The organism is Aeromonas sp. R9-2 (assembly GCF_040908025.1).
GTDB lineage: Bacteria > Pseudomonadota > Gammaproteobacteria > Enterobacterales > Aeromonadaceae > Aeromonas > Aeromonas veronii.
In genome coordinates, this window is the sequence record NZ_JBFOCX010000020.1 from 229,353 (window position 1) to 285,507 (window position 56,155).

Genomic DNA, 56,155 nt, shown 5'->3' on the forward strand with positions numbered 1-56,155 from the left:
GTACTTCCGACCGTCGCCTCAGGCTGAGGAACCATGAAGGGGCTGCGCAACTCGCGTTGCTGGTAGTGCATGGGGGCAAAAGGCTTCAGCTCGGGCAAGGGCTCGATAGGTATGGGCGGCCTTGCTTTGGTCTGGGCTACATAGCTATCCATATCCTCCTGGCCACCACAGGCCGCCAGCAAGAGAGCAGGCAACAACCAGCAGATGCGTCTCATTGTTTCGGCTCCACTGTTTTACCGTTGTACTTGTAGGTCTTAGCCAGCATCGACATCGAAATCAACTCCCCTGCATCCTTGCTCTGGCCCAGAGTGAAGGAGTCAAGGATGACGATACGGGGCAAGGCGGCCATGTCAGCGGTGAACTTGCCAATTTCATGGTAAGTGCCCACGACTTCGATACGCATTGGTAGCTCGGTTGAAAACTCGTGCTTTACCTCGGGTTCCCAGTTGATCCGGTTCAATTTCAAGCCGTTGTCGGTAGCAATAAAGCTGATATCGTCCAGCAGACCGGCGACCTCATGGGTATTGGGCAACTGCTTGAGCTGGGTATCAACCAGTTGCTCAAGCTGAACCATTTGCGCCTTGTATGCCCCCAGGTTGGCAGCCAGCATCGCCTTGCTTTCAAACTGGGCTTTCAGTTCGGTCTCTTTCCCCGCTTCCTGAGTCAAACTGGTCAGTGAGTTGGCAATCACGTAGTAGTAGATGGCGCCGCCGGTCAACACGCAGCAGAAAAAGATGAAGACCCCTTTTGCCCATTTTGGCCAGCTTGCTATGTCATTGATATCCAACTCGTTGAGTTGCTGAAGGTTCATTGTTGCTCCTTGGCCACATTCCCTGCAGCCGCAGCATTGTTGGCGATCAGGAACATCATGGAAAACTGGCTCAATGACACTGGCGCAACATCAGCCGCAAAAATAGTGCTTATCTTTGCCTGACCCAGCCAGCCGGAACCATCAATCCGCCGCATCATGCTGGCCACCCGACCATAGGCTTCGGTCTTGCCATTTACATCAATAATATTGTTCTGCATCGAGAGGGTGTTGAGGTAAACCCCGTTGGGCACCAATGAAGGCAGCTGATTGAAGAGGCGGACGGGCACATTGCGGCGCATCTGCAACTGCTCGATGAGCTGCATCCGATCGATCAGTTCCTTGCGACGCTCTTTGAGCAGACGGATCTCCCCCAGCTGGGCATCCAGAATAGTCATCTCCTGAACCAGCCTCTGGTTGCGCTGCTGCTGGGCGACGATCTGGCGATCAACCAGCCAGTTGGCAAAAAATCCCAACGCGACCGTGGCCAGCACAAAAATCCCCAGCAAGGCCCCGAACTGTTTCTTTTGGCGCTGGGCCCGGGCTTCACGCCAGGGTAGAAGGTTTATATTTGACATGGTGTGAAACTCCTCAGAGCCAACCCGAATGCCGTCATATATTTAGCACCATGTACCAGCTCGGCCTCCCCTTTCGGTTTGCCAAACAGGGCGAACAGATCCGGGTGCAACACCTCGCAATTGACCTCTTCTTTTACCTGCACCAACAAACCGGGTAGCAGACTGCCTCCCCCCGTCAGCACCAGTTTTGCGATGTCGCGATAACCGGATGAACTGCAAAACAGCTGGATATTGCGCCGCACTTGCTGCAACAGCGAGTTGATGTGGGGCATCAGCACATCCAGCTCATGGTCAACAGGCAAGGTACCTTTGGTTTTAGCCTGCTCAGCTTCATCCAGCGTCATGCCATAAAAGGAGGAGAGCGCCTGGCTGTATTGATCGCCACCGAAGTTCTGCAAGCGGGAGTAGATCACCTCCCCCTTGACCAGCGCCGCAAAGGTCATGGCACTGGCGCCAATGTCGATCACCCCGATCGGCCGTTCACTCTCCTGCAATTCGGGCAGACAAGCCACCACGGCACGGCCCAGCGCATGGGAGCCCACATCCACCACCTTGACGGCAATACCGGCTTCGGCAAGGGCGCTGACCCGGCCGTTGACACTCTCGGTGCGGGCTGCGCTCAGCAGCACATCTTGACGATCTTCGCTATTGTTGGTGCTCAGTACCTCAAAATCGAGACTCACTTCATCGAGGGGGAAAGGAATGATCTGCTCGGCCTCCAGTTGCACCTGATTCTCCAGCTCCTTGTCGCTGAGGCGGGCATCAATCTGGATCACCTTGGTTATCACGTTGGAGCCGGTCACCGCAGTGGCGGCATAGTCGCTGTGAGCTGGGATCAGGCGCTTGAGAGTCTTGAGAGATTGGCTGACGCGCTCGATATCCTGCAATTGATAGTCAACCAGCGTCCCTTTCGGGGTGGCAATATCGGCGACAGATTCGAGATGAAGCTTGCCGGGTCGGCCACTGAGGGTAACGGCCTTGATGGTCTGGCTGCCGAAATCAATGCCCACCAGAGGGAGGAGGGATCCCTTGTTAAAAAGCCCAAACATATACACATCCATGCGTTATTTGGTTTTATTCCTGAACAGAGTGTAGGACACCCGATCAGAGGAGTGCTTCACTCATCCTAAATGCTCTAACTATCAATGTCATAAAGTTTATGCCGAAAAGTGACCCATCTCGCTTTCTTCATGGCAAGTGGCCCTCCTTGGTTATTGCTCCCCGTAGTGCTAACCTCTCGCATCCTTTTGAGGTGGGTGGCTCGCCACAGGAAAACCTCGAATTCCCGATGGCAAAAGGGCTATACTCTGCGCCCGTTGGCTAATTTTAAGACGATTGGTAGTTCTTCCATGCTGAAATGGCTCGTTCGCCTGTTTATTGTCATGATGCTGGGTGCAGTGCTGGGTGTTGCCAGCCTCATCGGTATCTACTTCTATATCAAACCCCAACTGCCCGATGTCACCGCACTGCGTGACGTCAAACTGGCAACCCCGATGCGGGTTTACAGCCGGGATGGGGAGTTGATCGCCCAATATGGCGAAATTCGTCGCATTCCGCTGCGTCTGGACGAAATTCCGCAACCCATGATCGATGCCGTACTGGCGACCGAAGATGCACGTTTTTATGAGCACCCGGGCATTGACCCGATTGGTATCATTCGAGCCGCATCCGTCTGGGCTGTCTCCGGCCATGCCCGTCAGGGTGCCAGTACCATCACCCAGCAGGTTGCCCGCAACTTCTTCCTGAGCAATGAGAAGACCATCATCCGCAAGATCAAGGAGGTCTTCCTGGCCTGGCGGATCGAGCAGAATCTCTCAAAAGATGAGATCCTCGAACTCTACCTCAACAAGATCCCCCTCGGTTATCGCTCCTTCGGGATCGGTGCTGCGGCACAGGTTTACTTTGGTAAAGAGGTCAAGGATCTGGGACTGGACGAGATCGCCATCATTGCCGGTCTGCCGAAAGCCCCCTCCATGCTCAACCCCATTCGCTCCCCCGAGCGCGCCTTTGCGCGCCGCAACGTGGTGCTGGGCCGGATGCTGGAAACCGGCAAGATCACCCAGGCCCAGTTTGACGAAGCGTCCAAAATGCCGATCAAGGCCCGTTTTCACGGCGCCGAAGTGACCCTGCACGCCCCCTATCTCGGTGAAATGGTGCGCCAGAAGATGGTCGAGCAGTTCGGTGAAGATGCCTACACCATGGGCCTGCACGTCTACACTACCGTCTCTGCCGAACGTCAGCGGGCAGCAAGACAGGCACTGCTAGATGGCGTTTTTGCCTATGACATGCGCCATGGCTATCGTGGCCCGACGACTCAGTTGTGGAAGGCAGGCGAGACAGCCTGGGATTACGAGCAGATCGTCGCTCACCTTGGCAAGCAGCCCACTTATGATCCGCTGATGGCGGCGGTCGTGACCAAGCTCGGTGATCGCAGCGCCACGCTGGTACTGAAGAATGGCAAGGAAGCAGAGCTCGGCTGGAATGGCATCAAATGGGCTCGCTCCTTTATTACCGACGACCGTCAGAGCTATGCCCCTAAATCGGCGCGCGATGTGCTGAAAGTCGGCGCCCAGATCTGGGTGCGGGAAGAGGGCGAAGAGTTGCTGCTGGCCCAAATCCCGGACGTCAACGCCGCGCTGGTTGCCATGAACCCGAAAAATGGCGCGCTGGAAGCAGTGGTTGGCGGCTTCAGCTTCGAACTATCCAAATTCAACCGGGTCGATCAGGCGCGTCGCCAGATCGGTTCCAATATCAAGCCTTTCCTCTATGCGACCGCGCTGGAGCATGGCTACACCCTGGCGTCGCTCATCAACGATGCGCCGATCAACCAGTGGGATCCGTCAAAAGGGCCCATGTGGCAGCCCAAGAACTCCCCGGCCGTTTATGATGGCCCCACCCCGCTGCGTCTGGGTCTGGCCAAGTCCAAGAACGTGATGTCGGTTCGACTGATGCGCGCCATCGGTCTGGATACCTATATCGACGGTCTGACCCGCTTTGGCTTCCCCCGCGACTTCATCTCTCCCCATGAGTCGCTGGCGCTGGGTGCTGCCGAATTCACCCCCCTCGAGGTAGTGCGTGGTTACTCGGTACTGGCCAACGGTGGCTTCCTGGTGACCCCATACTTCATCGACAAAGTGACCGACAGTCTGGAGAACACCCTCTATCAGGCCAATCCTGCTATTGCTTGCACCACCTGCGAACAGCAGGCCGCCCCCGAGCAGAGCACACTGCCGGAGCCAACTGTTGATGGAGCCGCACAAGATGGCACGCAGACCCCTCTCGCGCCAACCATCGCACCGCATACCATCAGTGCCCAGAGTGCGTTCCTGATCACCGACACCCTGAGCACAGCCATCTGGGGTGGCAACGGCTGGCGTGGTACCGGCTGGCGTGCAGCCCGCGACCTGAAACGTCACGACATCTCCGGTAAAACCGGTACCACCAACGAATCGCGGGATGCCTGGTTCTCCGGCTACACCCCGGACATCGTTGCTACCTCATGGATCGGTTTTGACAACCACCAGCGTGGCCTTGGCCGTGCCGAGTTTGGTGGTGGCGCCGCGCAGCCTATCTGGATCGACTTCATGAAAGTCGCCCTCAAAAAACTGCCGGAGCACAAAATGCCGGTTCCCGAAGGGATCATGACGGTGAAGATTGATAGCGAAACCGGCCTGCTGGCGACCAGTGGCGGCACCGACGAATACTTCAAGGAAGGGACCGAACCGACCCGCTACGCAGCACCGAGCTCGGATGGCAATCAGGTCTACGGCGGTGACAACCCCGATGTGGAAGGGCCTGTCTCAACCGACGATATCTTCTAAGCTGCTCTCGCGGCAGAAGCAAAACCGGCAGCCTTGGCTGCCGGTTTTTTTATTGGGCCAACTGCTTGGTCATCAGCGTGGCGATCGAGGCGGCCAACTCGTTGAAACAGGGGCGACGCACCGAGTAGTGACGATAGAGCAGCGAGATGGTACGCCCCGGCACAGGGTCAACCACAGGTCGATAGCTCACCCCTCCCTCATCATGATCGGCAGGTACGGCCAACTTTGGCACCAAAGTCATGCCGCTACCGGCGGCCACCATGTTGCGCAGGGTCTCCAGACTGGTCCCCTTGAAGCGTTGATCCTCACCTATCCCGCCGGCGAAACAGAATCCCATCGCCTGATCCCGCAAACAGTGGCCATCGGCCAGCATCAGCAATTTCTTGCCCTTAAGATTACCAAGCGGCACCTGTCTGGCCTGTGCTTCGGGGTGATGGCAAGGCACCGCCAACCACATCGGCTCATGATAGAGCTGGATTGAACCAAACCCTTCCATCCCCGGCATCTCGGCCAGAATGACGCAATCCAGCTCCCCCTCTTCCAGCCGTTTGAGCAGGGTTTGGGTCTGCTCCTCATAGAGGTAGAACTCCAGCTGGGGAAAACGCTCACGCAGGGTCTGGATAATGCGGGGCAACAGGTAGGGGCCCACGGTCGGAATAAAACCGATATGGATCTCCCCGGACATCGGCTCGGAGAAGTGCTGACCGATGCTCTTTAGCTCACGCACCTCCTTGAGCACCCGACGCGCCTGATGGGCCATGGCATCGCCAGCCGGAGTAAACAGCACCTTGCGCGAGGTACGTTCGATCAGAATGACCCCGAGTTCATCCTCCAGCTTTCGCAGCTGGCCGCTCAGGGTGGGTTGACTGACAAAGCAGCGTTCAGCGGCTTTGCGAAAATGTTTTTCCTCATCCAGCGCCACCAGATATTCGAGATCGCGAAGATTCATACAGCAAGAGTCCTGCCTGGAAAATGGGCCATCAGCATGCACAATATCGTCCGGCGGGACAAGTCATCCGCTCGCGGTGAACCTCTCCGGCTGCCCCTCCAAAACAGAAAAAGCCCGATCACCTTGCGGCAATCGGGCTGTTTGACTCACCGAGGGATTACACCCTGAAACGGCGCACCATATCTTGCAGTTGGGTAGCCAGATGGTTCAGCTCGTTGCACGCCTGAGCCATCTGGGTGGCACCGGCGGCCACCTCTTCGGAAGCGTGGCTGATATTGACCACGTTGCGGTTGAGCTCCTCGCTCACCGCGCCCTGCTCTTCGGTGGCCGTTGCAATCTGGATGTTCATGTGGGAGATGCTGCTGACCGAGCCACTGATCTGGGAGATAGACTCGCCCGCTTCCCGCGCGGTAGCAACCGTGGTGTTCATCAGCTCCTGACTCTGTTGCATGGTACTGCCCGCCTGTTCGGCACGCTGCTGCAACTCGGCAATGATGGTATTGATCTGGGAGGTGGAGTCCTGAGTGCGCTTGGCCAGAGTACGCACCTCATCCGCCACCACCGCAAACCCCCGCCCCTGCTCACCGGCACGGGCCGCTTCAATGGCGGCGTTCAATGCCAGCAGATTGGTCTGTTCGGCAATGCCGCGGATCACCTCCAGCACCATGCCGATATTGCGGCTGTCATCGCCCAGTTGGCGGATCACCACCGCGGTACTCTCGATGGCACCGGCGACCCGTTCAATACGTTGAATGGAGTCATTCACCGTTTGCGCACCAAGTTCGGCCGTCTCACTGGCCGAGGTGGCAGCACTGGCCGCATCACTAGTATTGCGAGAAACCTCCTGCACCGTAGCCTGCATCTCGTTCATCGCCGTCGCCAGCTGGTTCAGCTCATGTTGCTGAGCATTCATATTGTTGGCTGACTGGCTGGCAACAGAGCTGATCTCCTCCACTGCGGAACTCAGTTGCACCACAGAGCCCGACACTTCACTCACCAGAGTGCGCAGATTGGTCTGCATTTCACCAAACCCTTTGGCAAGGGTTCCCAGTTCATCATTGTTGAACTGCTGCATATCGATGCGGGAGGTGAGATCACCAGAGGAGACCCGCCGGGTCTGTTCCAGCAACGCCATCACCGGATTGCGGATCTGACCGGTCAGCAGCCAGGCAATTGCCACAACAAAACCCAGCGTCACCAGACTGACAATGACGCTCATGGTTCTGGCACTGCTGTAGAGCGCCTCCACATCTTTTGTCATCTGGGCCGCAATCTCGTTATTGATTTCCCGCAGGCGGAAGGATTTTGCTCCCACCTCCTCCAGCGCGACCCGGGTTTCGTTTTTGCGCAGACTTCTGACTCGCTCCAGATCGCCAGCAGCGAAGGCGCTCAACAGTTGGTCATGCACCGCAAAATACTTGGCCCCCGCCGCAACCACCTGCTCATAAACCTGTTTCTCTTCACCTGTAGTGAAAGCTAAAGCACCGTATTTTTGGGCTGCTTGCTCAAATTCCTGCCTGGCCTTATTGAAGGTCAGGGTGCGATCGCTTACCTCTTGATCATCCTTGTTCAGACCACCGATGACCTGGGCCAGCTCTGAGCGGCGCGCATCCAGAATGGCAACATGCATCTGGCTGGCATAGCGGGTTGACGGCAGCAGGTTGTCAGTGATGGTTTCGGTATCACCATAGAGCTTTGCCAACTGGCTGATGGAGAACCAGGCCAAGCCCAGTACCAGCAGTGCCAGGATGGCGAATCCGGCACTCAGTTTCTGGCCGATAGACATGTTTTTGAACATATGGGGGCTTCCTTGAAATGAGTCTGCACTCCCGCAACATCCGCCGGGAATGGTCACATAGAGCATAGTCTGCAAGCAGAAAGTCGAAGGCTTTCATATCGCTTCTGCATACAGGAATATCGGCCCGTTCACTCCACTTCTAAAGAGACCTTGTCCGTTCACATTCTAATAACTATTCCATCAACTCAAGAAGATGCTGACGCAACCCGGCAGGATCGCCCAAAAAGTCAGCCACTCGAACAGCACTCACCTTACCGTTGTGCATCAACCCAAGGGTGGGATAACCCTGACCGCCCAGCCGTTTCATCCAGCCCTGGCTATCTGCCAGATGTTGCAGCAAGGGGGCCTGCAGATAAGCTTGTTGGAATTCCTCGGCTGAAATCCCCTGCTCTGCCGCCAGCGTGGCGAGAAATGCCGGCTCACCAATCCAGATCCCGTCCCGATAGTGGGATTGCTGGATCCGGTGCAACATGACCAGCCCATCGCCCCCCAACGCCGTGACGGCCAAAACCGCACGGATCGGCGGCTCGGAGTCCAGCAGACAGCCTTCCCGCAGCAGCAGTTCGTTAAAGTAGCGTTCGCCAAAATGCTGGCCGGTCAGCGCTTCGATCCGCTGATCATGGGGGCGCACATAATCACGCAATGCCTCGCCCATCGGCTGACGGCGGCTACCCATCCAGAGGCCGCCCGCATGCAGCTCGATCTTGAGTCCGGCAATGGTGGCTGCCGCCTGCAACAGGGGGGCGGCACCGTAGCACCAGCCACAGAGCGGGTCATAGACATAATGGAGGGTGGTTTGTTGTTCGCTCATCTTCATTCTCACTTCAATCTCGGATAAAAAACCGGGCCCTTAGGCCCGGTAAAAAAACACAGGGAAAGCAGGCTCAGTGGCTTACCACTTCATCTCGCCGGTATTGACCTTGGCACCGATGGCCAGACCATCGTCAACCGGCAGTGCCGGATAGGCCTTCTTCAAAGCCTCAATCAGCTCACCGGAGTTTTTCGCCTTGGCCAGCTCCTGTTCGAAACGCTCTACATAGTCACGGGTAAAGGTCACAGCAGCAGTGCCTTTGGGAGCAGTCCCCAGGAAGTGGCCCGGTACCACGCGCTCGGGTTTCAGGGCCAGCAGGTTGTCCAGCGCCTTGACCCAGTTACTGCGGGCCGCCTTGGTCTGGCTGTCCGCCATCCAGACATGCACCCCGTGGTAGACCGGTACACCACCAAAAGCAGTCTTGATGGAAGGGGCCCAGAGGTAGGCATTCGGGGTGTTCATCTCTTTGATCTCAATCTTCTCGCCATCCAGCGTCAGGTGGCTGGCGGTCATCACTTGCGGCACGGTCAGGCTCTTCGGTGCGCCCTTGCCGAGGATCGGGCTCCAATAGCTCAGCTTGGCATCCTTGGTCTGGTTGATGTGGTCAACCACGTGTTGATCGGCCAGCACTTTGACATCCGGGAACGCCGCCATGACCGGCTCCAGACCGAAGTAGAAGTCGGGGTCACCGGCACTGATATAGACAGTGGTCAGCTTCTTGCCACTCTTCTTGATCATGTCGACCAGTGCCTGACCATTCTGCACGTCGAATTGGGCATCGATCAGGATGGCCTCTTTGTCACCGGTCACCAGTGAGGAGGAGACCGGGAAGATCGCCTTCTCGCCAGGGTTGTAGACGGTCACGCTCAGGGGGGCGGCCAGTGCGGCGCCACTCAGCAGGGTGGTCGCCAGAGTCAGGTTGCGGATCAGGGTGTTGTTCATCATCTATTCCTCATTAAGTATTCGGGGGTTCATTTGATGGACACAGTGTATTAGATCACTTAAGGTGCAAATACAGCATAAAAAGCGCATCACTGTTGCACATATCGAACATATAGAGAGCCATACATGGATCGACTGACCGCCTTGCGGGTCTTTGTCAGCGTAGTCGAACAAGGGAGCCTGAGCGGCGCCGGAGAGAAACTGGATATGTCGCGCGCCATGGTGTCGCGCTATCTGGCCGAGCTGGAGAGCTGGATGGGCGCCCGCCTGCTGCACCGCACCACCCGTCGTCTGAGCCTGACAGGGCCAGGAGAGGAGGCGCTGAACCGGGCCCGCGCCATGCTGGCACTCGGCGAAGAGATGGAGCAGATCGCGGTGAAGGGAGATGACGCCCCCAAGGGACAACTGCGGATCACCAGCAGCTACTCCCTGTCAGAAGCGCTGCTGGTCGGGGCTGCCAACGACTATCTGGCGCAATACCCGGGGACGGCCATCGACATTCTGCTGCTCGACAGAACCGTCAATCTGGTAGAGGAGCGGATCGATCTGGCGGTGCGCATCACCAACGACCTCGACCCCAATCTGGTGGCACGCCGTCTCGGCACCTGCCACTCGGTAGTCTGTGCCAGCCCGGCCTATCTGGCCCGTCATCCGATGCCACACAAGGTGCAGGATTTGGCGCTGCACAACTGCCTCACCTACACCTACTTCGGCAAGAGCCTGTGGGAGTTCAATGGACCGGACGGTCCCGAGTCAGTGCCGGTCAGCGGTAACCTGAGCGCCAATATCTCCAACCTGCTACTGGAAGCAACGCTGGAAGGCGCAGGGATCAGCCTGCAACCCCGCTACTCGGCACAACCCTATCTGGAGCGCGGGGAACTGGTGCCCCTACTGACCGACTGGCAACCCAAGCGCCTCGGGGTCTACGGGGTGTATGCCACCCGCAAACAGATGTCGCCGCTACTGCGCAGCTTCCTCGATTTTCTGCTGGCTCGCATGGCGGCGGATCCCATCTGGCAGGAGTGAGCACACCTCAAACCCGATCATGAAGAAGGGGCCGCTGCGGGCCCCTTCTTCACTCTGATCCCTTGATCAGGCTTCAAATCCGAATGGTTCTGAGTGCGGTGCTTCCGGCTGCGCACTCTCGTCCAGGAAAATATCCCGATAAGCCACATAGATGGAGTAGTTGAGCGCCGGGATCACCACCAGCAGACCTACCAGCAACAGCACAGCGCCAAACAGCAACAACATGGCTGAGAGCAGCCCCCACCAGAAGAAGGGAAAAATATTGCGCCAGCAGCCGAAGAAGCTCAGCCGTACCGCCTGGATGATGCCGATATCGTGGTGGTAGATCAGCGCCGGAGCAAAGGTGACCCCCATCAGCACGGGAATGATGAGCAGCATCCCCACCAGCAATACCAGCAGCAGTTGTTGCAACTGGCTGGCTGAGACCACCATGCTCTCGGGATCCTGCGTCAGCAGCGGGAGCAGCCCCCACATGGAGAGCAGACCGAGACAGACGAGGCCAACCAGGCTAAACAGCAGCAACACCAGCAGACCGCCTAGCATCAGCGGGGTCAGCTTGTGGCGAAAACCGGCGAAGAGATCGGCAAACTGCAGTGGCTCCCCCAGATAACCCCGAGCGGCGACCGCCACCCAACCGGCGCCCCACACCATGTAGAGCAGCTGGGAGATAAGGCCACCCGCTGGCAGTTGCTCCAGCAGCATACCCACCATAAACCAGACCAGCACCATGGCCACGCTGATCCCCATCCCCTTGTTGAAGATATCGAACCCGCTGCGAACCCAGAGCCAGCCACGACCTGTCGTGTACCGGGCCGGAGTGGTGCGCAAAGGGGGTAATCCGTTCATATCGTCTCCTCGGAGTGTCGGTGGCATCAGTGCCGGAAGCCGATTCTAGAGCCAGGGCGGGGGCGACTCAATGGCGAAGCGGCCCGACCACGACATAAAACCTGACGCAGCTACGCACAAAAGGGGCATCAGCCACGCCCCGCCACTGGCTGCCCCGACCATAACGAGGCACAATCTGTCCCCTCCTCCAGCCGCGCCTGTCGTGGCCAGCATGTCGTGATCACCCTTTAGTGATCGGCGAATGCCGGACAGGGGGTTGTCATCCCGCCATCCCGGGCGTTTTAACATCGAGTGGTATCGTCATGAGAGTTGTGTGTTGTCTGTTGTTGTTACTGGCCAGCCAGTCGGCCCTGGCCGAGGGTTTTATCAGCCGTCTGCTCAACCATCCGGTGCCAGGTGGCGTTGCGGTGATCCCTCTTGGCGCGTCACCCACTGCCCCCACGGCCCGCTATCATGACAAACCCGTGCTGGTGGTGCGCGAAGACAACCAGTGGATCGCCATCGTCGGCATCTCTCTGAAAAGCATGCCCGGCGCCCAACAACTGAGCACAGGTGATGGCAGTACTCTCGGCTTCACCGTGACCCCCAAGCACTACCGCGAGCAGCACATCAAGCTCAAGAACAGCCGTCAGGTCAATCCGCTCGCCGAGGATATGACACGTATCAACCGTGAGCTGGCGGAGCAGACCCGGGCTTACCAGACCTTCAGCCCCAACCAGCCGAGCAACCTGATGTTCGACAAGCCGGTCAACGGCCCCCTCTCCAGCCCGTTTGGCCTGCGTCGCTTCTTCAATGGCGAGGAGCGCAATCCCCACTCCGGCCTCGACTTCGCAGTGGGCGCCGGCACCCCGATCAAGTCCCCCGCCGCCGGCAAGGTGATCCTGATCGGTAACTACTTCTTCAATGGCAATACCGTCTTTGTCGACCACGGTCAGGGGCTCATCAGCATGTTCTGCCACATGTCAAAGATCGATGTGAAGCTCGGCCAGAGCCTGCCGCGTGGCGGCATCATCGGGCGAGTCGGTTCGACCGGCCGCGCTACCGGCCCCCATATGCACTGGAACGTCAGCCTCAACGACACCCGGGTCGATCCCGCCATCTTTATCGGCGCCTTCAAGCCCTGAATCGGCAGAGCCCGTTAACAAAACATCCTCTAACAATACAGGCAGCCCATGGCTGCCTGTCTGCTATCTGCACGTCGAACCTGATTACCTATCCGGCCAGCGCGTGGGCGCCGGACTCCCGACGCATCGCCCGCCACATCACCAACACCAGCAATGAGCTGCACGTTGGCAATGCCAGCCAGACCCCGGGCACGCCCCACAGGGTCGAGAATCCCCACAAGAAACCGCCTATCAGCACCAGCTTGCCACCGGTGAGCAGGGAGGCGATCCGGGCCCGATTGATGGCTTGGAAGTAGGTGGCCCCCACCAGCAGCAAGCCCTCCATCGGCAGCCCCCAGAAGTAGAGCCAGATCCCGAGGCTCGCCACCGGCAGCAGGGTTGCGTTGTCGCCGGCAAACAGATAGACCGCCGCCTCCGGCCATAGATAAAGCGGGAACATGGCGCACAGGGCGATCCCCAACGTCACTTCGAGTGCCAGATTGCGGATCCGCAACACCCGCCGCCAGTGACCGGCGCCCGCGTTGAAGCTGGCGATGGGTTGGATACCCATGGCGATCCCCTCGAACACCAGATAGAAGAATGCCTCGGTGTAACTGATCACCCCGTAGGCCGCCACATGCAGCGAAGTGCCAACCGCCAGCAACGCCTTGTTGTGCAGCGCCAGCACTACCGAGAGATAGAGGTACATCAGAAAACTGGAGATCCCGAGGCGCACCGTCTCGCCCATCAGCCGCAGATCGGGGCGCAAGGTGTCCCAGCTTATCCGCAGCTGGCTGCGCGGCGTGAAGAAGTGCCACAGACAGGCGAGGCCCGTCACCGCCTGGGAAATCATGGTGGCCGTCGCCACCCCGGCCAGTCCGAACGGAAACACTACCATCAGCAGATAGTCGAGCAGCACGTTGAGCAGCCCCCCGACCACCATGATGAGGGTGACGAACCCGGGGCGGCCATCGTTGCGCAGCAGCGAGCTGAACGCCATCGACAGCACCGCAAAGACGCCCAGCCAGGCGTAGGCCTGCAGGTAGGAGAGCCCGGCGGTGAAGATCTCCCCCTCCGCCCCCATCCAGGCCAGCATGGGCTCGCCATAACGGATCCCGATAAAACTGAGCAGTGCCGAGGCCAGCAACACCATCACCAGGGCATTGCCGACGATATGGCGGGCTTTGGCCGGGTTGCCCTGCCCCAGATAGAAGGAGACCAGCGACGAGGCCCCCATGCCGATCAGCGCCCCCACCGCATAGAGCACGGCGCAGATGGGATAAGCCAGCATCAGACCGGCCATGCCATCCTGACCCAGCACATGGCCAACGAAGATGCCATCGATGGTGACATAGATGCCGGTGATCAGCATGGCCGCCACGGTCGGGGTTACGTAACGCCAGAAAAGGCGAGATAGCGGGGCTGTGCCCAGATCAACAGCTGACATATTCGACTCGATGGAGAGAAAGCGGCTGGGATCATAGCGAAACGGCAGCACGACTTCCTGTTATTTGTGTTACGAATCATTAATATAGACTGCTTTACCCGCCTCCCTGCCCTGTTTTAGGCTAGAGCCACCTCTTCTGAACGGAAACGAGCCTCATGTTGCAACGCCTGCTCACCCTCTTGCTGCTCTCCCTTCTCTTGTTGCCGCCAACCGTGCGCGCCGACGATGCCATTGCCCAGACCGAATCCCTGTTGCAGAGCGTGCCCAAAAACGATACCCCGGAAAACCAGAAGCTGCGGGAGAGCTACCAGCAAGCGCTGCAATTTGCCAGAGAGGCCGAGCGCTACCGGGAGCAGAGCAAAGCCTATCAGCAGATCCTCATCGATTACCCCAAGGAGTCGGCACGCCTCAAGGAGAGCCTGCACAACTATCAGCCCGCCGTTCGCCCGCCGCTGGCGAGCCTCAAGGAGGAGGCGCTGCGCCAGGCCATAGGCCTGAGCAGCAACCGCCAGCTCAACCTGCGCAAGGAGCGGCAGGGGGTGATGGACAGCCTCAACCAGCTGGAGAGCACCGGTCAGGAGTATCACCTGCGGGTAGATGATCTGCGCAAACAGCTGCAACTGACCCGCAGCCAGCTGGAGCGACTGAGCTTCAGCAGCGAATCGGATCGCCAGCAGGAGGCACAGCTGCTGCTGACCAGAATGAAGGAGCAGAGCCTCTCCGACCGGATCCAGATGCTGGAGCTGGAGCAGCTCTCTGCCCAGCAGCGCAACGATCTCGGCAAGCTGAAACTGCAGGAGCTCAATCTGGCCATCGCCGACGAGGATGAGTGGCAAGCCAGCCTGCTGACCCAACAGAACCAGCTGCGGCGGGAGAAGACCGAGCAGGCGCTGGAGGAGAGCGAGCGGCTGCGCAAACAGCTCACCACCGACATGCCGCTGCTGCTGGAGCAACAACAGCAGAATCAGGCGCTCTCCATCCAGCTCGGCACACTGGAAGATCAAATTGAGCGGGTGCAGGATGAGCAGCGCAGCGTCGACAAGAATCTGTTTGAGCTGAATGAGCTGGTCAACTCGGTGCGCGAACAGCTGGAGTGGCTGCAGATCAGTAATGCCTACGGCGAGAACCTGCGCAGCAAACTCTCCGATCTGCCCCCCCAGTTCCCCCTCGACAAGCTGGAGTCCGCCATCGTCAGCGCCCGTATGGCCAAGTACCAGTACGAGAGCGAGCAGGATGGGCTCAAGGATACCCGCCAGCTGCGCGACAAGCTGATGGCCGAAGAGGAGGTGACGCTCGATCGGCCACAGCAAGCGGTGCTCGACAACCTGCTCAAGGCCCGGCGCCAGCTGCTGACCCGGCTCAACGACGCCTCAGACACCCTCATTCAGGAGCAGACCCGCCTCAAACTGCTCTACAGCCGTCAGAACAGCAAGATCGACGAGATCCGCGAAATAAGCGCCAGCCACCTGTTCTGGATGCCCGATGTGCGCCCCTTTACCCCACAGGTGATGCTCGGTATTCCCGCCGCGCTGACCCTGGCCTTCAACCCGGACAACTGGTTGCAACTGCCCTACGCCATCGCCGAAAACAGCCCGCTGAGCCTCACGCTAGCCGGTATTGGGCTGCTGGTGCTGGCCTGGAGCTGGTTCAAGCTGGCCCGTCATCTGAGCCTCTATTGCGACCATATTGCGCCGCGGATCGGCAAGGTAACCCAGGACAAATTCAGCCTCACCAGCCGCTTGCTGCTGCGCTCCCTGCTTGCCGCCCTCCCCTTGCCCGCCATGGTGCTGATGGTGCGCGGCCTGCTCGAAGGGGCCTGGCAATACCCGTTTGCGGTGGCGGTGGCGCGCGGTCTTGGCGAGATCTGGTTCCTGCTGCTGGCGCTGGTGATGGCCCGCCATCTGACACTGGAGAGGGGGATTTTGATCCACCACTTCCGCTGGCCTAGGGAACAGGTGCAAAAGGTATGGGGGCAGTTTCGCACCCTGCTGCTGGTGCTGATCCCGAGTTTCTTTGTGCAGGGGATGGCCAACAGCTATCAGGAGCACGCCTTCTACGACTCTCTCGGCCGGATGGCCTTCATGATCGGTGCACTCTGGCTGCTGCTCTTCTTTGCCCGCCTCAACCGGGAGCGATTGCCACTCACCTGGGGCCAGACCGACATGACCAAGCCCCATCTGCTGCACCACTTCATCTGGAATAGCCTGATGCTGGCGCCGCTGCTGGCGGTAATTGGCGCCCTGTTTGGCTACTTCTATACCTCGCGCACCCTGCTGCGCCAGCTGGAGCTTAGCCTGCTGATGGGGCTGGGTTGCCTGCTGGTCTACTATCTGGCCAGACGCTGGATGCTGATCCAGCGCCGCCGCCTTGCCTTCGAGCGCGCCAAGAGCAAGCGGGCCGAGATCTTGGCCCAGCGCGGCCGGGAAGAGGGGCATGACGAGCTCAGCTCCGAGACCCCGGACGTGGTGGAAGAGACTGAGCTGGATCTCGATACCATCAGCGCCCAGTCGCTGGGACTGGTGCGCACCCTGCTGATGCTGGGCTTTACCATGCTGGTGGTGGTGCAATGGTCGGATCTCAACTCCGCCTTCAGCTTCCTCAGCAATATCGAGGTGTGGCAGGTGAGCAGCAAGATTGGCGGCATCGAGCAGCTCTCGGCCATCACCTTGCAGGATCTGATGCTGACCGCCTTCGTCTTCATTCTGACCGTGGTGACAGCACGCAACCTGCCGGGGCTGATGGAGCTGACCCTGCTGCAACACCTCAGCCTCTCCCCGGGTACCGGCTTTGCCCTCACGACCACCAGCAAGTATCTGGTGATCCTGATCGGCGCCCTCACCGGCTTCTCCATGCTCGGCATCGACTGGTCGAAGACCCAATGGCTGGTCGCCGCCCTCTCTGTGGGGCTGGGTTTCGGTCTGCAGGAGATCTTCGCCAACTTTGTCTCCGGCCTCATCATCCTGTTTGAGAAGCCGATCCGGCTCGGTGACACCGTCACCATCCGCGATCTCACCGGCACCGTCACCAAGATCAAGACCCGGGCAACCACCATAGTGGATTGGGATCGCAAGGAGATCATCGTGCCCAACAAGGCCTTCATCACCGAACAGTTCATCAACTGGTCGCTCTCCGATGCCATCACCCGGGTCAAACTGAAGATCCGGATCGGCCTGACCCGGGATCCGAAACTGGTGCAGCGCATTCTGGAAGAGTCTATCCAGGCATCGACTCTGGTATTGGAGACGCCGACGCCCGAGGTCTTCCTGATCGAATTCACCGACTCGGCGCTGATCTACGAGATCCGCCTCTACGTCAACAACATGGATCACCGGATGCCCATCACTCACGAGGTTCACTCGCTGGTGCTGGAGAAGATGCAGCAGCAGGGACTTACCCTGCCCCATCAACAGATCGACATTCACCTGAGCCGCGGCTGATCCGCGAGGTAAAAGGAGCAGAACATGCAGATTATTGCCCATCGTGGCGCCAGCGGTCTGGCACCGGAAAACACCCTCAAGGCGATGGCCAAAGCACTGGAGTTGGGGGCGCCAGCCATCGAGATCGACGTACAGGCGGCCGATGGCGAGTTGTGGGTCTTCCACGACCGGCGGCTGGAGCGCTGCACCAATGGCAAGGGGGTGCTGACCGAGCAATCGCGCTCCTATCTGGAGCAGCTCGATGCCGGTGAGGGAGAGGTGATCCCGACCCTGTGGCAGGTGATGGAGATCATCGCCGGACGCTGCGAGTTGCATATCGAGCTCAAGGGGGCCTATACCGCCGATGCGGTGGCAGCCCTGACCCGACGGGCAGAGGCCGAGCTTGGTTTTACTCCCGGGCAGTGGGTGGTTTCTTCCTTCCATCACCCGGAGCTGGCCCGATTTGCCGCCTCGCGGCCCGATATCCGGCTCGGTGCCCTGACCGCCAACCTGCCGCTCAACCTGGCGCAGGTTGCCGACGAGCTGGGGGCCTGGTCCATCAATTGCGATGTTGATTTCATCGACGCCGCGCTGGTCGATGATGCACATCGCCGGGGGCTCAAAGTTCTGGTTTATACCGTTGATTATCCAGAAGATTATGAAACGCTCTCTAGCATGGGGGTCGATGGAATCTTCACCAATCGACCAGATCGCTTTATCTCACCATGATGGGACGATACGCATATGGATAAGCCCCCATTTAGGCACTAACTTTAATTTGTTGACCGGGGTAAAAAAAGTTCGACTACGGCCGATAGTAACAAGGCTATAACAATAATCAGATGCCACACACTTCAGACTGACGCTCATCAAGGATGTAACTATGAACTTATCCATTAAAAACAAGCTTGTTCTGGCTATCGGGGTCATCATTCTGGTGATCACCGGCCTGCAGGTCTGGTACAACACCTCGCAACTGCGCAGCGAGACCCAGCGACTGGTCTGGAACATCATCGACGAAAGCTCCATGGCCAACGTCAAGGGGATCTCCCGCTGGGTCGACGCCCGGATCAGCATGGTCAGCACCACCAAGGAAGCATTCGCCAAAGAAGATGAGCCCATCAGTCATCTGGCCCAGTCCATGAATGCCGGTGGCTTCGACCTGGTCTATGCCGGTACCGCAGACGGCAAAATGATTCAGAGCAAACCAACCGACTTGCCCGCAGGTTATGACCCCCGTCAACGCCCCTGGTACAAAGACGCAATGGCTGCTGGCAAGATGACCATCACCTCCCCTTATGCCGATATCTCCACCGGCCAGCTGATTGTCACCATTGCCGAGCCGTTCCAGCGCGGCAATACCCAGGGGGTCATCGCCGGTGACGTCTCCATCAGCTCACTGATCTCGGACATTCTGGCGGTCACCACCGAGGGCACCTACGCCATGCTGGTGGACAGCAATGGCACCATCATCGCGCACCCAGATGCCTCCCTGAGCCTCAAATCCGCCACCGCTCTGGCACCGGAACTGACTGCCGCCTACATCAATCAGGTCGCCCATGACGGCATGATCAACGAGCTGGTGATCAGCGGCAAGAAAGAGGTCTACGACTTTAATGCCATTCCCAATACCAACTGGTATTACGGCATGATGGTAGATGAAGAGATCGCCTACCAGTCGGTACGCCGCATGGTCACCTCTTCCCTCATTCAGGGGCTTATCACCATACTGATCGTGGCAGGCTTCTCCTATGTTGCCATCAACGGCTCGCTGGCCCCTCTGAAAACCCTGGGCGAAGCGATTGCCGATCTCTCCCGTGGCAACGGCGATCTGACTCGCCGGATCAAGATTGAACGTGAGGATGAGGTGGGCGCGGTTGCCAAACACGTCAACACCTTCATCGAGCGGATCCATGTGATGGTGCAGGATATCTCCAACTCCTCCGGCCAGCTCAACCAGCAGGCCAAGTCCTCCCACAGCATGGCGGAGAAGGCCAATCAGGGTCTGGCACGTCAGCAAAATGAGATCTCACAGATCGCCACTGCGGTACACGAAATGTCAGCCACCGCAGTCGAGGTCGCCAGCAACGCCGAGCAGACCGCCGAAGCGGCCCGCAGCTCCTCCAGCAGCTGCGAGCATGGCAAGCAGGTGATCGCCCGCAACCAGCGCTCCATCACCGATCTGGCCACCCAGGTGGAACAGGCCTCCAACATCATTCAGGAACTGGAGAAAAACGCTCAGGAGATCAACACCATCCTCTCCACCATTCAGGGCATCGCCGAGCAGACCAACCTGCTGGCACTCAACGCCGCCATCGAAGCGGCACGTGCCGGTGAACAGGGCCGCGGCTTTGCAGTGGTAGCCGACGAGGTGCGCGTCCTGTCACAGCGTACCCACAGCTCCACCGTCGAGATCCGCAATATGATCGAAACCCTGCAACGCAATACCCAGGGAGCGGTCAGTACCATGCACGAAGGCCAGCTGCTGGCCCAGAACAGCGTGGATGACGCCAACAACGCCACCCATGCGCTGGAACAGATCACCACCTCGATCAACCAGATCTCCGACATGGCGACCCAGATCTCCAGCGCGGCTGAAGAGCAGCGGGCCGTCACCGACGAAGTAAGTCGCAACATTCAGGCAGTGAAAGATGTCTCGGACGAACTGGCAGTTGATGCAGACAGCTCACGCCATCTCTCTGAACAACTTAAAAATATTTCGGGTGAACTGAGCAATCAGGTCGGCATGTTCCGCATTTGAGCATGAGCAAAAGGGGCCGTACAGGCCCCTTTTACTTTTCTAAATAGCGCTTAATTTTCAGTGAGTAATCTCACATTACCCGCCAAATACCCCGCCTTGAAATCCTTGTAATTCGTCTGGAATTATCAGATCACCGCCGTGGTCACCGCAGCATTTCGGATTACCTATTTCTATCCGAATAGATAAATGCCAATAATTCTCATTAAAAAATTACAATAAAAAACTTAAAATTTTTTTCGCGAGTACCTAAAAAGAGAGGTGATTCGCATTTTATTGAAAGAAAACTACGTACAATCCAGAAGTTAAAGTGCTCGTAGCTAGGTGTTCAACTGCTCAGTAACACCAAAAAATGACGATAATAACGACATTTTCATCCAGGGATTTGGGTGTTTTATAGAAAAATAACCAATAAAAAGGGAATAAAACCTAGCAGTTTGACTTGCATCAAGCCTGAATTTTTTTCATAGAGCAAAATCGTGCCCAGCAAATCTATCCCTAAGGAGGCAGATGTGGATATTATCAAGACCGATGTGGCCATCATCGGTGCTGGCGGTACCGGCTTACGCGCCGCTATCGCTATAGCCGAATCACAGCCAGACCTGGACATCGCCCTGATTTCCAAGGTTTACCCGATGCGCAGCCACACGGTTGCTGCCGAAGGCGGCGCCGCCGGTGTCGTCCGTGATGACGACTCCCTCGAAAACCACTTCAACGACACCGTCTCCGGTGGTGACTGGCTGTGCGAGCAGGACGTAGTGGAATACTTCGTCAACAACGCAACCAAAGAGATGATCCAGCTGGAGCACTGGGGTTGCCCCTGGAGCCGCAAGCCGGATGGCAAAGCCAACGTGCGTCCGTTTGGTGGCATGAAGGTTCCACGTACCTGGTTCGCCGCAGACAAGTCCGGTTTCCATATTCTGCACACCCTGTTCCAGACCTCCGTCAAATACCCGAGCATCAAGCGCTTCGACGAGCATTTCTGTCTTGATCTGATCGTGGACGACGGCCGCGTTCAGGGCGTACTGACCTTCGACATCCAGAACGGTATCACCCGCTTCATCCAGGCCAAATCCGTGATCGTGGCAACCGGCGGTGCTGGCCGTGTCTATCGCTACAACACCAACGGTGGCATCGTCACCGGCGACGGCATGGCACTGGCCTACCGTCACGGCGTACCGCTGCGTGATATGGAGTTCGTCCAGTATCACCCGACCGGTCTGCCGGGCACCGGCATCCTGATGACCGAAGGTTGTCGTGGTGAGGGTGGCGTCCTGCTGAACAAGGATGGCTACCGCTACCTGCAAGACTACGGCTTGGGCCCGGAAACGCCGATTGGCCAGCCGAAGAGCAAATACATGGAACTGGGTCCGCGCGACCGTGTTTCCCAGGCATTCTGGCAAGAGCAGCAGAAAGGCCGCGTCATTCAGGGCCCGATGGGCGATGTGGTTCACCTCGACCTGCGTCACCTTGGCGAGAAGTACCTGAAAGAGCGTCTGCCGTTCATCTGCGAACTGGCCAAAGCCTACGTCAACGTGGATCCGGCCAAAGAGCCTATCCCGGTACGTCCGACTGCCCACTACACCATGGGTGGTATCGAGACTGACAACAAGTGTGCCACCCGTCTGCCCGGCCTCTACGCCGCGGGCGAATGTGCCTCTGTCGGTCTGCACGGTGCCAACCGTCTGGGTTCCAACTCCCTGTCCGAGATCGTGGTATTCGGCAAGCTGGCCGGTGAGCAGGCAGGTGAATTTGCCAAGACTCAGAAGCATGGCAACACCGAAGCGCTGGCCGCCAAGGCCGAGACGCTGATCAAGCAGCACCTCTCCCTGATGGACGTAGACGGTACCGAAAACCCGGCCGATATCCGCAACGAGCTGGGCATGTCCATGGAAGCCGGTGTCGGTATCTACCGTACCGAAGAGCTGATGCAGGGCACCATCGACAAGATCAACGAGCTGAAAGCCCGTTACAAGAAGGTCAAGATCAACGACAAGTCCTCTGTCTTCAACACCGATCTGCTGTACGCCATCGAACTGGGCTACATGCTGGACGTGGCTGAAGCCATGGCGCACTCCGCTATCAATCGTAAAGAGTCCCGCGGTTCCCACCAGCGTCTGGATGGTTACGAAGAGCGCGATGACGTGAACTTCCTCAAGCACACGCTCTCGTTCTACAAAAATGGCGAAACGCCCTCCATCGATTACTCCGATGTGAAGATCACTAAGTCCCAGCCGGCAAAACGCGTGTACGGCTCCGAGGGTGAGAAACAAGACGAGGCTAAGAAGAATGGCTGAGATGATTGAAATTGAGATCCTGCGCTACCGTCCGGAACAGGATAACGAGCCCTGGATGCAAACCTTCCAGGTGCCATACCAGAGAGAGATGTCTCTGCTGGACGCCCTGCAGTACATCAAGGATCACCTGGACTCTACCCTGAGCTTCCGCTGGTCCTGCCGGATGGCGATCTGCGGCTCCTGCGGCATGATGGTCAACGGTGTGCCCAAGCTGGGTTGCAAGGCGTTCCTGCGCGACTATCTGCCGGGCAAGATGACCGTCGAGCCGCTCAACAACTTCCCGATCGAGCGCGATCTGGTGGTCGACATGTCCGACTTCATCGAGAAGCTGGAGAGCATCAAGCCGTACATCATCCCGAGCGAGCCGCGCAGCCTGTGTGATGGCGAGTACATCCAGACTCCGGCCCAGATGGCGCAGTACAAGCAGTTCTCCCAGTGCATCAACTGTGGTCTCTGCTACGCGGCCTGCCCACAGTACGGCATCAACAAGAAGTTCACCGGTCCGGCGGCACTGGCTCTGGCCTATCGCTACAACGTCGACAACCGTGATGCCGGCGCCAAAGAGCGTATGCGCATCATCAGCCAGGACGAAGGCGTCTGGGGCTGTACCTTCGTGGGCTACTGCTCCGAAGTGTGCCCGAAGGGCGTCGATCCGGCGGCGGCCATCCAGCTTGGCAAGGTCGAAAGCGCCAAGGACTACATGATCGCCATGTTCAAGCCAGATTGAGAGCAGGATTGAGACCATGAACAACACTGATAGCAAACGTAAACCTTACGTCCGCGAAATGAAGAAAGACTGGTGGCTGAAGAACGCCTTCTACACCGGTTACATGATCCGTGAAGGCACCAGTATCTTCGTCTCCATCTACGCCGTTGTGCTGATGTGGGGCCTGATGCGCCTGGTTCAGGGTCAGGAAGCGTTCAACGGCTGGCTGGAATCCCTGCAAAGCCCGATCGCCATCCTGTTCCATGTCGTCGCTCTGGCGGCGTGCCTGTTCCATGCCAAAACCTGGTTCGCCCTGGCGCCGAAAGCCATGCGTATCTTCCGTGGTGAAGACCTGGTGCCGGAGAAGCCGATCGTTCTCGCCCAGTATGTGGCGCTGGCGGTGGTGTCCCTGCTTGTCCTGATCATCGTGGCCTGAGGAGAAAACAATGAGACGTTCTGACGAACCAATTTACTGGGGTCTGTTTGGTGCGGGTGGCATGGTCGTTGCCATGCTGCTGCCGGTCATTGTCCTCATCACCGGTCTGCTGGTGCCCATGGGCATCATGGACGTGGAAACCATGAGCTATGACCGCGTGCACGCGTTCGCCAGCTCCTGGTGGGGTGCCTGCATCCTGCTGGTGATCATCGCCCTGCCAGTCTGGCACGGTATGCACCGTATCTACCACGGTCTGCACGATCTGGGGATCCACACCACCAAGCTGCACCACTATGTGTTCTATGGCTTTGCCTTCCTGGTATCTGCCATTACCGTCGGCCTGCTGATGGTGCTGGTACTCCAGTAATCACATCTGACTGATTGACCAAACCGGGCCTCGTGCCCGGTTTTTTATTGCCCCACTTTCCCGCCCCTGCTTTTTATTCACTCAAACAATTCGATAAAAACCAGATTATCGTCCAAGCATATGGCGATCACAGTCACATAACCCCAATACATTCGTCATTTGTAGCAAACCATTTTGACCACCATCAATTTAGTGACATCCATATCAATTATAATTATTCAGATTAAATAATTATTCATATGGAGCTAGCTAATGACAGACAAAACACGCTCGGTGAGCATAGGCAGTTACCTGGCACTGGCCTTCGCCGTGGTCTTCTTCTCCGGACTGTTGCAATCCGGCGAGTGGTACGGGGTATTCGATTTCACCACGCTGAACGGTTCGTTCGGTACCATGGTCCAGAGCGTCAGCGAGAATGGTGACGGCATCAAGACCGCCATGACCGACATGCGCGGCAAGGGGGGCAACGGCGCTCGCGATGGCTTTCTGTTTGCCCTGACCCTGATCCCCACCGTGATGTTTGCCCTCGGTATGATCAATGTGCTGGAGCACTACGGCGCGCTGGAAGCGGCCCGCAAGTTGCTGACCCCGCTGCTGCGTCCGCTGATGGGGATCCCGGGCAATACCGGTCTCGCACTTATCGCCTCCCTGCAGAGTACCGATGCCGGCGCCGCCATGACTCGCCAGCTCAAGGATGAAGGGCTCATCACCAAGCGTGAAACCGACGTATTCACCATGTTCCAGTTCTCCGCTGGTGCCACCATCGTCAACTTCTTCTCCTCCGGCGCCGTGCTGTTCACCCTGACGTTGGCAGATGGCAGCCCGGCGGTCAGCTCCTCCATCGGTCTGGCTGTCATCGTGATGTTCGCCTTCAAATTTGTCGGGGCCAACCTGTTCCGGGTCTACCTAAATATGAGCGAAGGCAAGCAGACCGATAACAACACCCAGCAGACCCTCAACACTCAGGAGCAAGCCAAATGAGCCAGGCCAACATCAAGAAACCCATCGTCACCGATATCTTCGTCGAAGGGGCCAAGAAGGGCTGGGTCATCGCCACCACCTCCACCGTACCCAACGTACTGATGGCCTTCGTCATCATCAAGGCGCTGCAGATCACCGGCGCGCTGGATGCCATGGGCGCCATCTTCTCCCCTGTCATGGCCATCTTCGGGTTGCCCGGTGAGGCGGCAGCCGTGCTGATCGGCGCCTGGATGTCGATGGGCGGTGCAGTCGGTGTGGTCATCACCCTGTTCGATCAGGGGATCCTCAACGGCACCCACATCGCCATTCTGGCGCCAGCCATCTACCTGATGGGCTCCCAGGTGCAGTACATGGGCCGCATCCTCGGCTGTATCGGCACCGAAGGGCGTTATATCCCCATCATGGTCGCCATCTCGGTACTCAACGCCTTCGGCGCCATGTTGGTGATGAACATCCTTCTCTGACCCGAACCTGATAGTGGAGCAAGCAATGACTTTTTCTCTGGATCAATACCTGACCGAACTGGCCCCGCTGATCAATCTGGATTGCGGATCCCTGCACCAGCCGGGCATTGCGGCAGTGGCCGACCTGATGGCCGCCAAATATGAGGCGATGGGCGGCTGGCAGATCAAGCGGGTCGACTGTGGCGCAGCCGGTGTGGGACTGGAGATCCGCAATCAGCCTGATGCGGCGCAGATCGATGTAATGCTGATCGGCCATATGGATACCGTCTTCCCCCTCGGCACCGCCGCCGTCCGCCCGATGAGCATCGATGGTGAGCGCGCTTACGGTCCCGGTGTCTCCGACATGAAATCCGGCCTGCTCAACATCGTCTATGCCCTGCGTGAACTGCCCCGCGAGGTGCGCGATCGCCTGAGCATCTGCGTCTGCATGAACCCGGATGAGGAGATTGGCTCCCTGCACTCCAGCGACTGGCTGGCAGCGGTGGCCAAACAGGCAAAACAAGTGCTGGTGGCCGAAGCGGCCCGCGCCGATGGCTCGCTGGTCAAGGCGCGCAAGGGGATGGCCCGTTATCGCATCGACTTCACCGGCAAGGCGGCTCACGCGGGCAACGAACCGCAGAAGGGGCGCAGCGCCATCACCGAGTTGGGCCACTGGATCCTGGTCATCAACGCCCTGACCAACTTCGAGAGCGGCACCACCCTCAACATCGGCATTGTCGAGGGGGGCAACGGCGCCAACATAGTGCCGGCACATGCCAGCGCCGTGGTGGATGTCCGTTTCTGGGACAATCAGGAGTACCACCAGATCGACGATCATCTGCTGACCCTGGCCGAGCGGCCGCATCTGGACGGTGTCACCATCCAGCTGACCCGCGAGGCCCACAAACCGGCCATGGTGCCGTCAGAGGGCACCCAGGCACTGATGCTGCTGGTGGAAGAGTGTGGCGCCGAACTGGGACTGCCGATCAGCTGGCAGGAGGTGGGTGGCGGCTCCGATGCCAACCTGACCGCCGCCCTCGGCATCCCCACTCTGGATGGTCTGGGCCCCATCGGCGCCGGTTTCCACAGTGACGAGGAGTATCTGGATCTGGCCAGCATTGCCCCGCGCATCGAGCTGCTGGTGAAGGTGCTGACCCGTCTGGCAGCTTGAGAGCCTCTCACGTAGAAAAGGGCCAGCCGGTTTGCACCGGCTGGCCCTCTGTTTATCTGCTCCCCAGAATGACAGCACCCCTTCGCTATTACTCCATCGGTGGCAAGAAGCGGCGCATCACCTCATCCGTATGCCCCCCTTCCTGAAATGCCACCAGCGACTGATTGAGGATGTTCACCAGCTGGTGGCCGCGGGGGGAACCCTTGCTCACCAGCAGATAAAATCCCTTGCGGCTGGGCAGGGCGAGATTGAGCAACCCGCTCTCGCTGCGGTAGATGCCAAGGCTGATGCCTGCCACCAGAGGTTCGATTTCGCTCGGCAGAAAGTCGCAGCGATCCCGCTCCAGCATATCGAGCGCCTGCTGCAACTGCTTGACCCGGCGTGGCTCCTGCGCAAGCCCGTAGGGTGTGTAGTTGTAGCCAATCACCCCGCACACCCGGGAACGATTGACCGTCTGCAGATCCGGCGGTTCGGGGTAGCGGCGCTTGAGATAGAAGAAACCGAGGTGGGTGTAGTAGAGGGGAACACTGTAGAAGGCAAACTCGGCCCGCTCCGGCTTGTAACTGGCATCCCAGGTCAGCTCGCACAGGCCATTCTGACGATAATCCGCCAGCTCCTGCTGGACCCGCGCCCAGGGCAGATAGCGGATCTGGTGGGACAGCCCGCTCTGTTGCAGGGCATCGAGCACCAGCGTCGTCGCCGAACCGGTCAGGCGGCTGGTATCGGGCACCCCGTCCTTGCGCTCCCAATAGGTAAAGGGGGCCCACTCATTGCCCTCCCCCAGACAGATCTTCACTGGTGGCTCTTGCCCCCATAGCGCGGGGGACAAGATGACCATCGCCAATCCCGCCCACCATGTTGCCGCTCGTTTCATCTCCCGCTCCCGAACTGTTTATCCCTCTTGCAGCTTAGCCCAGAAGGGATAGTGCTCACTTTGCAGGGGCGCTTTCATGCCACAACGTCAGCAAATTGGCCGGAATGGCACCATAACGAAGCTGCGGCGTCTGGTGCCAGTCAGCCAGCTTTTGCAGGGCTTTCGCCAGATCCTGTGCAAGCTGGCGGGTCACTCTCACCCCCTCTTCCAGATAGAGGCTCTTGATCTCGAAGATCCCCTGCTGGCGATGGGCCTTGGCATCCATCCTGCCCACCAGCTTGCCACGATGGAGCAAGGGCAACACGAAGTAGCCGTACTGACGCTTGGGGGCCGGGGTATAGCATTCGATGCGATAGTCGAAGTTGAACAGATCCTTGGCCCGTTTGCGATCCCACACCAGCGGGTCAAACGGCGACAAGGCGGTGGTATGGGTTGCCTTGAGGGTGCCCGCCTGCGCCCTTGCCAGCTCATCGGCCAGCGAGGCGTGCACAAAAGCGCCGTGCTGCCACCCCTCCACCCGTACCGGCAGCAGCTCCCCCTCGTCCGCCAGCTGATGGAGCAAGGCGTCGTATTTGCCGCGTCGCAGCCGATAGTAGTCCGCCACCCAGCCAGTTTTGACCAGCCCCAGCGCCCGGCAGCTGGCGCGTACCATATCCCGCTGCGCCTGCTCGATGCTCGGCAGATCCCGCTCATCACACCACTCGGGGAGCACCCGCTCGGCCAGGTCATAGACCCGCTGAAAGTTGCGCCGCTCCCGCACCATCAGCTGACCGGTGGTAAACAATACCTCCAGATGACGCTTCTCCGGTTTCCAGTCCCACCAGCCGTTCCCCTTGCCGGTTGTGCGTTCAAAGTCAGCCGCCCGCACCGGGCCGTGCTGGCGAATGCGCTCGATAAGCTGGCCAATCTCCTGCTGATGGGTGGCAAGCCAGTTGGCCGAAAACTTCCAGCCCATGGCGGCGGGATCGAGCATCCGGTGGCGCAACAGCCGGTAATCCTCGCGGGGCACAAAACAGGCCTCGTGAGCCCAATATTCGAAGATCTCGCCGTCGGCCAGCAGCTGCTCCAACCAACGCGGTTCGTACTGGCCAAGGCGGCTAAAGAGCACCAGATAGGGGCTGCGCGCCACCACCGAGATGGTATCGATCTGCAGCAGCGCCATGCGGCGAATGGTGGCCAGCAGATCAGCCGGGGTCGCCTTGCTGCGACGGGGGGCAAGCAGCCCCTGCGCCGCCAGTTGCAGATGACGGGCATCTTGCAGTGACAAATGGGTAATCGACATCAACAACCGCTCCCTGGTATCTGACCATCGCGCGCCCGGCGGATAGCCAACAAAACCGGGGGAGACACCACGCTGGCATGCCTCCCCACCCTTTTTTTGCCTGCGCCGCTATGAGTGGGCCGGGGGCAAGACCAGCTGATTCACCACCAGCATGATCTCTTGATAAGTGGCCTCGACCGTCTCGGGGGTCGGCTCCAGAATGAGGTCATCGGCATAGCCGTTGATGAGGGAGGTGATCTGGCGCGCCAGTCGCCGGGCATCGCCCGCCACAAACTCGCCACTGTCGATCCCCTTTTGCAGGATCTGCTCCAGCACCTCCCGCCACGCCAGAATGATTTTGCGGTAGCTCTCGGCAAACACAGGGTCGCGCAGTGACTCGTTCCAGGCATCGAGGTAGATGGCCCAGGAGGCATCCTGACTGGTTGGCAGGTTGTCCCGTACAAAGAGCGGCAACGCTTCGCGGGCCGGCAGCGGCAACAGCCACTCCCGCTGCTCGGCGATCTCCTGACTGGTGAAGCGCTCCACTGCGCAGAGGCAGAGCTCCTTCCAATCCTTGAAGTAGTGGTAGACGTGGCTGCGCGCCAGACCGGTGCGCTCGGCAATATCACGGGTTGACGATGCCGCCATCCCCTTCTCTCGAAACAGGGCCAGTACGGCCTCGATGATCATCTCTTTGCGCTGTTCTGCTGATGGGCGTGCCATCTGACCTCCTGCGATATCAATCGATCTGCTTGACTTTGAGCAGTCGCTCAAACAAACTTTGAGCACTCGCTCAAACTTAGCATTTCCGACATCTTAGGAGATAACCCATGACAACACCAACCACTTCGGCAGCCAGTTGCGACGAGCAGGCCACGCCGTTGCCACACTCGGCCGGTCGTTCGCTGGAGGCGATTGCGCGGGCCAATCCCCTCAAGCTGGCGGGCACCTTCTCGCTGGTGGCCCTCGAAAACATCCTGCTGGTGGTCTATCCCCTGTTCGCCGGCTTTGCCATCGACGCCATCGTCAAGGGCCAGTGGCTACAGGCCTCGAGCTACGCCCTGATCGTGCTGCTGTTCTGGCTGATCGGCGCCCTGCGCCGGGCGGTCGATACCCGCACCTTTACCCATATCTATGCGGCACTGGCGGTGCCGGTGATCCTGACCCAGCGCCAGCAGCAGGAGGGGCAATCTACCATAGTGGCGCGGGTCACCCTGGCGCGGGAGTTTGTCGACTTCTTCGAGAAACATATCCCGATCCTGGCCACCAGCCTGATCTCCATCGTCGGGGCGGCCGTGATGCTGATGGTGATCGAGTTCTGGGTCGGCATCGCCTGCATGGGGGTATTGCTGCTGTTCGGTCTGCTGCTGCCCGGCTTTTCGCGCAAGAACCAGCTGCTGCACGAGCGGCTCAACGATCGGCTGGAACACGAGGTCAAGCTGGTCACTCATGCCCAGTCAGCCAGCCTCGCCCGCCACTACCGCGCGCTGGCCTGGATCCGCATCCGGATTTCGGATCGGGAGGCGCTCGCCTTTCTGGCAGTCGGCGTCAGCGCCTCCCTGCTGTTCCTGCTGGCCATCACCATGCTGATGGCCCAGCCCCAGGTCTCCGCAGGCCATGTCTATGCAGTGATGACCTACCTCTGGAACTTTGTCACCAGCCTGGATGAGGGGCCCGGTCTTGCCGATCAGCTGGCCCGGCTGAGAGACATAGGTCGCCGGGTCAATACCGCCCAACCCGATGAAATGATTTGACATTTTGTATCTGTAACCGGAGTAGAAAATGAATCCGACCACCCTTTGCCAACGAGCGTTGACCATGTGCATCAGCTGTTTTTTCCTCGCCGCCTGCGGTCCCAAGATGAGCGACTTTGAGCCCAACACCAACTACTGGTTCAAGGAGAAACCGACAGAGGAGAGCGCCCCGCTGGCACAAGACATGAAGGTGGATATCGCCATCATAGGTGGCGGCTACAGCGGCCTCTCCAGCGCCTGGCATCTGGCCAAGGCCAATCCGTCGCTCAAGATCGCCATCTTCGAAGCCAAGCAGGTGGGCAGCGGCGCCTCGGGTCGCAACGGCGGCATGGTGTTACCGGGCTCCGAGGTGATGGATCTCTATGAGGAGGGGGAGGCGAGCAAGCGCCATTACGACCTCACCGTCGCCAGCATGCACAAGCTGCAAGCGCTGGTTGCCTCAACCGGCGTAGAGGCCGCTCTCAAGCTCGATGGCTATGTGGAGGCGATCCTCGATGAGGAGGATATCGCCGAGTACCGCGACTATGTGAAAACCGCCAATCGCCTCGGCATCCCGCTCCAGTACTGGAACGCCGATACCACAGAGGAAAAACTCGGCACCGATCGCTACGTGGGGGCGGTCTACGACCCCAATGGCGGTCAGGTACACGCCATGAAACTGGTCAATGCCCTGCGCAAGGCGGTGGAGCAGGCTGGCGTTACCATCTACGAGCAGAGTCCGGTTCTCGGGATCAAGGAGGGCAAGCAGATCGAGCTCAATGTGGCCGACAAATACAAGGTGACCGCCGATAGCATAGTGCTGGCGACCAACGGTTATACCTCCAAGCTTGGCTACTTCAGCGGACGGGTTTTCCCGGTACACGCCCAGAGCGCCGTCACCGAGCCGCTCACCAAAAAGCAGCTAGCCGCCATCCAGTGGCAGAGTCAGGTGCCCTACTACGACACCCGCAACATCCTGTTCCATCTGGTATTGACCCCGGATAACCGCATCGTCATCGGTGGCGGCAATGCCGAGTACGTCTTCAACGACGGCCTCAACTACAAGGGCGATCTTAACCGGGTCAGCGAGATGATGATGACCGAGCTGGTGACCCTCTATCCGGCCCTCAAGGGGATCAAATTTGAGCAGGTGTGGGACGGGGTACTCGGCATGACCGGCGACAGCACCGAAGCGGTGGGGGTAATGGGGGATCACAAGAACATCTACTACGCCCTCGGCTACAACGGCCACGGCATCAATCTCTCCTTCCTGTTTGGCGACATCGTGGCCAGCCTCTATCAGGGCAAGGAGCACCCCTGGTTCAACCACGCGGAGCAGAGTCTGCCGATGTGGCTGCCGCCAGAGCCGTTCAAGTCAATCGGCGTCAAATCTGCCCTGATGTACTACCAGTGGCAGGACAAGGGCTACAAGGAGTAACCGAGAGCCGAGCAAGAAACAGCCGAGTAACAGACGAAGGCACGCCTCAGGGCGTGCTTTTTTGCAATACCGCCACATCGGCGTGGGGGAAGCTGAGTTCGGCCTGCCAGCTGGCGGCCAGCACCTGAAACGATGCCTCGGAAAAGAAGACGATGTGGGTCGGGTCGTGGCGATAGCGCCAGTTTTTAAACCGCTCGTCACTGAGCACCCGCTGAGTCTGTAGCACAAGCACACCGCCCGGCTTGAGGCAATCCCACAACTGCGCCAGCACCGTGCGCGGCTCGGCGATATGCTCTATCACCTCGGTACTGGTGATGAAGTCATACTGACGCGTCAGCAACTCGGGAAAGTCGGCATAGAACTTGTCATATCCAACCATGTCGTAACCCGCCTCACGCCCCATCGCCACCAGCGCTGGGCCCGGGCCACAGCCAAAATCGAGGCCACTGGCAGGGGTTGGCACCCGACTCAGTACCTCGCCAAATGCCCGCATCAGAAAGCTGCGATAACGGGGATCATCCACCCGATTGTCGTGACCGTCATAGACCGCCTTCTCCGCCGCCTCATCCAGATGATCCGCCTCATCCAGCCAGACCAGCTCGCACGCGAGGCAGCGATGATAGCGCTTGCCCGCCACTGGCAGAGGATAACTGCGATGGCTGGCACACAGGGGGCAGCTGACGGTGGATGACATGGCGGTTCCTCTTGGGGGGCTTCCTGTTGGATAACAGCGGCGCAGATTGCCTGCCCGCAGCCTCGCTGACAACTTTTTTTGCTCCTTAAGGGTTTCTTAAGTTTGCCCTTTTACTCTCAAACCATCGCAAGAGAAGGAGTCACCCATGACCATCGAGATCCAGGCCCCCTACCGATTGCTGCTAGCCAAGTCCCCACAGCAGGTCATGGCGCTGCAAACCTATATCCAGGCCGCCTACACCCTCGAGTTCAACGCCCGCATCCCCCATTTCCTCCCCTGCCTGCTGGGGCTCTATCGGGCGGACGGGACGCTGGTCGGTGCCTGTGGTCTCAATCATGCCAGTGAGGGGCCTCTCTATCTGGAACAGTATCTGGAGCAACCCATCGAGGCCGCCATCAACACCCGCCTCGGGGTCTATCCGGCACGCAACCGCATTATCGAAGTGGGCAATCTGGCCTGCAGAGAACCGGGCAATGCCCGCCTGATGTTTGCGGCCCTGTGTCGCCTGCTGTGTGAAAACGCCCTCGACTACGTGGTCTTTACCGGCACGGCCAAGCTGCGCAACAGCTTTGCCCGGCTGCAACTCAATCCGGTGGAGCTGGCCCCTGCACAGGCCCATCAGGTGGGTGCCGACGCCGATGCCAGGGGCGAGTACTACCGTTGCCAACCCAAGGTGATGGTGGGCGACATCAATCAGGGGCGCGAGGTGCTGGCCCAGCGCAGCCTGCTGCTCAATCTGCTGGCCCCCATGCCGACCCTGTTTGACGATGCCGGCGAGAGCAGTGATAACCAGACCCATCAAAAAAGGTGCGCCCAATGAGCCTGTTCGACGCCATCGCCAAACATGCCCACGAGGATCCGCAATCCCCAGCGCTGCTGAGCAGCCAGCAGCGTCTCGATTACCAGACCCTGTGGCAACAGATCCAGCGTCTGGCCAGCCAGCTGCAACAGCTCGACATCAGCCGTCTGGCGCTGCAACTGGACAACGGCCTGCCCTGGGCGCTGCTGGATCTCGCCTGTACCCGAGCCGGTATCGTGGTGATCCCGGTGCCCCACTTCTTCAGTCAGGCCCAGCAGGCCTGGTTGCTGGAGAGCAGCGGTGCCGATGCGTTGGTGGGGCCATATCATCAGGGGTGGCATGCCGCCGAGCCGCTCTCGCTGATCACCGGCGAGCTGCCATTGTGGCGCCATACCCCGGCCAATCGACCGGCGCTGCCCAAGGGCACCGCCAAGATCACCTACACCTCCGGCACCACGGGTCAGCCCAAGGGCGTCTGCCTGTCACTGACCCAGATGATGGCGGTGAGTCATGCGCTGGCCGAGCGAGTCGCGTCAGCCAAGGTGGAAAAACACCTCACCCTGCTGCCGCTGGCGACCCTGCTTGAGAACATCACAGGCCTTTATGTGCCGCTGCTGACCGGCGCCTGCAGCCGCATTCCGTCCCTCGGGGAACTCGGTTTCACCGGTTCCAGTTCGCTCAATCCAGCCATGCTGGGGGAGGCGCTGCTGCGCTGGTCGACCCACAGTCTAGTGCTGGTCCCCGAACTGCTGCGCCTGCTGCTGGCGCTCTACACCAGCACCCCGACGCTGGCCCAGCAGCTCAAGAGCCTGCGCTTTATTGCCGTCGGTGGCGGCAAAGTAGCACCCGACCTGATCAAACATGCCCGCCAGCTCGGCCTGCCGGTGTATGAGGGGTATGGCCTCTCGGAGTGCGGCTCCGTGGTGGCGCTCAACAGCCTGGATGCTGACAAGCCCGGCAGCGTCGGCCGCCCCCTGCCCCACTGTCAGGTCACCATCGCCAGCGACGGCGAAATTATGGTGAGCGGCAGTGCCATGCTGGGCTATCTCGGCAGCAACGAACCGACTCCCGAACAGATCGCCACCGGCGAACCTTCTGCCATGCAGATCGCCACCGGCGATCTGGGTCATCTTGATGATGAGGGCTACCTCCATATCACCGGGCGCAAGAAGAATGTCCAGATCACCGCCTTTGGCCGCAACTTCTCCCCGGAGTGGGTGGAGGCCGAAGCACAGCTCTGCCCCGCCATCGCCCGCATCGTGGTCTTTGGCGATGGTCAACCCGCCAACGTGGCGCTGATCCAGCCCCTACCGGGCAAAGAGGCGGATCTGCCCCGCCAGATCGCCGGTCTGAACCAGCGACTGCCCGATTATGCCCGGCTGCACCACTGGTTGCCGGTGGCACTCGACCAGCATCCCGGCCTGCTCACCGCCAACGGGCGCCCCCGTCGCAACGAGATTTACCAACACTTTTCCCGGCAAATCAGCCAATGCCTTACAGGAGAATCGTCATGAGCTTCTACCAGACTCTGCAACAAGCCACTGCTCAGGAGCGTGAGCATCTGTTCAACGCCCCCATCATCGAAGCCTGCCGCCGTGGCGATATCAGCCGTGACACCTATCTCGCCTTTCTGGCGCAGGCTTACTACCACGTGCGCCACACAGTTCCGCTGCTGATGGCCACCGGCGGCAAGCTGGGTCAGGAGTACGAGTGGGTGCGCGGTGCCATTGCCGAGTACATCGACGAGGAGTATGGCCATCAGGAGTGGATCCTCAACGATATCCGCGCCTGTGGCGGTGATGCCGAAGCGGTGCGCCACGGCCAGCCCGGGCTGCCCATCGAGCTGATGGTCGCCTTCCTCTATGACCAGATCCAGCGCGGCAACCCCATGGGCTTCTTCGGCATGGTGCAGGTACTGGAAGGCACCAGCGTCGCCATCGCCCTCACCGTCGCCGACCAGCTGAAAAAGGGCCTCGGCCTGCCACCGCAGGCGATGAGTTACCTGAGCTCCCACGGCGCCCTGGATCAGGAGCACCTCAAGTTCTTTGAATCCTTGATGGATCGGGTCGAGAGCCCGGCAGATCAGGCCGCCATCATCCACGGGGCCAAGGTGGTCTACCGCCTCTACGGCGAGATGCTCTACAACCTCACCGCCACACCGTAAGTTGGCAGCGGATCAGCAGACAGCAAAAAGGGAACCCACACCATGAACCTTGAAGGGAAACTCGTGCTGCTCACCGGCGCCAGCGGTGGCATAGGTGAGGAGCTGGCACAGGAGCTGGCGGCCCAAGGGGCCCACCTGCTGCTGCACGGTCGTCGCGGCCCGACGCTGGAGCGGCTGTGCAAGTCACTGCCTCATCCCGAGCGCCATCAGGTGGTGCTCGCCGACCTCGGCTCTGCGCAGGAGCGGGCCAAGCTGTTGCAACACCCAGCGCTGGAGGACGGGATCGACATCCTGATCAACAACGCTGGCTGCAACCAGTTTGCCTGGCTGGAAGATCAGAGCTTCGAGCAGGTGGAGCGCCAGCTGCTGCTCAATATCGAGGCGCCCATCCAGCTCACCCGTGCCCTGCTGCCAACCATGCGCAAGCCGGGGATCATCATGAACATGGGGTCGAGCCTGGGCAGCATCGGCTACCCCGGTTACAGCGTCTACTGCGCCAGCAAATTTGCCCTGCGCGGCTTTAGCGAAGCGCTGGGACGAGAGCTGGAGGGCAGCGGCATCAAGGTGCTGCATTTCGCCCCACGCGCCACCCGCACCAAACTCAATTCTGAGGCCGCCTACGAGATGAATGCGGCGCTCGGCACCCAGACCGACAGCCCGCAGGAGGTGGCCGAAGAGGCGGTCATCGCCCTGTGCAACGAAACCCGCCGCAGCTGGCTCGGCTGGCCGGAAAAACTGTTCGTGCGGCTCAATGCCCTGCTGCCCGGCATCGTCGACAAGGCGCTGGCCAGACAGCTGCCGATCATCAAACGTTATGCCCGTCATTTTCAGCCAGGGACGGCTGATGCCGGCGCCAACAGTGCGCCACAACCAGACTTGTCCCGCCCGATCCCGACCAAGAAGGAGCATTAATATGAACTTTTTCCGTCAATCAGTGACCTCTTGTGCCATCGCCATCCTGCTGGGGTCCTCCTCGGTCATGGCCGCGGATGATGCCCTCGTCCCCATCCAGCAACAGTGGGCCGTCTGCCAGTATCAACAGAGCGGCAAGGCGAAAGAGAGCTGCCTCGAAACCCTGAGCACCCAGGCCGAAGCGGCCAGCGCCAAGGAGCCCTTTCGCGCCGATCTGCTGATCTGGTCGGCCATCGTCAAGAGCACCTGGGCTGGCGCCAAGGGCGGGCTGGGAGCGCTGGGGCTGGTGAAAGAGGCCAAAGCCAAGCTGGAGCTTGCGCTCAAGCAGGATCCCAAGGCGCTGGACGGCTCTGCCTACACCAGTCTGGGCTCCCTCTACTATCAGGTGCCCGGGTGGCCGGTCGGCTTTGGCGATGACGAAAAGGCGGAGCAACTGCTCAAGCAGGCGCTGGCCATCAATCCCAATGGCATCGACCCCAACTTCTTCTATGGCGACTTCCTGCTGGATCAGGGTCGCAAGGCCGAGGCCAAAACCTACCTCGACAAGGCGCTGGCAGCCCCGGCCCGCCCAGGTCGCGAAGTGGCCGACGAAGGGCGCAGAATGGAGATCCGCGATCGGCTGGCCAAGCTATAAAACCCTGATGGATCAAAGAACTATTTAAACTCTGCCCACCAGCTTGCATACTGGTGGGCAGGGTTGTTTATGCCACGGCACGCCCTGGCGCTGAGCCAGATCGCGACCCCCAACAAACAGGGAGAAAAGAATGCGGATCCTGCTGGTAGAAGATGATGTGATGCTGGGGGATGGTATGCAGGATGCACTGCGCCATAGCGGCTATACGGTGGACTGGCTGCAACAGGGGTTGCCCGCTCTGGCAGCCCTCAAGAGCGACGAGTTCGCCGCCCTGATCCTCGATCTCAACCTGCCCGACATCGATGGCCTCAGCCTGCTGCGCAAGTTGCGGCGTGAAGGACACCAGTTGCCGGTGCTGATCCTCACCGCCCGCGATGCGCTGGATGATAGGGTGGTCGGCCTCGATGCCGGCTCCGACGACTACATGGTCAAGCCCTTCGCCCTGCAGGAGCTCAACGCCCGCCTGCGCGCCCTGGTTCGTCGCAGCAAGGGTCAGGCTCAGGCGGTACTGGAGTATGGCGACATCCTCATCTATCCCGAATCCCAGCAGGTCACCTATCAGGGGGAGGCGGTCAAACTCACCCCCCATGAATACAAGTTGCTGCAGGAGCTGATCAGCCAGAGCGGCCGGGTGCTAAGCAAGGATCAGCTGCAACAGAGCCTCTACGGCTGGGATGAAGGCGCCGAGAGCAACGCGGTGGAGGTGCATATCCACCATCTGCGCAAGAAGTTCTACAGCGACCTCATCCGCAATATTCGCGGGGTCGGCTACATCATTCCCCAGCTCGAACAGCCAAGCCGGACACCCGCACGATGAAACGCCCCCGCTCCATTCGCCGCTTTCTGCTCACCGGTATCCTGACGCTGGTGAGCCTGAGTCTTACCATCAGCGCCTTTATCGGCTACATGGAGGCGAGCCACGAAATGGAGGAGCTGTTTGATGCCCGCCTCGCCCAGTCGGCCCGCATCACCAATCAGCTGCTGGCTCGCTACATGGCCCAGCAGGGGCAACTGCCCGCCAACGGCACCGTCTATCAGGAGTGGGAGGCGCAAAATCCCGATGAGTGGCAAAAAGACCCCAGCCTCAACCTGACCGGCGAGGATCGGGAGATCACCCCCTACGGCCACGAGTTCGAACGCAATCTCTACTTCCAGCTGCTCGATGAAAAGGGCCACCTGCTGCTGCGTGCCCCCAGCGCCCCGGATCAGCCGCTGGTCACCCTGGCTATCGGCTTCGACACGGTCGAAAAAGATAATCACCAGTGGCGCACCTTCACTCTCTACAACCAGCAGGAACAGACCTGGCTGGTGGTGGCCGAGCGGGACGACGAGCGCAGCGAACTGGCCAGCAAGATGGCCACCCTCACCATGCTGCCGCTACTGATCACCCTGCCGTTCCTGCTGGCCCTGCTCTGGTGGCTCATCACCCGCGGGCTGGCCCCCCTGCGCCAGCTGGCCCAGGCCATCAGCGAGCGTCACCCCGCCAACCTGAGCCCCCTCAGCCTCAAGATAAGCGCTCAGGAGCTGACCCCCCTCACCAACGAGATCAACCGGCTGATGCAGGCGCTGGCGGAGACCATAGAGCGGGAGAAGCAGTTCACCAACGAGGCGGCCCACGAGCTGCGCACCCCGCTGGCGGTGCTGCGGATCCACAGTGAAAATGCCCTGGCTGCCGAAGATGAAGTGAGCCGTCAGCAATCCCTACACAAGATGCTGCAAGCCCTAGACCGCAGCGATCGGCTGATCCGCCAACTGCTGACCCAGGCCCGTATCGACAACCAGCAGGGACTGGTACTGACCGAGCTGGAGATAGGCCACCTGCTGCAAGGCACCCTCGCGACCCTGGCACCCATCGCGCTCAAGAAGGATCAGCAGCTGTCGCTGGAGTGTGAATTGCCGCAGCTGGTGATGGGGCAGGCCACCCTGCTCGAGCTGCTGTTCAGTAATCTCATCGACAATGCGTTGCGCTACACCCAGCCAGAGGGCGAGATCAGGGTGCGGGTTCAGCGAGAGGGCAACCGGGTGAGAGTGGATGTGAGTGACAACGGCCCCGGCATTCCCGCCAGTGCCTTGCCCCGGCTGTATGAACGCTTCTTTCGGGTCAATCCCCAGCAGGGGGATGGCGTCGGTCTTGGCATGGCCATCGTCTCGCGCATCGCCCAGTTGCACGGCGCCGATCTCGATGTCCACAACCGACCGGAAGGGGGGCTGGAGGTGAGCGTGTTACTCCCGCTGCCGCCGGCAAGATAAGCGATAACTAAAGAGCCCGCGATGCGGGCTCTTTACTTTCAATGACAATCTGGCTGCACGGTAAAGGTTCGACTGGAGTCTACCGGGCCCAGCTCGGCCAGCAGGCGGCGGCCCAGCAGCACCGGATAGATCATCTTGCTGCGATCCCGCAGTGTGAACCACTCCTCATACACCTTGTCCCCCAGACAGATGGACATGGTCACCGTTGGTCGCTGCTCCATACCGCCCGCCCCGCGCACCGTCACGCTGCGCTCGACCCTCCGTTCGAACTGTTGTTTGACCAGTTTGCCGCTGTCGGCATCAGTTACCACCAGCATGAAGCGCACCCAGGGCTTGCCATCCCGTTTGAATCTGGTGATGGAGCGTGCATCAAGGGAAGAGGTGAGCGCCCCGGTGTCGAGTTTCATCTTCACCGCCACGCCGGTAGGCAAAATAAGCCCCTTCTCGATCCAGCCATAGCTGGTCGGGGTCTCAGCCAGCGCACTGCCACACAGTGCCAACATCAAGGCGATCCCCACCATCATCTTGCCCATTTTACTGCCCTGCCTTGTCAATCCTGCGCCCAGATCTACCACAGTCCCATTGTGGGTCAATCCGATTTATTTCAGCTACTTGGATAATATCTGGCGGGTCAGGAGAGAGACGACAAAGAGTGGCCGAACGGCGGCCCAAGCGGGCGGGAATATCGTAGGAGAGCAAGGCACCGAACGGTGCTGGATGAAACTGGTGGTTAACCTCAGGTTGTGACGCCAAAGGCTACCACAAGGATTTACAAATTATCAGTCTTGTTCTGAAGGGATTTTTGCCTACACTGTTGTAAACCGGAGGGCCTGAAAACCACCGGTTTTTTTGTGCCTGCCGAAAATTTGCCACTGCAAAAGTGACTTTCAACAAGGCTCAATAAGGAATTTGTAATGCGTATCGAAGAAGACTTGAAGCTCGGTTTCAAGGATGTCCTGTTCCGCCCCAAGCGCTCTACTCTCAAGAGCCGTTCCCAAGTAAGCCTGACCCGTCAGTTCACCTTCAAACACACTCAGACCCAATGGCAAGGCGTACCCGTTATCGCTGCCAACATGGATACCGTCGGCAGCTTCGCCATGGCGCGCACGCTGGCCGGTTTCGAGATGATGACCGCGGTACACAAGCACTACAGCCTTGAGCAGTGGCAAGCTTTCGTCAACGAGACCGACCCGGCGCTGCTGGGCCATGTGATGGTCTCCACCGGCACCTCGGCTGAAGATTTCGCCAAGACCCGCCAGATCCTCGCCATGTCCGAAGCGCTGCGCTTCATCTGTGTCGACGTGGCCAACGGCTACTCCGAACACTTCGTCGAGTTCGTGCGCAAAATTCGTGAAGCCTGCCCCAACCACGTCATTCTGGCGGGCAACGTGGTGACCGGCGAGATGGTCGAAGAGCTGATCCTCTCCGGCGCCGACATCGTCAAGGTCGGCATCGGCCCGGGCTCCGTCTGCACCACTCGCGTCAAGACCGGCGTCGGCTATCCGCAGCTATCCGCCATCATCGAGTGTGCCGATGCGGCCCACGGCCTCGGCGGCCAGATCGTCGGTGACGGCGGCTGCACCTGCCCGGGCGACGTCGCCAAAGCCTTCGGCGGCGGTGCCGACTTCGTGATGCTGGGTGGCATGCTGGCAGCCCACGAGGAGTGCGGTGGCGAGATCGTCGATGTAGACGGTGAGCCCTTCATGAAGTTCTACGGCATGAGCTCCTCCAGCGCCATGGACAAGCACGCCGGCGGCGTCGCCGAGTACCGTGCCTCCGAGGGTAAAACCGTACTGCTGCCCTACCGCGGCCCGGTCGAGAACGCCGTGCGCGACATTCTGGGCGGCGTGCGCTCCACCTGTACCTACGTGGGTGCCAGCCAGCTGAAAGAGCTCACCAAGCGCACCACCTTTATCCGGGTACGCGAGCAAGAGAACAACGTCTACGGCAAGGAGTAACCTGCCACAGACCGCCGTCACACGCTGACGTTAGAAGCCAGTCAACCGGTGTGCTACCCTGCGCACCGGTTTTTTGCATCCGGGATCCTGAGCCATGACAACTCCCCTGCCCCCGTTTGACTGGGACATCTTCTGCTGCGTCGTCGACAACTTCGGTGACATCGGCGTCACCTGGCGACTTGCCCGCCAGCTAAAACGGGAGGGGAATATTGCGGCACATGGCGATGAAGTTCAGGTGCGGCTCTGGGTGGACGATCTGGCAAGTTTCGCCCGCATCTGTCCAGGGCTCGACCCGGCGCAGGATGGTCAGTGGGTCGATGGCATCTATATCCAGCACTGGCATGAGTCCCTGCCGAGCGACATGACACTGGCCAGGGTGGTGATCGAAGCCTTTGCCTGCGAACTGCCCACCCCCTTCATAGAACTGATGGCGAGCCAACCCCCCCCCCCCTGCTGGATCAATCTGGAGTACCTCTCGGCGGAGAGCTGGGTCGAGGATTGCCACGGCCTCGCCTCGCCCCAGCGAGTTGGCAACCAGAGCCTCAACAAATACTTCTTCTTCCCGGGCTTTACCGCTAAAACCGGCGGTCTCCTGTGCGAGCACGACCTCATCACCGAACGGGAGCAGTGGCAGCAAGATGATGCGGGACTGGCAGCCTACTGGGCCAGCCTCGGTTTGCCGCCAAAACAAGAGCACGAGCTGCGGGTCAGCCTCTTTACCTACGAGAGCAATGCGCTGAAGAGTCTGGTCGAGAGCTGGTGCCAGAGCGCCACGCCCGTCACCCTGCTGCTGCCGCTGGGGCGCTCTCTCAACGATGTGCTCACCGGTGCCGGTCTGACGGATGCCATCCCTGCAGCCAAAGCGGGAGATCTGCTCCACGCGGGCAACCTCACCATCAAGCTGCTGCCGATGACCGATCAGGCTGGCTACGATCGACTGCTGTGGACCTGCGATCTCAATCTGGTGCGTGGGGAGGACTCCTTCGTACGGGCCCAGTGGGCGGCTCGTCCTTTCCTCTGGCACATCTACCAACAGGAGGAGGAGGCCCATCTGGTCAAGCTGGAGCAGTTCCTTGACCACTACTTATCCGATCTACCCGCCGAGTGCGGCCAATGGCTGCGCCGCTTTAATCTGGCTCTCAACCGTGGCGAAGATTGCGGCGAACTTTGGGCCCAATGGCCCCGATATAGCGCCATTTGGCAGCAACATGGGCGAAGCTGGTCACAGAAGTTGCTCCGGGATGGGGATCTCGTCACACGGTTGGTGAAATTTTTAGAAAGCCGTATATAATCTGGCAGTTTTTATCCGTCCGTTTCACGAACAGGAATTTTTTACATGAAAACCGCACAGGAAATCCGCGCTGGTAACGTAGTCATGATCGGCACCGAGCCGATGGTGGTTCAGAAGGCTGAATTCAACAAATCCGGCCGTAACTCCGCCGTGGTCAAAATGAAGCTGAAGGGCCTGCTGAACGGCAGCGCTACCGAGACCGTCTTCAAGGCCGACGACAAGCTGGACGTTGTTCAGCTGGAACGTAAAGAGTGCACCTACTCCTACTTCTCCGATCCCCTGTATGTCTTTATGGACACCGAGTACAACCAGTACGACGTAGAGAAAGACAACCTGGGTGACGTGCTGAACTACCTGGTAGACGGCATGGAAGATCTGTGTGAAGTGACTTTCTACAACGAGAAAGCCATCTCCGTAGAACTGCCGACCACCATCGTGCGCGAAGTTGAGTACACCGAACCGGCAGCCCGTGGCGACACCTCCGGTAAAGTGACCAAGCCTGCCCGTCTGAAAGGCACTACCTACGAGCTGGCTGTTGCCGCTTTCGTAGAGATCGGTGACAAGATCGAAATCGATACCCGCACCGGCGAATTCAAGCGTCGCGTCAACTAATTGACCGCTTTGAATTGATTGCAAAAAAGCGAGCCACCGGCTCGCTTTTTTATTGCCTCCGAGTTGCCATCACACCGCCCGCCTTCAGAAAATTCCGCCGCCGCCGCTAACCCAGATAACCGGGGGAGCACACTATGGCCAGATTATCCTTATCACTGCTGTTATTGACCTTGCTGGCTGGCCATGGGGCAGAGGCGAGCGAGGTCACGCCCCCCGTTGCCGAGCCTATGCCCCTCGACCACTGGCAAGCCAGCGACTGGAAAGGGTTGCCCGATGCTACCCAAATCGACAAACAGACGGTGCTGTTCGCCAAACACGACAGTGAAAACTATCTGGGGCTCGCCATTTTACTGCCCGACTGGCAGCGCAGCGGCCAGCTGTGGCAACTGACTCGCGCCCTCGGCCGACTGGGCTTTGATACCCTGCTGCTGCTGCCCTCCCCCCAACAGACCGAACTGGACCCAGCCGCCGAGAAAAAAGCGAAAAACAGCGATGAGTTTCGCAAGCAGTTTGCCGAGCGGATCAGCAAGCTGGCGGATGCCAAGCTGCAGGAGGGGGGCTTCAAGCTGATCCTGGCGCAAGGTACTGGCGCTGCCTGGACCACCAACCTCATTGCTAGCGAACAGTTGCCAGCCCCCGATGCACTGGTGCTGCTCGATGGTTTTTTCCCCAACCAGCAGAGCAACCAGACCCTGGCCAAACAGGTGGCTCAGGCGGCCATCCCCACCCTGGACCTCTATCAGGAGGATGGCGGTCGCTGGCCCCTGCTGGCCGCCGAGGCCCGCAAAAGCGAGAGCCGGCGCAGCAACAAGCTCAACTATCGCCCCTACGCCCTGATGGAGCTGGAGGAGACCCCCACCCGCATTCAGGGCTGGCTCAACCATCTGGGCTGGCTCTAAATCAGCCGCCACCGTGGCGCAATAAAGCGCGCGCCAGCTCACATCTGCCGGATAAAGCCCAACCCTGCCACGGCGACGATCTGGCCCTGACCGCATCCTCTTTGGCATCATGGCCTCTCGAACCTGAACAATGGCAGGAAGGCCCATGCAGCAGATTGTGTTTCTCGACAGCGATACCCTAGATGCGGGCATCACCCTGCATCACCCCGACTTCCCCCACCACTGGCAGAGCTATCCAAGTACTACCCCGGAACAGGTGGTGGAACGGCTCAAAGATGCCAGCATCGCTATCATCAACAAGGTACGGATCGGCGCCGCCGAACTGGCCCTGCTGCCAGAGCTCAAACTCATCGCCCTGGCCGCAACCGGCAGCGACAACGTGGATCTGGAAGCGTGCCGCGCCGCCAACGTCGGGGTGTGCAATATCCGCAATTACTCGGGTCCCTCGGTGCCGGAGCACGCCATGGCGCTGATGCTGGCCCTGTCGCGCAACCTCTTCTGCTGGCGCCAGTCGCTGCTGGAGGGGCGCTGGCAACAGAGCGGCCAGTTCTGCTTCTTCGACCACAACATCATGGATCTGCACGGCAAGCAGCTTGGCATCATCGGCAAAGGAACGCTCGGACAGGCGCTCGGCGAGCGGGCCAAAGGGATGGGGATGACAGTGCGTTACGCCCAGAGCCAGATCGGCGCCAGTCACGACGAGGACCGCTTGCCCCTCGACGAGTTGCTGCAAAGCTCGGACGTCATCAGCCTGCACTGCCCGCTCACCCCCTACACCCGCAACCTCATTGGCGAGCGGGAGCTGGATCTGATGAAACCGGGCGCCCTGCTGATCAACGTCGGCCGTGGCGGTCTGGTGGATGAGGAGGCGCTGCTGCAAGCGCTGGCCAACGGCCGCCTCGGTGGCGCCGGTTTCGATGTGGCGAGCGTCGAACCCCCGCCCCCCGACCATCCCTTGATGAAGGCGCTGCAATACCCCCACTTCATTCTGACCCCCCATGTGGCCTGGGCCAGCGAGGAGTCGATGCAGCGACTGGCCGACCAGCTTATCGACAACATCAACGCCTTTGCCGCCGGTCGCCGCCAGCACCGGCTGGTGTAACCGCACGAGCGAGTCACCGCAAAATCGAGTGACCACACCATGCAAAACGGGACCAACAGGCCCCGTTTTGCATCTTCCGCACTCACTGCACACGCATCAATCGTCGTCATGCCATCTGTGCTTTTTATGCTTTTTGTACTTCTTGTGGTGCTTGTGATGGTGATGATCGTCGTCATCATCGTAATAGCGATCCTGGCTCTTGTGGCCATCGCCGGTCTTGGCACCGATGGCCGAACCGCTCGCCCCGCCGACCCCGGCGCCGATCAGCTGACCGGTTTCACCACCGACACTCTTGCCGATGGCGGCACCGCCCAGCGCCCCCACAGCGCCGCCAAGGGCCGCTTCATTCTTGTTGCCCTTGTTGGCCGTCGCTGCCCCACCAGCAGCACCGCCTAACGCCGCTCCCACCAGCGCACCGGTATCGCCACCCAGCTCCTTGCCGATCATGGTGCCCGCCACACCACCTGCGCCGCCACCCAAAATGGTATTGAGGGTCTCGGAAGCATGCACGGTCGCGCTGCCAGCCAGCAAGGCGCCCAGCAATGCCAGTGCGCGAAGAGCACGCGAATTCATCTCCATGGGTACTCCTGTCAAACCTGATTAATATTCAGCGGCACTATACAAAGTGCCACGGGGTTCGCCAGCCAGCAGAAATGAGGGATGCGACAGTCAATGGCCGCACGGCCACCGCCCAGAATGGAAGAGTAAAATCAAGCGATTGAATTTAAAGATTAAAATCACCAAAAAGCCACACTATTACGGCTGGGCGCCCCACAATCTGGTTGTCGTGTCCCGGCACAGACCCGCCGCGCTGGGACAAAAGCTGTCAGTCAGCAGCCTCATCCGCCAAATGCCAGCAGTCCCGGCCAGCCTCCTTGCTACGATAAAGGGCTGCATCAGCACGCTCGAAGATGGGGTCGGCAAGGGGTGAATGGCAGGCGCCGCCGATACTCAAGGTGACCTGCCCCTTGTGCTCACGCCACTGTTGATGTCGCACCACGTCAAGCAGACAATTGAGCTTCTCCGCCAGCTCATCCTGTGGCTGTTGCAGCAGAGCGGCAAACTCATCGCCACCAATCCGGTAAACTGTGCTCACCCCCAGCACATCAGCAAGACAGTTGGCCACCCGACACAGCACCTGATCGCCGAAGGCATGCCCCCGACTGTCATTGAGTCCTTTGAAGTGATCAATATCAAACAGCAGCAGCCAGAAGCGCTCCCCCCTCAGCTCCAGCGCGCTCTTGTGCTGCTCGAAGGCTCGCCGGTTCATGATACCGGTCAGAGGGTCCCGCAACAGCGCATCCTGCCCCTTGAGGAAGCTGGCCCTGACCTGATCGATCTCGTTCAGGCTGCGTCGCACAAACCAGGTATTGGCCTTGGTGATGGGGGGAGAACTCTCCAGATTGCGCACGATACCGGTCAGCGAACCCGACACCAGCGCCTGCTCCTGGCGGAAGATCCGCACCAGCAGACTCAGCGTGCAACACCAGATGGCAAACAGGGAGATCAATGGCAAAACCACCATCTGCAGCGCCTCATAGAGGCTGTTGCGAAACAGCACGGGCGGCAGATAGATATTGAGATCCCAGCCAATGTCCGCCAGCTCGCGCTTCAGGAAAGTGCCATGACACAACACATCCAGACCGAGCCACTGCTGGCCCTGATGCTGCTCGATGGGATAATCTGCCAGCAGATCCATATTGCTGCCCACCACCAGCTGGCCGCTGTCGCGCAAGGTAAGATAGAGTGCGGCCTGATTGCCGCCAACCGTCCGTTGTAGCGCCTGCTGCAGCGAGTCGAACGACATGTCGACCATCAGCAGCCCCAGCAGTTGCCCCTGATCGTCCCGCACCCGTTTAATCAGGCTGAGTATCAGTTCATTGGTATTGTATTCAGGGTAGGGGCCAAACCAGACGAGCTCGTCGCCCGGCATGGTGGTCACCTGATACCAGGGTCGCAGCGCCGCCTGATAACCGGGGGGCGGTAGCCAGTCCGGGTAACTGTCGATACGATCCGCGTTCAGGTTGTAAAAGTAGATGTAGTGGTTGCCTGGTTTGATCTTGTGCGCAATGGCCCAGATGGGGGAGTCGGCCAGCCCGCCGCGAGCGATCTTCTCCTTGTCGAGCGAGGCCTCCAGCACCGCCAGTTGCCGCTCATTGACCTTCACCATCTCGTGGATCAGAGACGCTTCAACGGAGGATGCCATGTGGCCGAAGCCGGATACCGTCATGTCGATATCCCTCAGATAGCTGGCAATAGCCATGATGATCGTCACTATCAGGATCATCAAACCAATCAATGCAGAGAGGGGGACCAGCACATAGTAGCGTTTATTGAGATACGAACGGCTCACATCACATCCGAACCAAGAAAACATACGGGGATTGTGGGAGAGAAAGGAGAGTGAATCGTTGATTAATATCACTTTCGCGCCCCTTAAATGACATTTCCAACATTAGCGAAACGTCAAGGTTCGCAAACGAATATCAACTGACAGGAAAAACGCTAGTTACCCCGGGTTAACCCCGCTCTGCATTGCGGGTGTTATAGTCTATACCTGATTCGGCAGGCGCTGGACACACCGTCCATCACCGGCTGCAACGCCAAGCAGAACAAGGAGATGTTATGAGCAGTCCGTTTATCGAGCAGATCACAGCACGTCGTACCATCTATGCCCTGGGCGACCAGGTGTCCCATACGCCGGAGCAGCTGACGGCCCTAATCCAGGATGCCATCAGACACAGCCCCTCCTCCTTCAACTCCCAGAGCTCCCGTGCTGTCATCCTGTTTGGCGCCCAGCACCACAAGCTGTGGGATATCGTCAAAGCCGAGCTGAAAAAGATTGTGCCGCCAGAGGCCTATGCCCAGAGTGAGGCCAAGGTGGATGGCAGCTTCCGCGCAGGCTTCGGCACTGTGCTGTTCTTCGAGGACACCGACGTCATCAAGGATCTGCAGCAAAAATTCGCCCTCTATGCAGACAACTTCCCCATCTGGTCGGAACATGCCACCGGCATCGCCCAGTTTGCGGTCTGGACGACGCTGGCGCAGGAGAAAGTCGGTGCCTCCCTGCAGCACTACAACCCGCTGATCGACGAGGCGGTACGCAAGGAGTGGAACCTGCCCGCCAGCTGGCTGCTGCGCGCCCAGATGCCCTTTGGCAGCATCAAGCAACCGGCAGGAGAGAAGACCTTTATCGACGACGCCACCCGTTTCCGCGTCTTCAAATAACAGTCAGATAGCAAAACGCCCCCGCATCTCGGGGGCGTTTTTATTGCAACATAGAGTGCGGATAGCGATGGTTCATACTGCAATCTGCGGTCGTAATACGCTCTATCCACCACTCAGGTGAGCAGCATCACCAGCAGGGATTCGCCTTCCCCCAACTCAATCTTCACCTCGCGCCAGTCGCGGATCACCGCCACCACCGCCGGATTGAGCGGCGCATCGCCCCCTACCTGCACCACGGTGCAACCTGCACGCAGGGCGCTCTCGATACCGGCCGAGGCATCCTCGAACACCAAGCAACGATCGGGCGAGGCGCCAAGCCGTTCAGCCCCCAGCAAATAGGGCTCGGGATCGGGCTTGCCATTGACCACCTCTTCGGCCCCCACCAGCACGCTGGGCAGCGGCAAACCGGCACAACTCAGGCGATGGCGGGCAACCCGCTCACTGGCGGAGGTCACGATGGCCCAAAGCTCTGGCGGCAAGCGGCGCAGCAACTCGCCAGCCCCAAAGATGGCGTCGCCACCGGTATGTTCCATCTCCAGCTCGTCAAGCCGCGCAGCCTCCCGCTCCACATCCAGCTGCGGGGCCAGCGCCCGGATCACCTCACGTGAGCGCATGCCGTGGCACATAGCCAACACCGGCTCTGGGGCAAGCTGATGATGCTGGCACCAGAGCCGCCACACCTTCTCCACATCGCCGGTCGAGCAAACCAGGGTGCCATCCATATCGAGCAGCAGGGCGGATACCGACAGGGTGAGCGTGTTCATGCCAGCACTCATACAGACACTCATACAGGCACCCCGGCCAGCTCGGGCAGAGAGCCAGAGAGCGCATCGGCAAAGGCCTGCTGCTGGGCGGCACGCTCATAACAGGCGAGTGCCTGCTCGGTACTGCCTGCCCACACTTGCAAGGGGCCGACCACAAACCCCTGTTGCAGCAGGCTGGCGAGCAGCTCCCCCGTCTCCGGGGCCGCCAATGGCTGGGCCAGCACCAGGGTGCCCTTGATCAAAAAGAGATAGCGTTGGGTAGACATGATATGGCTCCTTGTTCCGGTTCAGAGGAGGGCGATTCCCCCCTTGCCGAGCCATTAGAACAAGGCGATTAGATAATTTATAATCAATAAATCGCCACTTTGGATAACCAATTGGAATGAAATTCGACTTGAGGCAACTGCAGGCGTTTGTGACGCTGGCCGACACCGCCAACTACCGGGAAGCGGCCAGCCGCCTCTTTATCACCCAACCGGCCCTCACCAAGCAGATCCAGGGGCTGGAGCAGACGCTGGGCTGCACCCTGTTCAAGCGGGGCCGCCATGGTGCCCAGCTGACGGCGCTCGGTGCTCAGCTACTCACTCAGGCGAGTGCGCTGGTCGAGCACGGTCGGGAGTTCGAAAGCCATGCGCTGGCGGTGGCGAGCGGCGTGGCCGGTCGGCTCAAGATTGGCTTCGGTCTGTCGAGTTTCGCACTGGCCCCTGCGCTGGTAGCTCGCTTCAAACAGCAGGTCACGGACGTGATGGTCCATCTGCAGGATATGCCCTCCGCCATCCAGCAGGAGCAGCTGATCTCCGGCCAGTTGCAGCTTGGCTTTATGCGCAGACCTCAGATGCCGCAGTTGCAGGAGCACAGACTGCTGATCGACCGGCTGGTGCTGGCGGTGCCGACACGGATGACCGAGCCAGACCCGGCCGCATTCGACGTCCAGCAGGCACTGACCAGTCAACCCCTGTTGCAAATGGTGGGCCACCGCTGCCCTGGGCTCAGCCAGCAGATCGCCGGTTTTCTCGGCGCCAATCGGCTGACCGGCATGGTCCAGGAGGCCGAGGATATCCAGACGCTGGTGGCATTGGTCGCGGCGGGCATCGGCAACGCCATCCTGCCGCGCAGCGTCAGCTTTATCGCAGGGCCCGATGTCACCCTCTATCCCCTCTCTGCTCCCAGCTCCGAGTGGGAGGTCAGCATGGTATGGAATCCGGACTTTGCCGACCCCATCCGGGATAACTTCGTCAGGCAGGTGATCGCCAGCCATCCCCTGCCGGTGTCGGCCACGCCCGAGCGCTGAAACCAACGCTCGCTGGTAGCTAACATCGTGCCACGTCAAAACAGTTCGCCCCCATCAAGGGGGCGCATGCAGGACAAAAGCGGCAATGCGGCTCAACAGCTGGCGCAGTGGCTACGGTTTTTACCCGCCCCCTTGGCGCAATAAAGCGCCGCATCGGCCGCGGCCAGCAACGCCCCTTCCCCCTCCAGCAGTTGCTCTGCCGTGTAGGTGGCAATGCCAATGCTGGCGCTAAGCTGAATATTATTTGCCACCACGATGTCGAGATCGTTGATGGCCTGGCGAATCTCCTCTCCAATCCGCTGGGCCGCATCTCGATCGGTATTGCCGAGGATCAGGGCAAACTCGTCACCACCAAAACGGCAGGGCAGATCCGCCGGACGCTGGCAGAATGATTGCAGAAGATGGCCCACCAGCTGGAGGGAGCCATCCCCCATCTGATGACCAAGATGGTCATTGCACGCCTTGAAGTTATCCAGATCCAGCATGATGAGGGAGAGCGGGGTATGTTCACGCATGCTGCGCCGCCACTCGTTATGCAAAAAGCTGTTGAACAGCCGCCGATTGGCCAGTCCGGTCAGGGGATCATGTTGGGAGAGGCTGGCAACTTCCAGCTCCAGCAACTTGCGCTCGGTGATATTGATATGGGCGATGGAAAAATACTCGGCGTCAAGTCCGGGTACCGGCGCTACTCGCATCATAAACCAGCGCTGAGTGTCGGGGCTGTGGCAGGGGTATTCCAGATAGAACTTCTCCTGTTGATGACGGATAACCCGGAGGATCCCCTCCACGGCAGCCAATCCAGAGGGCTCGGCTTCAGCGTCACAAGCCCCCATGTAATTGACCCCAATCCAGTTATATCCCTTGGGCATGCCGTTTTGCTCGGCAAACAGATCCCAGGCGAGATTGGTGTAATGGATCACGCCATCCCGATCTATCACCGATATCTGATCTTCCAGCGAATCCAGCAGCGCAGCCAGATGATGGGCTCGCTCGGCGAAGTGACTCTGCCGCGTCTGTATCTCATCCGCCATGGTGCCCATCCTGTGGCAAAAGTGGCATACCGCCATCTATTAACAATTTAGTCAGCAGATGGAGTAAAGCACCCCGTTCCCACTTAGCCAACTGAGACCAAATTTCACCATCGAACACTATCCGGCAAGGTTTCTGGCCAGTTTCCCTGTTCCGGATAACAAGAGCACATCATGAGCATATGTATTTGATAAGTCACATTTAATGACCACACCACTGATTTTCGCAGGGGATGCCATCGCCCTCTCCATCCATTTTGGTGTTCGGGCAATGTTGCAAAAACCAGGTTGCCTCCTCGCAGGAGGTCATCTGGGAGCAATGCTGCCGACCATCACACTGGCGAATAAAGGTCGTTGCCTGTGGCGTGCTGACCTCCTCCTGATTGAAAGAGGAGACCGGCAATGGCGCCATCGACTCGGTCGAGAAACGGGAATAGATGGAAAAGAGGCCGACGAGCACCAGCAGGGGGATCAGTTTGCCACTCCAGCTGCTCTTGCGACGTCGATAGGGGTTACTCCGCTCTCTGGTAGAAGTGGGTCTTGGCGGCTGACTTGCCGCCCGAAACGATGGCGCCGCTGATGATGCGGCCGACGGCACGGCATCCGCCAACGTGAGCGGGCGATCGGGGAAAAAGACCTGCAACGCCCTTGGCTTGCCATCCTGGCCACTGCCGATCAGATAGGTGACACGCTCCCCCGGCTCGGGCACGCGGCCATCTGATTGCAGCGCCGTAACATGCACAAACAGCCCTGCACTGCGTGCTCCATTGATTGCCTGCTCGGCGCCATTTTGCTCCGGCGTAATAAATCCAAAGCCGCGCGCCTCGTTCCAGCTCGCGATCCGTCCCTGATAACGCATCTGTCCATCCTTGTTGTTATCCATGTGAGCACTATATTGCCCGACAATCATGTTGCCCAAAAGCGCTGCGGCCCGACAGGGAGCCGCTGAGTCAATCTCAACACGGTGCTCGGGTGATGCCTGCGTTAAGGATCAAGCCAGCCGGGACACCTTGATGATCTCGGCGATGCGACCCAGCATCCGCAGCGAGGTGTGATGCTCGGTGGCATCTGCGGCGGCGCAGGCATCCTCCAGAATGGTGATGGCGTAGTCGCGATCGTGACCATCCCGCGCCGCCGCCTGAATGGCCCAGCTGGTGCTCACCCCGCACAGATAGAGGTGGTCGATGTGGTTGGCCCGCAGCGCAGGCTCCAGCGCCGTGCCATAGAAGGGGCTGACCCTGGGCTTGGTCAGCACCAGATCGCCGGGCTGCACATCCAGATCAGGATGAAAGTCGGTGCCGCTGTCAGCCAAAGAGAGCGCCCCCAACTGGTGAGCGCGACCAAACATGGGAGACCCCTTGGGTTGCAGCTGATAGCCGCCGTCAAAGCCCACCTTGATCAGCACCACCAGCCAGCCGTGAGCGCGGGCATGGGCCAGCGCCTGATTGGCATGCGCAATGGCATCCTGCTCCAGCACATGGGCTGCGGAGGCGGCAATGCGCCCGTCGGGGTGGGCGATGTCGTTGATAAAATCGATCACCAGCAGTGCCTTGTTCATCACCTTTGCTCCTTCGCGCATTCAGCCCGTGCTATCTGGTTTCTACCTGTCAAACCAGCCCCAGTGCATAGCGCAGCGCCATCTCCTTCAATGGGCCCGCCTTGTCCGCCAGATTGAGAGCAAGATTGCGGGCCAGCTTGAGCGGGCCAATCTCATTGCTGAATACCCCGTAGAAGAGATCCATCCCCGACTGCATCAGCAGGTTGTCGGGACGACGGCGCCGCTCGTAACGCTCGGCCAATGCCAGCTGATGCCAGTCGGCGCCAGCTCCTTGCAGCAGATCAGCCCAGCAGGCCACATCCTTGAAGCCGAGGTTGACCCCCTGCCCCGCCAGCGGGTTGATGGTGTGGGCAGCATCGCCAAGCAGCACCACCCGACCGGCGTGGTAGTCGTTGGCGTGGCGGCGCACCAGCGGGAAGCTCCCCTTGCCGGTGACGGTAAATCCGCCGAGCCGGCTTGGGAAGTGGCGACGCACCTCGGCGGCAAGCCCTTCGTTGCTCATGGCTGCCAGCGCCCGGATCCGGGCCGGGCTGTCATACCACACCAGAGAGCCGTGCTGGCCGGGCAGCGGCAGGAAGGCGCGCGGACCGCTCGGGGTGAACTGCTGCCAGGTGATATCTTCCTGCGCAAAGTCGGTGTCGATATTGATCAGCATGCAGTGCTGGCGGTACTCGAAGCGCGATACACCGATACCCGCCAGCTTGCGGGTGTGGGATTCAGCACCGTCACAGGCCAGCACCCAGCGGGCCGCCAGCTCGGTGCCATCATCCAGAGTCAGCACAGCTTCATCCGCACTCTGGCGCAGGCTGGTCACCGCCGCCGGGGTGTGGGTCTGGATGGTGGGAAAATCCTCCATCCGTTTGAGCAGGGCGAGCTGCACCAGCCGGTTTTCGATGATGTAGCCGAGCTGGGGCAGGCCAAGATCGGCGGCATTGAAGCGGGTGGCAAAACCGTCCAGCTCCCAGGTCTCCAGTCGGCGGTAGGGGCAGAGTCGCATCTGCTGCAGATGGTGCCAGGCACCGGCCTGCTCCAGCAGCGCCACCGAGGCCTGACTGATGGCGGAGACCCGCAGATCCAGCGGCTGCTCCGGCGCGTAATGCTCCGGCAGTTGGGTCTCGATGACCCGCACCGAGAGGCCCTGAGCCGCCAGCAGACAGGCGGTGGCGGCGCCCACCATGCCGGCGCCGACGATGGCGATATCACACTGTTCCATACATTTATTCCTGAAAGGGTGCGTCCGGCGACAGCGCCCGGACGTGAACCGGATGGCTGCATGATAGCGCAAGGGCGGCTGATAAACAGTGAGACAAACGGGGAATTGCTGCGTCAAATCAAGGAGAAAGCTTATTGAGCTTGCTGGCAACAGGTATCGGGTGAGCACCATTGCCAGCTGGATATTAGCTAGGCAGTATCCAGATTGCGGAGTAAAATGCGCGGTCCTTTGACCATGCCGATTTCAAAACAAGTCAAGAGAAGCAATGAGCAAGAAACTTCACATTAAAACCTGGGGTTGCCAGATGAACGAGTATGACTCGTCCAAAATGGCCGACCTGTTGGATGCCAGCAATGGCTACACCCTTACCGAAGAGCCCGAAGAGGCAGATGTCTTGCTGCTGAATACCTGCTCCATCCGCGAAAAGGCGCAGGAGAAGGTGTTCCACCAGCTGGGACGCTGGAAAAAGCTCAAGGCCAACAAGCCCGGTCTGGTGATCGGCGTGGGTGGCTGCGTTGCCTCTCAGGAGGGCGATGCCATCCGCCAGCGCGCTCCCTATGTGGATATCGTGTTCGGCCCGCAGACCCTGCATCGCCTGCCCGCCATGATCAAGGAAGTGCAAGAGGGCCGTGGTGCCCAGGTTGATATCGCCTTCCCCGAGATCGAAAAATTCGACAGCCTGCCCGAACCGCGCGCCGAAGGGGCCACCGCGTTCGTCTCCATCATGGAAGGCTGCTCCAAATACTGTACTTACTGCGTGGTGCCCTACACCCGCGGTGAAGAGGTGAGCCGACCGCTGGACGACGTGCTCTACGAAATCGCCCAGCTCGCCCAGCAGGGCGTGCGCGAAGTGAACCTGCTCGGCCAGAACGTCAACGCCTACCGCGGTCCGACCTTTGATGGCGGCATCTGCACCTTCGCCGAGTTGCTGCGTCTGGTGGCCGCCATCGACGGTATCGATCGCATTCGCTACACCACCAGCCACCCGATCGAGTTCACCGACGACATCATCGAAGTCTACAAAGACACTCCGGAAGTGGTCAGCTTCCTGCACCTGCCGGTGCAGAGCGGCTCCGACCGTATTCTGACCATGATGAAGCGCCCGCACACCATCCTGGAGTACAAATCCAAGATCCGTCGCCTGCGTGCCGCCCGTCCCGACATCACCATCAGCTCCGACTTCATCGTTGGCTTCCCGAACGAGACGGACGAAGACTTTGAAGCGACCATGAAGTTGATCGAGGATGTGGGTTTCGACATGAGCTTCAGCTTCATCTTCAGTCCGCGCCCGGGCACCCCGGCCGCCGACATGCCAGACGATGTCGACATGGAAGTGAAGAAAGCCCGTCTGGCCCGCCTGCAGCACGTCATCAACAACCAGGCGATGCAGATTGGCCGTGCCATGCTGGGCACCACCCAGCGCATCCTGGTGGAAGGGCCCTCCAAGCTCGACCCGATGCAGCTGTGTGGCCGCACCGAGAACAACCGGGTGGTCAACTTCGAAGGCCTGCACACCCTGATCGGCGGCTTTGCCGACGTGGAGATCACCGAGGTGCGTCCCAACTCCCTGCGCGGCAAGTTCATCCGCGGCGAGAGCGAGATGAACCTGCGGATCGCCACCGCCCCGAGCGAAATCCTGGCCCGTCGCCCGGATAACGTACCGGACGAGCTGGGCGTTGCCGCCTTCACTCCCCATTAATCCCCTCCTCCCCATTCGCCCGGCGGATGGGGAGCGCCTTGAGACGAGG

Annotated in this window: 53 protein-coding genes (1 of these 53 running past the window's edge); 30 read left to right on the forward strand and 23 right to left on the reverse strand. The window is 59.7% G+C overall.

Going from position 1 to position 56,155, the window contains the following annotated elements:
• The 4 genes in view from AB5Y71_RS07095 to tapM are tightly spaced (each overlapping or abutting the next) and all read right to left on the reverse strand, a layout consistent with a single transcriptional unit that may run on beyond the window.
• On the reverse strand, positions 1-215 hold the 5' end (the start) of the coding sequence (locus AB5Y71_RS07095) for a pilus assembly protein PilP (RefSeq protein ID WP_005335020.1). 319 nt of this gene lie to the left of the window's left edge; the window shows 215 of its 534 coding nt (coding positions 1-215); the start codon lies at positions 213-215; its stop codon lies off the left edge, out of view.
• The gene (gene tapO / locus AB5Y71_RS07100) at positions 212-811 is read right to left on the reverse strand and encodes a PilO family type IV pilus biogenesis protein TapO (protein WP_181223882.1); all 600 of its coding nucleotides are present in this window, start codon (positions 809-811) and stop codon (positions 212-214) included. The genes AB5Y71_RS07095 and tapO overlap by 4 nt, the downstream gene beginning before the upstream one ends.
• Positions 808-1,386 carry a PilN family type IV pilus biogenesis protein TapN gene (tapN, locus tag AB5Y71_RS07105; RefSeq protein ID WP_005353997.1) on the reverse strand — a complete coding sequence of 193 codons (579 nt, stop codon included), beginning with the start codon at positions 1,384-1,386 and terminating at the stop codon, positions 808-810. The genes tapO and tapN overlap by 4 nt, the downstream gene beginning before the upstream one ends.
• A complete protein-coding gene (tapM, locus tag AB5Y71_RS07110; protein WP_270817668.1) occupies positions 1,374-2,435 on the reverse strand; it encodes a PilM family type IVa pilus assembly protein TapM in 1,062 nt (353 codons plus the stop codon). Before tapM ends, tapN begins: the two co-directional genes overlap by 13 nt.
• 300 nt (positions 2,436-2,735) lie before the next feature.
• Here tapM and AB5Y71_RS07115 point away from each other — a divergent pair, with 300 nt between their 5' ends.
• The gene (locus AB5Y71_RS07115; RefSeq protein ID WP_368171279.1) at positions 2,736-5,207 is read left to right on the forward strand and encodes a penicillin-binding protein 1A; all 2,472 of its coding nucleotides are present in this window, start codon (positions 2,736-2,738) and stop codon (positions 5,205-5,207) included.
• Positions 5,208-5,256: 49 nt separating this feature from the next.
• Here the strand turns inward: AB5Y71_RS07115 and oxyR are convergent, their stop codons facing one another.
• The 4 genes from oxyR to AB5Y71_RS07135 form a co-directional block, all read right to left on the reverse strand.
• Positions 5,257-6,156, reverse strand: a complete 900-nt coding sequence (oxyR, locus tag AB5Y71_RS07120) for a DNA-binding transcriptional regulator OxyR (protein ID WP_021229787.1) — start codon at positions 6,154-6,156, stop codon at positions 5,257-5,259.
• A gap of 157 nt (positions 6,157-6,313) precedes the next feature.
• Positions 6,314-7,954, reverse strand: coding sequence for a methyl-accepting chemotaxis protein (locus tag AB5Y71_RS07125; RefSeq protein ID WP_236367806.1), 1,641 nt, complete (start codon positions 7,952-7,954; stop codon positions 6,314-6,316).
• 172 nt (positions 7,955-8,126) lie between these two features.
• Entirely contained in the window at positions 8,127-8,771 is a 645-nt protein-coding gene (locus AB5Y71_RS07130) for a DsbA family protein (protein ID WP_041235102.1), read from the reverse strand.
• A gap of 75 nt (positions 8,772-8,846) precedes the next feature.
• Positions 8,847-9,707: a Vmh family MBL fold metallo-hydrolase gene (locus AB5Y71_RS07135; protein WP_005335035.1), complete on the reverse strand. Its 861-nt coding sequence runs from the start codon at positions 9,705-9,707 to the stop codon at positions 8,847-8,849.
• 126 nt (positions 9,708-9,833) lie between these two features.
• Here AB5Y71_RS07135 and AB5Y71_RS07140 point away from each other — a divergent pair, with 126 nt between their 5' ends.
• Positions 9,834-10,733 carry a LysR family transcriptional regulator gene (locus AB5Y71_RS07140; protein ID WP_005362277.1) on the forward strand — a complete coding sequence of 300 codons (900 nt, stop codon included), beginning with the start codon at positions 9,834-9,836 and terminating at the stop codon, positions 10,731-10,733.
• Positions 10,734-10,799: 66 nt separating this feature from the next.
• On the opposite strand, the gene AB5Y71_RS07145 is transcribed toward AB5Y71_RS07140, so the two are convergent.
• Complete coding sequence (locus AB5Y71_RS07145) at positions 10,800-11,579, reverse strand: BPSS1780 family membrane protein (protein ID WP_139442222.1); 780 nt, start codon at positions 11,577-11,579, stop codon at positions 10,800-10,802.
• 302 nt (positions 11,580-11,881) lie between these two features.
• Here AB5Y71_RS07145 and AB5Y71_RS07150 point away from each other — a divergent pair, with 302 nt between their 5' ends.
• A complete protein-coding gene (locus AB5Y71_RS07150) occupies positions 11,882-12,703 on the forward strand; it encodes a peptidoglycan DD-metalloendopeptidase family protein (protein WP_368171280.1) in 822 nt (273 codons plus the stop codon).
• A gap of 88 nt (positions 12,704-12,791) precedes the next feature.
• On the opposite strand, the gene AB5Y71_RS07155 is transcribed toward AB5Y71_RS07150, so the two are convergent.
• Positions 12,792-14,129 (reverse strand): MATE family efflux transporter, encoded by a 1,338-nt coding sequence (locus tag AB5Y71_RS07155; protein ID WP_368171281.1) that lies wholly within the window; start codon positions 14,127-14,129, stop codon positions 12,792-12,794.
• A 155-nt stretch (positions 14,130-14,284) separates the two neighbouring features.
• On the opposite strand from AB5Y71_RS07155, the gene mscM reads away from it, so the two are divergent.
• From mscM to AB5Y71_RS07205, 10 genes are all read left to right on the forward strand, one after another.
• Positions 14,285-17,566, forward strand: a complete 3,282-nt coding sequence (mscM, locus tag AB5Y71_RS07160; RefSeq protein WP_368171282.1) for a miniconductance mechanosensitive channel MscM — start codon at positions 14,285-14,287, stop codon at positions 17,564-17,566.
• Positions 17,567-17,590: 24 nt separating this feature from the next.
• A complete protein-coding gene (locus AB5Y71_RS07165; RefSeq protein ID WP_368171283.1) occupies positions 17,591-18,274 on the forward strand; it encodes a glycerophosphodiester phosphodiesterase in 684 nt (227 codons plus the stop codon).
• Between the two features lie 154 nt (positions 18,275-18,428).
• Positions 18,429-20,306 carry a methyl-accepting chemotaxis protein gene (locus tag AB5Y71_RS07170; protein WP_106842805.1) on the forward strand — a complete coding sequence of 626 codons (1,878 nt, stop codon included), beginning with the start codon at positions 18,429-18,431 and terminating at the stop codon, positions 20,304-20,306.
• Between the two features lie 509 nt (positions 20,307-20,815).
• Complete coding sequence (gene frdA / locus AB5Y71_RS07175; protein WP_368171284.1) at positions 20,816-22,600, forward strand: fumarate reductase (quinol) flavoprotein subunit; 1,785 nt, start codon at positions 20,816-20,818, stop codon at positions 22,598-22,600.
• Complete coding sequence (locus AB5Y71_RS07180) at positions 22,593-23,327, forward strand: succinate dehydrogenase/fumarate reductase iron-sulfur subunit (RefSeq protein ID WP_005335057.1); 735 nt, start codon at positions 22,593-22,595, stop codon at positions 23,325-23,327. Before frdA ends, AB5Y71_RS07180 begins: the two co-directional genes overlap by 8 nt.
• A gap of 16 nt (positions 23,328-23,343) precedes the next feature.
• Positions 23,344-23,742 carry a hypothetical protein gene (locus AB5Y71_RS07185; protein ID WP_005335058.1) on the forward strand — a complete coding sequence of 133 codons (399 nt, stop codon included), beginning with the start codon at positions 23,344-23,346 and terminating at the stop codon, positions 23,740-23,742.
• A 10-nt stretch (positions 23,743-23,752) separates the two neighbouring features.
• Positions 23,753-24,109, forward strand: coding sequence for a fumarate reductase subunit FrdD (gene frdD / locus AB5Y71_RS07190; RefSeq protein ID WP_040066869.1), 357 nt, complete (start codon positions 23,753-23,755; stop codon positions 24,107-24,109).
• Between the two features lie 252 nt (positions 24,110-24,361).
• On the forward strand, positions 24,362-25,090 hold the full coding sequence (locus tag AB5Y71_RS07195) for a nucleoside recognition domain-containing protein (RefSeq protein ID WP_005335061.1): 729 nt from the start codon (positions 24,362-24,364) through the stop codon (positions 25,088-25,090).
• Complete coding sequence (locus AB5Y71_RS07200; RefSeq protein ID WP_005335063.1) at positions 25,087-25,554, forward strand: YjiG family protein; 468 nt, start codon at positions 25,087-25,089, stop codon at positions 25,552-25,554. Before AB5Y71_RS07195 ends, AB5Y71_RS07200 begins: the two co-directional genes overlap by 4 nt.
• A 25-nt stretch (positions 25,555-25,579) precedes the next feature.
• Positions 25,580-26,704, forward strand: coding sequence for a M20 family metallopeptidase (locus AB5Y71_RS07205; RefSeq protein ID WP_368171285.1), 1,125 nt, complete (start codon positions 25,580-25,582; stop codon positions 26,702-26,704).
• An 88-nt stretch (positions 26,705-26,792) separates the two neighbouring features.
• Here AB5Y71_RS07205 and AB5Y71_RS07210 read toward each other — a convergent pair whose 3' ends face one another.
• From AB5Y71_RS07210 to AB5Y71_RS07220, 3 genes are all read right to left on the reverse strand, one after another.
• A complete protein-coding gene (locus AB5Y71_RS07210) occupies positions 26,793-27,542 on the reverse strand; it encodes an ABC transporter substrate-binding protein (protein WP_139731172.1) in 750 nt (249 codons plus the stop codon).
• 91 nt (positions 27,543-27,633) lie between these two features.
• Positions 27,634-28,860 carry a winged helix-turn-helix domain-containing protein gene (locus AB5Y71_RS07215; protein WP_368171286.1) on the reverse strand — a complete coding sequence of 409 codons (1,227 nt, stop codon included), beginning with the start codon at positions 28,858-28,860 and terminating at the stop codon, positions 27,634-27,636.
• Between the two features lie 108 nt (positions 28,861-28,968).
• Positions 28,969-29,562: a TetR/AcrR family transcriptional regulator gene (locus tag AB5Y71_RS07220; protein ID WP_151286109.1), complete on the reverse strand. Its 594-nt coding sequence runs from the start codon at positions 29,560-29,562 to the stop codon at positions 28,969-28,971.
• Positions 29,563-29,669: 107 nt separating this feature from the next.
• On the opposite strand from AB5Y71_RS07220, the gene AB5Y71_RS07225 reads away from it, so the two are divergent.
• Together AB5Y71_RS07225 and AB5Y71_RS07230 are read left to right on the forward strand one after the other, a co-directional pair.
• Complete coding sequence (locus AB5Y71_RS07225) at positions 29,670-30,593, forward strand: ABC transporter six-transmembrane domain-containing protein (RefSeq protein WP_368171287.1); 924 nt, start codon at positions 29,670-29,672, stop codon at positions 30,591-30,593.
• A gap of 28 nt (positions 30,594-30,621) precedes the next feature.
• Positions 30,622-32,010 (forward strand): NAD(P)/FAD-dependent oxidoreductase, encoded by a 1,389-nt coding sequence (locus tag AB5Y71_RS07230; protein ID WP_368171288.1) that lies wholly within the window; start codon positions 30,622-30,624, stop codon positions 32,008-32,010.
• Positions 32,011-32,056: 46 nt separating this feature from the next.
• Here the strand turns inward: AB5Y71_RS07230 and AB5Y71_RS07235 are convergent, their stop codons facing one another.
• On the reverse strand, positions 32,057-32,704 hold the full coding sequence (locus AB5Y71_RS07235; RefSeq protein WP_368171289.1) for a class I SAM-dependent methyltransferase: 648 nt from the start codon (positions 32,702-32,704) through the stop codon (positions 32,057-32,059).
• A gap of 145 nt (positions 32,705-32,849) precedes the next feature.
• Between AB5Y71_RS07235 and AB5Y71_RS07240 the strand changes: the two genes are divergently transcribed.
• From AB5Y71_RS07240 to AB5Y71_RS07270, 7 genes are all read left to right on the forward strand, one after another.
• A complete protein-coding gene (locus tag AB5Y71_RS07240) occupies positions 32,850-33,524 on the forward strand; it encodes a thermostable hemolysin (protein WP_368171290.1) in 675 nt (224 codons plus the stop codon).
• A complete protein-coding gene (locus tag AB5Y71_RS07245) occupies positions 33,521-35,017 on the forward strand; it encodes an AMP-dependent synthetase/ligase (protein ID WP_368171291.1) in 1,497 nt (498 codons plus the stop codon). Before AB5Y71_RS07240 ends, AB5Y71_RS07245 begins: the two co-directional genes overlap by 4 nt.
• On the forward strand, positions 35,014-35,667 hold the full coding sequence (locus AB5Y71_RS07250; RefSeq protein WP_100645292.1) for a TenA family transcriptional regulator: 654 nt from the start codon (positions 35,014-35,016) through the stop codon (positions 35,665-35,667). The genes AB5Y71_RS07245 and AB5Y71_RS07250 overlap by 4 nt, the downstream gene beginning before the upstream one ends.
• 42 nt (positions 35,668-35,709) lie before the next feature.
• On the forward strand, positions 35,710-36,579 hold the full coding sequence (locus AB5Y71_RS07255; RefSeq protein WP_368171292.1) for an SDR family oxidoreductase: 870 nt from the start codon (positions 35,710-35,712) through the stop codon (positions 36,577-36,579).
• Positions 36,580-36,646: 67 nt separating this feature from the next.
• Positions 36,647-37,213: a tetratricopeptide repeat protein gene (locus tag AB5Y71_RS07260; protein WP_368171339.1), complete on the forward strand. Its 567-nt coding sequence runs from the start codon at positions 36,647-36,649 to the stop codon at positions 37,211-37,213.
• Positions 37,214-37,343: 130 nt separating this feature from the next.
• Complete coding sequence (locus tag AB5Y71_RS07265) at positions 37,344-38,030, forward strand: response regulator (protein ID WP_005335091.1); 687 nt, start codon at positions 37,344-37,346, stop codon at positions 38,028-38,030.
• Complete coding sequence (locus tag AB5Y71_RS07270; protein WP_368171293.1) at positions 38,027-39,463, forward strand: ATP-binding protein; 1,437 nt, start codon at positions 38,027-38,029, stop codon at positions 39,461-39,463. The genes AB5Y71_RS07265 and AB5Y71_RS07270 overlap by 4 nt, the downstream gene beginning before the upstream one ends.
• A gap of 38 nt (positions 39,464-39,501) precedes the next feature.
• Here AB5Y71_RS07270 and AB5Y71_RS07275 read toward each other — a convergent pair whose 3' ends face one another.
• Entirely contained in the window at positions 39,502-39,996 is a 495-nt protein-coding gene (locus AB5Y71_RS07275; RefSeq protein ID WP_100653120.1) for a RimK/LysX family protein, read from the reverse strand.
• Between the two features lie 381 nt (positions 39,997-40,377).
• Between AB5Y71_RS07275 and AB5Y71_RS07280 the strand changes: the two genes are divergently transcribed.
• The 5 genes from AB5Y71_RS07280 (at position 40,378) to AB5Y71_RS07300 (ending at position 45,325) form a co-directional block, all read left to right on the forward strand.
• Entirely contained in the window at positions 40,378-41,421 is a 1,044-nt protein-coding gene (locus tag AB5Y71_RS07280; protein ID WP_005348017.1) for a GMP reductase, read from the forward strand.
• 94 nt (positions 41,422-41,515) lie between these two features.
• Entirely contained in the window at positions 41,516-42,712 is a 1,197-nt protein-coding gene (gene earP / locus AB5Y71_RS07285; RefSeq protein WP_368171294.1) for an elongation factor P maturation arginine rhamnosyltransferase EarP, read from the forward strand.
• A gap of 45 nt (positions 42,713-42,757) precedes the next feature.
• A complete protein-coding gene (gene efp / locus AB5Y71_RS07290; protein WP_005335100.1) occupies positions 42,758-43,324 on the forward strand; it encodes an elongation factor P in 567 nt (188 codons plus the stop codon).
• Positions 43,325-43,458: 134 nt separating this feature from the next.
• The gene (locus tag AB5Y71_RS07295; RefSeq protein WP_368171295.1) at positions 43,459-44,223 is read left to right on the forward strand and encodes a DUF3530 family protein; all 765 of its coding nucleotides are present in this window, start codon (positions 43,459-43,461) and stop codon (positions 44,221-44,223) included.
• Between the two features lie 145 nt (positions 44,224-44,368).
• Positions 44,369-45,325, forward strand: a complete 957-nt coding sequence (locus AB5Y71_RS07300) for a D-2-hydroxyacid dehydrogenase (RefSeq protein ID WP_115522247.1) — start codon at positions 44,369-44,371, stop codon at positions 45,323-45,325.
• A 96-nt stretch (positions 45,326-45,421) separates the two neighbouring features.
• Here the strand turns inward: AB5Y71_RS07300 and AB5Y71_RS07305 are convergent, their stop codons facing one another.
• Together AB5Y71_RS07305 and AB5Y71_RS07310 are read right to left on the reverse strand one after the other, a co-directional pair.
• On the reverse strand, positions 45,422-45,904 hold the full coding sequence (locus tag AB5Y71_RS07305; RefSeq protein ID WP_368171296.1) for a YMGG-like glycine zipper-containing protein: 483 nt from the start codon (positions 45,902-45,904) through the stop codon (positions 45,422-45,424).
• Positions 45,905-46,151: 247 nt separating this feature from the next.
• Positions 46,152-47,702 (reverse strand): diguanylate cyclase, encoded by a 1,551-nt coding sequence (locus tag AB5Y71_RS07310; protein ID WP_368171297.1) that lies wholly within the window; start codon positions 47,700-47,702, stop codon positions 46,152-46,154.
• A gap of 248 nt (positions 47,703-47,950) precedes the next feature.
• On the opposite strand from AB5Y71_RS07310, the gene AB5Y71_RS07315 reads away from it, so the two are divergent.
• Positions 47,951-48,553 (forward strand): nitroreductase family protein, encoded by a 603-nt coding sequence (locus AB5Y71_RS07315; RefSeq protein WP_368171298.1) that lies wholly within the window; start codon positions 47,951-47,953, stop codon positions 48,551-48,553.
• A gap of 113 nt (positions 48,554-48,666) precedes the next feature.
• Here AB5Y71_RS07315 and AB5Y71_RS07320 read toward each other — a convergent pair whose 3' ends face one another.
• Positions 48,667-49,317, reverse strand: coding sequence for an HAD-IA family hydrolase (locus AB5Y71_RS07320; protein WP_368171340.1), 651 nt, complete (start codon positions 49,315-49,317; stop codon positions 48,667-48,669).
• A gap of 20 nt (positions 49,318-49,337) precedes the next feature.
• Positions 49,338-49,583: a hypothetical protein gene (locus AB5Y71_RS07325; RefSeq protein WP_064340815.1), complete on the reverse strand. Its 246-nt coding sequence runs from the start codon at positions 49,581-49,583 to the stop codon at positions 49,338-49,340.
• A gap of 116 nt (positions 49,584-49,699) precedes the next feature.
• On the opposite strand from AB5Y71_RS07325, the gene AB5Y71_RS07330 reads away from it, so the two are divergent.
• Positions 49,700-50,608, forward strand: coding sequence for a LysR family transcriptional regulator (locus tag AB5Y71_RS07330; RefSeq protein WP_368171299.1), 909 nt, complete (start codon positions 49,700-49,702; stop codon positions 50,606-50,608).
• Between the two features lie 92 nt (positions 50,609-50,700).
• Here the strand turns inward: AB5Y71_RS07330 and AB5Y71_RS07335 are convergent, their stop codons facing one another.
• The 4 genes from AB5Y71_RS07335 to AB5Y71_RS07350 all read right to left on the reverse strand — a co-directional run bounded on the left by AB5Y71_RS07335 (position 50,701) and on the right by AB5Y71_RS07350 (position 54,407).
• Entirely contained in the window at positions 50,701-51,639 is a 939-nt protein-coding gene (locus AB5Y71_RS07335) for a diguanylate cyclase (protein ID WP_368171300.1), read from the reverse strand.
• Between the two features lie 199 nt (positions 51,640-51,838).
• Positions 51,839-52,495: an excalibur calcium-binding domain-containing protein gene (locus AB5Y71_RS07340; protein ID WP_139429385.1), complete on the reverse strand. Its 657-nt coding sequence runs from the start codon at positions 52,493-52,495 to the stop codon at positions 51,839-51,841.
• Between the two features lie 132 nt (positions 52,496-52,627).
• Entirely contained in the window at positions 52,628-53,194 is a 567-nt protein-coding gene (locus AB5Y71_RS07345; protein WP_101529542.1) for a cysteine hydrolase family protein, read from the reverse strand.
• Positions 53,195-53,243: 49 nt separating this feature from the next.
• Positions 53,244-54,407, reverse strand: coding sequence for an FAD-dependent oxidoreductase (locus AB5Y71_RS07350; RefSeq protein ID WP_042061083.1), 1,164 nt, complete (start codon positions 54,405-54,407; stop codon positions 53,244-53,246).
• A 265-nt stretch (positions 54,408-54,672) separates the two neighbouring features.
• Here AB5Y71_RS07350 and miaB point away from each other — a divergent pair, with 265 nt between their 5' ends.
• Positions 54,673-56,106 carry a tRNA (N6-isopentenyl adenosine(37)-C2)-methylthiotransferase MiaB gene (miaB, locus tag AB5Y71_RS07355; RefSeq protein ID WP_042054725.1) on the forward strand — a complete coding sequence of 478 codons (1,434 nt, stop codon included), beginning with the start codon at positions 54,673-54,675 and terminating at the stop codon, positions 56,104-56,106.
• Positions 56,107-56,155: the final 49 nt, after the last annotated feature.

Bases quoted from the DNA above. Each gene is read 5' to 3' on its own strand.
- tapO (WP_181223882.1), bottom strand. From the start codon at position 811: ATGAACCTTCAGCAACTCAACGAGTTGGATATCAATGACATAGCAAGC.
- tapN (WP_005353997.1), bottom strand. From the start codon at position 1,386: ATGTCAAATATAAACCTTCTACCCTGGCGTGAAGCCCGGGCCCAGCGC.
- tapM (WP_270817668.1), bottom strand. From the start codon at position 2,435: ATGTTTGGGCTTTTTAACAAGGGATCCCTCCTCCCTCTGGTGGGCATT.
- AB5Y71_RS07115 (WP_368171279.1), top strand. From the start codon at position 2,736: ATGCTGAAATGGCTCGTTCGCCTGTTTATTGTCATGATGCTGGGTGCA.
- oxyR (WP_021229787.1), bottom strand. From the start codon at position 6,156: ATGAATCTTCGCGATCTCGAATATCTGGTGGCGCTGGATGAGGAAAAA.
- AB5Y71_RS07125 (WP_236367806.1), bottom strand. From the start codon at position 7,954: ATGTTCAAAAACATGTCTATCGGCCAGAAACTGAGTGCCGGATTCGCC.
- AB5Y71_RS07130 (WP_041235102.1), bottom strand. From the start codon at position 8,771: ATGAAGATGAGCGAACAACAAACCACCCTCCATTATGTCTATGACCCG.
- AB5Y71_RS07135 (WP_005335035.1), bottom strand. From the start codon at position 9,707: ATGAACAACACCCTGATCCGCAACCTGACTCTGGCGACCACCCTGCTG.
- AB5Y71_RS07140 (WP_005362277.1), top strand. From the start codon at position 9,834: ATGGATCGACTGACCGCCTTGCGGGTCTTTGTCAGCGTAGTCGAACAA.
- AB5Y71_RS07145 (WP_139442222.1), bottom strand. From the start codon at position 11,579: ATGAACGGATTACCCCCTTTGCGCACCACTCCGGCCCGGTACACGACA.
- AB5Y71_RS07150 (WP_368171280.1), top strand. From the start codon at position 11,882: ATGAGAGTTGTGTGTTGTCTGTTGTTGTTACTGGCCAGCCAGTCGGCC.
- AB5Y71_RS07155 (WP_368171281.1), bottom strand. From the start codon at position 14,129: ATGTCAGCTGTTGATCTGGGCACAGCCCCGCTATCTCGCCTTTTCTGG.
- mscM (WP_368171282.1), top strand. From the start codon at position 14,285: ATGTTGCAACGCCTGCTCACCCTCTTGCTGCTCTCCCTTCTCTTGTTG.
- AB5Y71_RS07165 (WP_368171283.1), top strand. From the start codon at position 17,591: ATGCAGATTATTGCCCATCGTGGCGCCAGCGGTCTGGCACCGGAAAAC.
- AB5Y71_RS07170 (WP_106842805.1), top strand. From the start codon at position 18,429: ATGAACTTATCCATTAAAAACAAGCTTGTTCTGGCTATCGGGGTCATC.
- AB5Y71_RS07180 (WP_005335057.1), top strand. From the start codon at position 22,593: ATGGCTGAGATGATTGAAATTGAGATCCTGCGCTACCGTCCGGAACAG.
- AB5Y71_RS07185 (WP_005335058.1), top strand. From the start codon at position 23,344: ATGAACAACACTGATAGCAAACGTAAACCTTACGTCCGCGAAATGAAG.
- frdD (WP_040066869.1), top strand. From the start codon at position 23,753: ATGAGACGTTCTGACGAACCAATTTACTGGGGTCTGTTTGGTGCGGGT.
- AB5Y71_RS07195 (WP_005335061.1), top strand. From the start codon at position 24,362: ATGACAGACAAAACACGCTCGGTGAGCATAGGCAGTTACCTGGCACTG.
- AB5Y71_RS07200 (WP_005335063.1), top strand. From the start codon at position 25,087: ATGAGCCAGGCCAACATCAAGAAACCCATCGTCACCGATATCTTCGTC.
- AB5Y71_RS07205 (WP_368171285.1), top strand. From the start codon at position 25,580: ATGACTTTTTCTCTGGATCAATACCTGACCGAACTGGCCCCGCTGATC.
- AB5Y71_RS07210 (WP_139731172.1), bottom strand. From the start codon at position 27,542: ATGGTCATCTTGTCCCCCGCGCTATGGGGGCAAGAGCCACCAGTGAAG.
- AB5Y71_RS07215 (WP_368171286.1), bottom strand. From the start codon at position 28,860: ATGTCGATTACCCATTTGTCACTGCAAGATGCCCGTCATCTGCAACTG.
- AB5Y71_RS07220 (WP_151286109.1), bottom strand. From the start codon at position 29,562: ATGGCACGCCCATCAGCAGAACAGCGCAAAGAGATGATCATCGAGGCC.
- AB5Y71_RS07225 (WP_368171287.1), top strand. From the start codon at position 29,670: ATGACAACACCAACCACTTCGGCAGCCAGTTGCGACGAGCAGGCCACG.
- AB5Y71_RS07230 (WP_368171288.1), top strand. From the start codon at position 30,622: ATGAATCCGACCACCCTTTGCCAACGAGCGTTGACCATGTGCATCAGC.
- AB5Y71_RS07235 (WP_368171289.1), bottom strand. From the start codon at position 32,704: ATGTCATCCACCGTCAGCTGCCCCCTGTGTGCCAGCCATCGCAGTTAT.
- AB5Y71_RS07240 (WP_368171290.1), top strand. From the start codon at position 32,850: ATGACCATCGAGATCCAGGCCCCCTACCGATTGCTGCTAGCCAAGTCC.
- AB5Y71_RS07245 (WP_368171291.1), top strand. From the start codon at position 33,521: ATGAGCCTGTTCGACGCCATCGCCAAACATGCCCACGAGGATCCGCAA.
- AB5Y71_RS07250 (WP_100645292.1), top strand. From the start codon at position 35,014: ATGAGCTTCTACCAGACTCTGCAACAAGCCACTGCTCAGGAGCGTGAG.
- AB5Y71_RS07255 (WP_368171292.1), top strand. From the start codon at position 35,710: ATGAACCTTGAAGGGAAACTCGTGCTGCTCACCGGCGCCAGCGGTGGC.
- AB5Y71_RS07260 (WP_368171339.1), top strand. From the start codon at position 36,647: ATGGCCGCGGATGATGCCCTCGTCCCCATCCAGCAACAGTGGGCCGTC.
- AB5Y71_RS07265 (WP_005335091.1), top strand. From the start codon at position 37,344: ATGCGGATCCTGCTGGTAGAAGATGATGTGATGCTGGGGGATGGTATG.
- AB5Y71_RS07270 (WP_368171293.1), top strand. From the start codon at position 38,027: ATGAAACGCCCCCGCTCCATTCGCCGCTTTCTGCTCACCGGTATCCTG.
- AB5Y71_RS07275 (WP_100653120.1), bottom strand. From the start codon at position 39,996: ATGGGCAAGATGATGGTGGGGATCGCCTTGATGTTGGCACTGTGTGGC.
- AB5Y71_RS07280 (WP_005348017.1), top strand. From the start codon at position 40,378: ATGCGTATCGAAGAAGACTTGAAGCTCGGTTTCAAGGATGTCCTGTTC.
- earP (WP_368171294.1), top strand. From the start codon at position 41,516: ATGACAACTCCCCTGCCCCCGTTTGACTGGGACATCTTCTGCTGCGTC.
- efp (WP_005335100.1), top strand. From the start codon at position 42,758: ATGAAAACCGCACAGGAAATCCGCGCTGGTAACGTAGTCATGATCGGC.
- AB5Y71_RS07295 (WP_368171295.1), top strand. From the start codon at position 43,459: ATGGCCAGATTATCCTTATCACTGCTGTTATTGACCTTGCTGGCTGGC.
- AB5Y71_RS07300 (WP_115522247.1), top strand. From the start codon at position 44,369: ATGCAGCAGATTGTGTTTCTCGACAGCGATACCCTAGATGCGGGCATC.
- AB5Y71_RS07305 (WP_368171296.1), bottom strand. From the start codon at position 45,904: ATGGAGATGAATTCGCGTGCTCTTCGCGCACTGGCATTGCTGGGCGCC.
- AB5Y71_RS07310 (WP_368171297.1), bottom strand. From the start codon at position 47,702: ATGTTTTCTTGGTTCGGATGTGATGTGAGCCGTTCGTATCTCAATAAA.
- AB5Y71_RS07315 (WP_368171298.1), top strand. From the start codon at position 47,951: ATGAGCAGTCCGTTTATCGAGCAGATCACAGCACGTCGTACCATCTAT.
- AB5Y71_RS07320 (WP_368171340.1), bottom strand. From the start codon at position 49,317: ATGAACACGCTCACCCTGTCGGTATCCGCCCTGCTGCTCGATATGGAT.
- AB5Y71_RS07325 (WP_064340815.1), bottom strand. From the start codon at position 49,583: ATGTCTACCCAACGCTATCTCTTTTTGATCAAGGGCACCCTGGTGCTG.
- AB5Y71_RS07330 (WP_368171299.1), top strand. From the start codon at position 49,700: ATGAAATTCGACTTGAGGCAACTGCAGGCGTTTGTGACGCTGGCCGAC.
- AB5Y71_RS07335 (WP_368171300.1), bottom strand. From the start codon at position 51,639: ATGGCGGATGAGATACAGACGCGGCAGAGTCACTTCGCCGAGCGAGCC.
- AB5Y71_RS07340 (WP_139429385.1), bottom strand. From the start codon at position 52,495: ATGCGTTATCAGGGACGGATCGCGAGCTGGAACGAGGCGCGCGGCTTT.
- AB5Y71_RS07345 (WP_101529542.1), bottom strand. From the start codon at position 53,194: ATGAACAAGGCACTGCTGGTGATCGATTTTATCAACGACATCGCCCAC.
- AB5Y71_RS07350 (WP_042061083.1), bottom strand. From the start codon at position 54,407: ATGGAACAGTGTGATATCGCCATCGTCGGCGCCGGCATGGTGGGCGCC.
- miaB (WP_042054725.1), top strand. From the start codon at position 54,673: ATGAGCAAGAAACTTCACATTAAAACCTGGGGTTGCCAGATGAACGAG.